The following is a 56,800-nucleotide window of genomic DNA, read 5'->3' as shown; positions in this document are numbered from 1 at the left end:
GCTCTCGCAGTGTTCCGGCGACCAGGACAGCACCAGCGCCAGGTAGTCGGTGGGCAGGTCCTTGTTGACGTAGTCCACCGGGCGCACCGGCGCGGGCTCGACGGCGTCGGGCAACGCGCAGATTTCCTCGGCGAAGATCGGTGAGGCGGCGGCCAGCCAGCCCCAGAGCAGCGTTCTGACCCAAGCGCAATGCCGTGGTGATCCTTGCATGATGACCTCCTTGTCGGGTTCGACAGGCTCCGTGCCTGTCGCTCGTACAAACCCGTCAGGTGATGGTGTAGCGCGAATATGACGATTCGTCAGTGGCGCTTTGTTGTATCGTTCGTCCCTGCCGTACCACCAGGCGCCAATGAAGCGAAAAAACATGAACCGTCGTAAAAAGATCAACCAGCTGTTGAAAGCCCACGCCAAGAAGGCCAGCGCCAAACTGGCGCCGAAAAACCGCAACACCTACATCTCCAAGGCCGACCGGCTGAAACTGGCGGCCGAAGCCAGCCTGGGCGCCGAGCAGGCCACGGCAGACAGCACCTCCCCCGCACAGCCCTGAGCCTGATAATGACAACACCTGCCGATAGAGCGAGCGATGCGATGGACCTGAAATTCAGCCACGTGGATGTGCTGGTCGCCGATCTGCAGGCCGCTTGTACCTACTACGCCCAGGTGCTGGGCGCCGAGATCTCGCGCACGCTCGTCTGGGAGCGCGGCGGCCTGCATGTGCACTACGCCATCGCCCGGATCGGCCAGGAGCGTTTCATGCTGGTGCAGCCGCTGGCGGGCAACCTCAAGGACCTGCTCGACAGCCATGGCGAAGGGATGATCTACCGCCATTGCTACTCCACGCCGGACATCAAACAGGCCTATGACCAATTGACGGCCAACGGCATCCAGCCCGAGGACGAGAACGGCAAGCCGCTGGCGCGCGAGCACCTGCAGTCGCCTGCCGGTGCCCGCATCATCTGGCTGCCGAAGCGTTTTGGGCATTTCTCGATCGAGATCATCGAGGCACAGGCGCTCGAAGCCTTCATCGAGGAGGCGTTCCTCCCGCAAGCCTGAATCAGAATGCGTACTGCACCCCGACGGTCGAGGTGACCGGCGTATCCCGGCGAATGATCGGGCTGTGGCGGACCTGGTCGGTGTAGTGCATCACGTTCACGCTGGCGATGGTCGACCAGTGCGGGTCGAACCGGTGCATCCACGACAGCTCGCCCGAGTAGGCATAGATGCCCTTGTCCGCCTTGAATCGATCGAAATCGGTGTTGTCGCTTTGCTGGGCAGTGACGCCGAAGTAGGTCTGGTTGTACTTGGCCTGCCCCGCATGCGCATTGAGGCCCAGGGTGACCATGTCGGCGTCGCTCTGGTGCAGCGTGTTCAGCAGGCCGAACTGGTAGCTGTTGCCGCGCTTGTAGCCACCGGTGCGCAACTCGGCGCCGGCGGTGACCGCCAGCCAGGGCAGGACCTGCTGGGCCAGGTCGATGTTGACCACCGTCGCTCCCCCTACCGCCCCCATGCCTTTCAAATCGTCCGAGCCAGCGCGGTACTTGCTGTCACCGTCGGCACGGCCGAAATCGTAGCCGAGCGAGAGACTGGCGCTGAAGCCGCTGTCGAACTGATGCTGGACGCCCACGCCCTTGAGGCTGTCGGCGAAGAAGATGCCGCGCTGGAGGGTCACCGATGGCAACAGGTGGCCCTGGCTGCCCTTCGCGCCCATGTAGCGCGGCGCGGCATGCAGGGCGAAGCCTGCGGTGACCTGGGTCTCGTCGCCCCAGATGATGTCCGGCGCAGTCTTTTCCTGGGCATTGGCCTGGCTGCAGGCAAGTGCCGCGTTGAGGGCAAGCGAAGTGCCCAGTATCTTCCTGATGGACGTTGATTCGAACATGATCATGACTCGCTGGATAAAGTTTTCGACGCTGCGGGAAACGCACCGGGATTGCCCGGCGCATTTCAACTGGCGCGCACTCTAGCGAGGGTCTGTCAATGTTCCTTCCAGCGATTGTCAAGGTCGTGTGAAGATGGCTGAATTTTCCGGGTAGGCCTCAGCTGTCCTGGCCCAGCACATAGCGGTCGAAGTGCTGGATATGCTCGTCGAGGTTGTCCTCGAGCATCATCCGGTACTGCTCGCAGAAGTACTTCAACAACTCCTCCCGCGCCGCGGCCATCTCCTGCGCTGACTTGAAGCTGCGCGCCGTCATCCAGGCGTTGAAGCGACTGGCGGCGAAGGTCATCGAAGCGCTGACCTTGCCGAGGTCTTCGAGCTTCTCGATCTGCTGGTTGGCCAGCTCGATATGCGCATCAGCGCGGTCGTAGAAGGCCTGGTCGGTGGCTTGTGCCATGGCGGTATACCTATTGGAAATGTTTGTCTCAGGCCGTCTTGGCCTGAACAGTGAACAGCCGGCTCATCAGGCGCGCACAGTTGGGTGCGGCCTGCATCCCCAGACCGATAGATTGAGGCGGCGACTGTAACAGAATGCTGTCCTGCCCCGGATACAAGGCTCGAAATCCCTACCTGTGGGAGCGGGTTTATCGGACCGCCGCACCGCCGCGAACACCGGCAGAGCCGGTGCCATCCACCGCGCCGCCTGCTTCGCGGGTGAACCCGCTCCCACAGAGGTCCCTTCGCCTTAAACCGAGCGCAGGTTCAAAGGGCTCGGATCAACAGACTGCCGCGCATCGTGGCCACAGGCGACGAAATCCTCCTTGCGCAGCACCACCAGCGCCACCAGCGACGCCACACCGGTGCCCACGTAGAAGTACCACGGCGCGGTGATATCCCCGGTCACCTTGATCAGCCAGGTAGAGATCAACGGCGCACTGCCGCCGAACACCGCCACCGGGATGTTGTAGGCCATGGCGATGCCGGTGGAGCGGATCCGCGTCGGCAGCAGTTCGCTCATCAACGCGTAGGTCGACGAAGCGTACAGCCCGAACAGGATCGCCACCGCCATCAGCGGCCAGAACAGGGTGGCCGGGGTGGCGCCGGGCGCGGTCTTGAAGAACCAGTACATGGCCAGGGTCGCCAGGGTGCCGATCACCATCAGGAACGGCTTGCGCCCATAGCGGTCGGTGAAGGCGCCGCCCAATGGCATCACCAGCGCCGCCGACAGGCTGGCGACGAACACGTAGAGCAAGGTGGTGCCGCTGTCGAACTTCAGCGTGTTGGACATGTAGGTCGAGGCGAAAGTCAGCACCAGGTAGAAGATCGAGCTGTGCAGGGTGATGATGAAGAACACCAGGGCGATCGAGCGCTTCCACTGCCATACCTCGCGCAGCGGCGCCTTGGAGGTCTGCCCGGCTTCCACCAGGGCGAGGAACTCGGGACTGTCCTCGAGCTTGAGGCGAATGTACAGCGAGATGAAGCCCAGGGGACCTGCGATCAGGAACGGGATGCGCCAGCCCCAGTCCTGCATCAGTTCGGCGCCCAGCGCCCAGGTCATGCCATTGGCCACGGCGCCGCCCAGCAGCAGGCCGAGCACTGCGGTGACCATCAGCCAGCAGGTGGCGAAGCCGCGTCGACCGGGGCCGGCGTATTCGGAAATGAAGCTGGTGATGGTGCCGATCTCACCGCCGGCAGAGAAGCCCTGCACGCAGCGGATCAGTACCAGGATCACCGGCGCGGCGATGCCGATGCTGGCGTAGGTCGGCAGCAGACCGAGCAGGAAGGTGGAGCCGGCCATCATCACCAGCACCGTGATCAGCGTGCGGCGACGGCCGATCTTGTCCGCCAGCGGGCCAAAGAACAAGCCGCCCAGCGGGCGGATGAAGAAGCTCAGGGCGAAGGCCGCGAAGCTCGCCAGCAGGCTGCTGGTGGGGTCGTCGGAAACGAAGAAGGCCTTGCCGATGTACAAGGCCAGGAAGCCGTAGACGCCGTAGTCGTACCACTCGATCAAGTGGCCGGTGGTGGCGCCGATAAAGGCGCGGCGCCGCTGGCGCTGGGTGTTGCCGGGTGACATGCCCATGTCGGGAACTCCTGTCGTGGTGCTTTCCATGAAAGATGCGGGTCAGTGGCTAATGCCAGTCAGTTAAGCCAATTGGGGTCGCTGCGCGACCCTTCGCGGGTAAACCCGCTCCCACAGGTACAGCGCTCGATTCAGCGTTTGCGCGATCCTGTGGGAGCGGGTTTACCCGCGAAGGGCTGCAAAGCAGCCCCAATAAGTGCGATGAAGCGCTAACTGACTGGCATTAGGGTCAGTGGCTGGCGAACGCCCCGTCGGCGTCCTGCAGCCACTGGCGCAGCTGGGTCTTGAGAATCTTGCCGTAGCTGTTTTTCGGCAGCTCGGCGCAGAACAGGTACTTCTTCGGTTTCTTGAACGAGGCCATGCGCGCCAGGAACCATTGGTTGAGCACCTGGGCATCGAGGCTGCCGGGCGTGCGCGGCACGACGAAGGCCACCACCGACTCGCCCCACTCGGCGTCGGCCTCCCCCACCACGCAGGCCTCGAACACCTCGGGATGCTGGATCAGCACCTCCTCGACTTCGCGCGGGTAGATGTTGCTGCCGCCGGAGATGATTACATCCTTGCTGCGGTCGGTCAGGGTCAGGTAACCGCGCTCGTCGAGAAAACCGATGTCGCCGGTGCGCAGCCAGCCGTCCACCAGGGCCTCCCGGGTGGCCTGCGGATCATTCCAGTAACCCTGCATCACCACCGGCCCGCGCACGCTGATCTCGCCGGGTTCGCCGGCCGCCAGCGGCTGGCCCGCGCCGTCCACCACGCGCACCTCGACACAGGCCTGGGCCCGCCCCACCGAGGCGGCGATGGCTGACCAGTCGGCATGTTCACGGTCAGCGATGACCTCACGCGACAGCGCGCTGATGGTCATCGGGCATTCGCCCTGGCCGTAGATCTGCACCAGGCGCGGGCCGAAGGTGTCCAGGGCTTCGCCGAGGTCCGCCAGGTACATCGGGCCACCGCCGTAGACGATGGTCTTGATGCCCGCGCCGTCATAACCCTGTTGGCGGGCCTGCTCGACCATGCGCTTGACCATGGTCGGCGCGGCGAACAGGCAGATCTGTCCCAGAGTCTGCGCCAGGCTGAACAGCTCCGCGGCCTGGAAGCCCCGGGACAGCGGCACCACGTGCCGGGCGCCGCAGCGCACGTGGACGAAGTTGTACAGCCCGGCGCCATGGGACATCGGCGCGGCGTAGACCACGGCATCGACGGCGGTTACCGGGTCGACGTCCAGCGGGTAGCACAGCGACATGGCGACCAGGTTGCCATGGGACAGCATCACGCCCTTGGAACGCCCCGTGGTGCCGGAGGTGTAGAACAGCCAGGCCAGGTCGCTGTCCTGACGCGGGTGCGGCTGCGCCAGTTGATCGCTGTCGAGCGCGCCGGGCGCGGCCAGGACAGGCGCAGCCAGCTCACGGCAGCCGACTGGCAGGGTCGCGCTGTCGAAGAGCTCGCCCTCGTCGGTATAGATCAGGCGCGCCCCGGCATTGCCGGCAATCCAGGCCGCTTCCAGGGCGTGCAGCTTGCTGTTGATCGGCACCGCCACCGCCCCGCTCCACCAGATGGCGTAGAGCAGTTCCAGGTAGACGCAGCTGTTCTTCATCAGCAACGCCACCCGGTCGCCCGGTTCGATGCCATGCACGTCACGCAGTTCCAGTGCCCGTGCCCGCACCTGGGCGGCGAACATCCGGTAATCGGCCACCTGACGCTCCCCGTCGAACAGCGCCGGACGCTCGGGCCAGCGCTGGGCTGCATCCTGCAGCCAATGGGCGATGTTCATCCTCAGACCCTGACCGCTTGCAACACGCTGGCATAGTTGGCCACCGCCATGCCGCCCATGTTGAACAGCAGGCCGAACTCGGCGTTGGGCACGCCCAGGCCGATGGGCTTGCCGGTCAACTGGGCGAAGCCCAGGGCATGCATCGACACCCCGGTGGCGCCCACCGGATGGCCCTTGGCCTTGAGCCCGCCGGACAGGTTCACCGGCAGCCGTCCGCCCTGGCGCACGATGCCATCGTCCAGCGCCCGGTGCCCCTCGCCCCTTGGCGCCAGGCCCATGGCCTCGTAGATCAGCAGTTCGGCGATGGTGAAGCAGTCGTGCACCTCGGCGAAGCTCAGGTCGTTCAGGGTCACCCCCGCCTCGCGCAACGCCCCGTGGATCGCCCGTTGCGGCCCCTCGAAGGCCAGCATGTCGCGACGCGACAGCGGCAGGAAGTCGTTGACCTGGACCATCGAGCGGATCGCCACCTGGCGGCGCATCGAGCGGGCGCGCTCGGGCGAGGCCAGGACGATCGCCGCCGCGCCATCGCTGATCAGCGAGCAGTCGGTCAGGCGCAGGGGCGCGGCGATCAGCGGGTTGCTTGGCGACACCTGGTTGCAGTGCTCGAAGTCCATCACCCGGTGCATCTGCGCCAGCGGGTTGGCCATGGCGTTGGCGTGGTTCTTCACGGCGATGGCTGCCATCGACGCCAACGGGCTGTGGTAGCGCTCGGTGTACTGCTGCGCTACCTGGCCGAACAGCTGGGCGAAGCTAAGCCCGGCTTCCGCCAGGTCGTTCTGGTAGCCAGCGCCGGCCAGCGCCCGGGTGACCTCGACCGTGCTGTTGCCGGTCATCTTCTCCGCGCCGACCACCAGCACCAGCTCGGCGGCGCCGCTGCGGATCGCGTTGATCCCGGCCTGGATCGCCGCCGAGCCCGAGGCGCAGGCGTTTTCGCAGCGGGTGGCGGGCTTGAAGCGCAGTTGCGGGTCGGCCTGCAGCATCAGCGAGGCCGGGAAGCCGTCGGCCACCAGGCCTGAGTTGAAGTGGCCGAGGAACAGCGCGTCGATCTCGGCGGCGTCGATGGCCGCGTCCTGCAGGGCATCGCGGGTGACCTGGACGATCAGGTCCTCGAGGTTCAGGCCATCCAGGCGGCCGAAGGGACTGTGCGCGGCGGCGACGATGGAGATGGAATCGTGGAGCATGGTGGTTTTCTTCTGTCCTTGAAGCGGGTATTGCATACAATGTGGCAGTACCCGAATCCCACGCTAGTTGGGGCAACTACGTACGCGAGTAAGTAGTGAGCCGTACGGGACACCACCACAAGCACCAAGGCAGGAAGCCTGATGACCGTACCCACCCACGCCTCCCCGGACCTCGAACGCCTGGCGTTCCAGGTTTCACCGGCGCCGCAACTGATCACCGGCCACCGGCGCATGCTTGACTGCAACGAGGCCTTCTCCCGGCTGTTCGGCTATACCCGTGAAGAACTGCGCGGGCATCTGACCTTGCTGCTCTACCCTTCCCACGCTGATTACCAGAGCATCGGCGAGCGCAGCGAGCACTGGCTGCGCAACGGGCTGGGCGCCTTCTACTCCGACGAACGCTTCATGCAGCACCGCAATGGCGAGGTGTTCTGGGCTCGGGCCCAGGGCTTCACGCTGACGGTGGAGGATCCGTTCAAGCTGATGATCTGGCATTTCGAACGGCTCGACCGGCAGCCGGCGCCGACGGTGCAACTGACGCCACGCGAGCGGGAGATTTCGTTGCATATCGTCAATGGGCTGACCTGCAAGGAGGTGGCGCGGCGGTTGGGGATCTCGCATCGGACAGTGGAAGTGCATCGGGCACGGCTGATGAAAAAATTGCAGGCGAAGAACAGCGCGGAGTTGGTGTCGAAGATCATTTTCATCAGTTGATTGCGGGTCATCAGCAACCCGCAAACAGGTCGCTTGCCTGAACGGACCCTACCTTTGCAGCAGGGCCACCATCTCCTGGTATCCGCGCTGGCGGGCATGCTCCAGCGCGGTCACGCCATCCTTGTCGGCGATCCGTGGATCCGCCCCGGCCGCCAGCAGCCGGCGCACGATCTCCACATGCCGCGGGCCGCCATCGCCGAGGATCACCGCCTCGAGCAGCGCGGTCCAGTGCAGGCGGTTGAGGTGGTTCACGTCGACGCCGGCATCGATCAGCAGTTGCACGGTCTCGACATGGCCGCGCTCGGCCGCCGGGATCAGCGCGGTGCCGCCGTAGCGGTTGGTACTCCTCAGGTCGGCGCCATGGGCCAGGGTCAGGCGCAGGATGTCGTTCAGCCCGCGGGCGCCGGCATACAGGTAGGGGCTGTCGTTGATATTGTCCTTGGCGTTGACGTCGGCCCCGGCCTCGATCAGCACCTTGGCCACATCCACCTGGTTGGCGTGGGTCGCCACCAAGAGCGCGGTCTGGCCCTGCTCGTCGCGGGTGTCCGGCGGTGCGCCCTGCTCCAGCAACTGGCGCACGACTGGCGCATCACCCCGTTGGGCGGCATCGAGCAAGGCGGTGTTCATGGTCGTGGTCTCGGCATGGGTGGCAAGGCTCAGGCTCAACAGCAAGGCGGCGAACGGCAGGCGCATGGGCATCGGTTCCTTGTGCGACGAAGCTCCAATGTAGGGCCCTGATCGTTGTAGCAGAAGTGAATTATCTGGATGCAACCCAGTGTATTTGCGCATGTTGCCGGGTAGCGGTTCCCATGGTAGAAGTCAGGTTTGTCATTCAGAAGCTGAATACCAAGATGTCTTCCAGCGTAAAACCGAATAGGGCCCTGTTCGACCTCGACCTGCTGCGCGCCATCGTCGTGGTGGCCGACTGCGGCAGTTTCACCACCGCCGCCGCACGGCTGCACTCCACCCAGTCGACCATCAGCCAGAAGGTTCGCCGCCTCGAAGACATGGTCGGTCATCGCCTGCTGGTGCGCGGCAACCGCGACGTGCTGCCCACCGATGCCGGGCAGACCTTGCTCGGCTATGCCCGGCACATGCTGGCCTTGAACGACCAGATGCTCGAAGCCCTGGCCGGGGCCATGGTCGGCGTCACCGTGCGCCTGGGGGTGCCGGAGGATTTCGTCGGCGGACGCACCACCAACGCGCTGTCCGCGTTCAGCCGGCGCCATCCGCAGGTCAAGCTGGAGGTTACCAGCGGCCTGTGCCGCGACCTCAGCCAGGCCTACGACAACGGCGAGCTCGACCTGGTGCTGCTCAAGCAGCGGCGCAACAGTCGCGAGGGCGTGGCCTGCTGGCCGGAGCGGTTGCAGTGGATCGACAGCGTACGCACACCGTCCTTCGAACTCGATCCGATTCCGCTGGTGACCTTCCCGCCACGCGGGCTGTACCGCGACGACATGATCAATGCGATCGAAGGCATGGGCCGGCGCTGGCGCATCAGCTTCACCAGCTCCAGCCTCAGCGGGATCCAGGCAGCGGTGGCCGACGGCATGGGCATCAGCCTGCTTCCTCCACGCGCGGCGCTGGCCGAGCACCGGGTATTGGGTGCCGAGCAAGGGCTGCCTGAAGTGGACAGCTACGAGATCGTGATCGTGCATCGGCCGACGGCGGACGTGATGGTCAAGGCGCTGGCCGAGGTGCTGACGGAGTTGCTGGCGCTGCGGGCGATCTGATACGGCCATCGCGACTTGCCCCGCGATGGCACTCTCTCAGTCCCCACAACAGTGGGGTTTGTCCTGCGCGTCCTCATAGCGATCATGATGCCGCACCCAGTCCATCGTCCCTTCCTCGTTGCGCCCCAGGGGCGCCAGGTCGAGGAAGTTGTAGGCGTTGACCAGGATGTCCAGCCCCCGGGCATAGGTGGAATAGGTGTGGTACAGGTTGCCGTCGGCCTCCCGGTAGAACGCGCTCAGCCCGGGCAGCTCCGCCTCGTTGCCGGTATAGGGTTCGTAGTTGTACTGGGCGCTGCCGTCGGTGGCGACACTGACCCCGAAGTCCTGGTTGAAGGGGCTGCCATGCGAGGAGTACCACGGGAAGCGCCAGCCCATGCGCTGGCGGAACGCCTGGAACTCGGCATAGGGCGCCCGCGACACCGCCACCAGGGACACGTCATGGTGGGCCAGGTGCAGGTTGGCGCCGTCAAAGTGGTCGGCGAGGAACGAACAGCCCGGACAGCCTTCGTTCCAGCCTTCGGCGAACATGAAGTGATAGACCAGCAACTGGCTGCGTCCGGCGAACAGCTCGGTCAGGCCCAGCTCGCCGTGCGGGCCGTGGAATCGATAGTCCTGTTCCACCCGCACCCAGGGCAGGGCGCGGCGGGCGGCGGCGAGTTCATCGCGTTGATGGGTGAAGGCTTTCTCGTGCAGCCAGAGCTGCTGGCGGGCGGCAAGCCACTGGCTGCGCGTGACCACGGCATGCTTGGGGATGGGATGGCTCATGGACGTGACTCCACGCTGGGGGTTCACCAGGTGGTCGAACAGGTACCGAATGTTTCGACAGGCCTTGTGCCGTTACCGACGGATGGTCACGCAAAGCGGGGAAAAAGGAACCGCGGCGCCAGGGAGAGCAAACACCGCGGTCCAAGGGGGGAGCCCGTCACTGCTGGGTCACAGTCGCCGAGTTGGCATTGCCATACTGGGTAATGGTGGCGGTCTGGCTTGCGCCACTCTGGTCGACGAACGCCTGGTTGCCGTTGCCACCCTGGGTCACGTAGGCAAGGTTGGCCACGTCGGTCTGCTTGATGGTGGCCTCGTTGCCATTGCCGTACAGCTGGTAGGTGTAGCTCTGGTTGCCACTGCCCGACTGGTCGAGGGTGATGCTGCCGCCATTGCCGGCGGCCAGGCCTTCGGCGTAGTTGGCGGTGCCGCGCTGGTCGGCGATGAGCAGGTTGTCGCTGCCGTTCTGCTCGAAGTACAGCTCATTGTTGCTGTCGGCCTGGCGGGTTTCCATCTGGTTGCGGTTGCCGTTCTGGTCCAGCCGCGCGACCTGGGCGTTGCCTTCCTGGGTGATGTTGACGCCGTTGCCATTCCCGGTCTGGTTGATCTGCGCCTGTTGGCCGACGCCGAACTGCCCACCGGATTTTTCGCCCTTCCAGTTGCTGGCCATGATCTTGTTGGCATTGCCCGCCGTGCTGATGGTCAGGCTGTGGTTGTCGCCGGTCTGGTAGGTGAAATGCAGGTTGTTGTTGCCTACTTGGGAAATACTGGTCACCGCCTGGCTGGTCTCGTACTGGTCCGACCAGCTGGCATTGCCGCGACCGGTCTGGCTGAGGCCTGCGCTGTTGCCCTGGCCGAAGCTCTGGTCGATGTAGCCTTCGTTGGCCTGGCCATTCTGGTACACGCTGGCCTGGCTGGCGGCCTGGTTGTCCTGCCACACCTCCACCGAGTTGCCGGTGCCGTACTGGTCGATGCCGATGGTGCCGCCCAGGCCGTCGCGCTGGTCGCCATAGGCCCAGTTCTGCTTGCCCTCCTGGTAGATCGCGATATCGCCGTCCTGGTGAGTCATGTGCTCGGCGGCCGCCTGGTTGCCGGTGCCGCCCTGCATGATCACGCTCTTGTTGTTGCTGCCGCCGAACAGCTGCTCGACCGTGGCGTCGTTGCCATGGCCTGACTGCAAGGTGGTGGCCTGGCTGCCCAGCTGGGTGTCCTGCCAGATGACCGAACGGTTGCCGCTGCCCAGCTGGATCTGCAGGGACTCGTTGTTCTCGCCCACCGACTGGCTGGCGAAGGCGTCGTTGAGGCTGCCGCCGGACTGCTGGGTGATCTGGCTGCCGTTCTCGTACAGCTGCTCGGCGTAGCCGGCGTTGAACGAGCCGGTGGCGCTCTGCTGGATATGGCTGGTGCTGTTGTCCTGCAGCGCCATGTGGTTGTGGTCGTGGCCGGTCTGGTTCTGCGTGGCCGAGGCGAACGGCGCCTGGCTCTGCTTGACCTCGGCGATGTTCTGGTTGCCCTGCTGGGACTGGGTCGAGATGCTGTCGTCGGCCATGGCCTGGCCGGCAAGGGCCAGGACGATGGCAGCGCTCAGGGGGGCGAGCTTGTGCATGGTGTTGCCTCCAGATCTGTCGTGTTGGGCCTAGCGGTATTGGCTGACATGGACCTGCTGGCCGTTGCCGGCCTGGGTCACGGTGCTGTTCAGCCCCGTGCCGCGCTGGTCGATGGTGGCGCTGTTGTGGTTGCCGATCTGCTCGATGGCGGCGCTGTTGTCGCTGCCGTTCTGGCGGATCGTGGCGTTGTTGCCCTGGCCCTGCTGGCTGATCGCGGCCGTCAGGTCGCTGCCTTCCTGCAGGATGTACGCCTCCTGCGCGCTCCCGGCCTGGACGATCCGGCCCAGCAGGGCCTGGCCGTTCTGGTCGAGGGCGGCGCGGTTGCCCGTGCCCAGCTGCTCGATCACCGCAACCTGGCCGGCAGCGGTCGGCAGCAGGCGCAGCACCAGCGGCTCGCCGAGGTCGCTGCCGACGGCGAGGTCGGCGTTGTCCATCAGGTCGTCGGCCAGGGCCTGGCCGGTCAGGGCCAGGCTCAGCAGCAGTGGGTACAGGGCGTTCATGGCATCCCTCCGTTTACTGCACCACCACGTTGACCGTGCGCGTGGTGCCCTGGCTGCTGGTCACCGTGGCGGTCGGCGCGGCGGTGGGCACCAAGGTCGTGCTGTTGCTCACCGTCAGGCGCCAGCGGCCGGTGACCGGCACGGTGGTGGTACCGAGGGTCTGCACGCCGGTGGTGGTGGTCACGCGCACGGTGATGGTGTTACCGGTGGTCACCGAGGATGTGCCGCTGATATCCCAGTTGAAGCGGTTGTTCGAGCGCGCCGTGACCGTCGCCGCGGTGACCGCGAAGGTTTCCTGGGCCGGCCGTGGCGACACCTGCACGGTGACCGTGCCGGGCGTCGAGGTGGCGCCGATCGAGTCACGGGCGATGTAGCTGAAGCTGGTGCTGAAGGCCGCGCTCACCGTGGCCGGCGGCGTGTAGGTGATCACGTTGCCGTCGGTGCTGACCGTGCCGCGCCCGGCCGGGGTCGGCTGGGTAACGCTGGCGATGGTCAGAGGCAGGTTGCCTTCCGGGTCGGTGTCGTTGGCCAGGGCGTTGATGGTCAGCGGCACGCCGAGGGTGGCGACGCTGTCGGCCACCGCGCTCGGTGGACGGTTCGGCGCGACGTTGACGGTCACCGTGGCCGGGGTCGACTTCAGGCCCTTGGCGTCCTGGGCGCGGTAGCTGAAGGTCGCCACCACTGGCGCGGTGGCGCCGGCCGGCGGGGTGTAGGTCACCGCGGTGGTGCCGTTGAGTACCACGCCGCCCAGGCCGGTGCCCGGCTGGGTGAGGTCGGTGATGCTCAGTGGCACGTTGCCGTCCGGGTCGCTGTCGTTGGCCAGCAGGTTGAGGGTGATCGGCACCCCGACACTGGTGCTGGCGCTGTCGGCCTGGGCCACGGGGGCCTGGTTCTCGGTGGGCACCGGGGCATTGCCGACCACCACCACCGGCTCCACGTCGATACCGCCGTGGGCCGACTTGACGGTGATGCTGGCGGGCGGCTGGGCCAGGTCGTTGACCGTCAGGCTCTGCTGCACGCCGGACTTGGACATGCGCCCGAAGCCCTGTACCAGCAGGTCGGGCACCACCACTTCATCGCTGGAACGGGCCTCGACCAGCAGGCGCTTGGCGCTCCAGTCGTAGCGTGCGGTGGCGACCTTGACCACATCGCTGAGCTTGCTCGACAGCGCCGTCGGCCGCGTGGTGCCGGCCGGGCTGCTGGCGGTGACCACCACCACCGACGGTGGCACGGCCTGGCTCAGCTGTTGGCTGAAGAACAGCCCGTTGTTGTCGGCGAGCATGCTGAACTGGCACGGCGAGGGCGGCGAGCCGATCAGCGCCAGGCCGTTGCGCAGGCACAGGCTGGCGCTGTTCGGCGCCTTGGCGAAGACCTCGACGCGGGTGCCGGCGGCGTTGCGCTGGTAGGTGGCGCGCTGCAGCGTCACCGGGGTCTGCTGGCGCTGGTCGAGGACCTTGCCGGAGACGGTGAAGACGTTGGTCTGGATGGTGCCCGCCGGGCCCTGGATGCGCACGAAGTTGGTGTTGTTCGGGCTGCCGGTCACCGCCTCGGTGATGTTCGGGTCGCCGACGAAGGTCTCGGTGGCACCGGTGTCCGGGTTGACCTCGGTGTACGGGCCGCCGACGCCGCGCAGGAACGGGCCGAGGTTGCCGTTCAGGGCGCCGCTGAAGTTGCCCGGCGCGCCGATGCCGATGTCGCGGGTGATGTTGATCGCTCGTCGCCCGGCGGTGGTCACGTTGACCGTCTCGACCCCGAACGGGTGGGTGATGGTGTAGGTGCCAGTGCGCGGCACCGAGGCGCGGATGCGGATGCGGGCAAAGCTCTGCTGGTCGCCGTTGACCGGGTTCTCGGCGGCGAAGGCCGCCTCGAGGCCGGCGACATAGACTTCCAGCTCGTAGCCGCTGTTGCCCACCTGCGGGATCTCGGTCTCGGCCAGGAACCAGAACATCTCCGGCGGCCAGTTGTCCGGGAACACCAGCGGCAGGGCGTCGTCGTAGACCCCGGGCTCGGGCAGCAGCGTGCACATGTAGGCCGGGGCGCCCGGCGCACCCGGTGCCCGCGAGCTGGTGGCGCGTGACTGGCACAGCTCCAGGGCAAGGTTGTTGGCGTCCTTGTACCACATCGGGTAGCCCCCGGTGGCGAAGGTGTAGGGGCCGGGATCGACCTCGCTCAGCGCGGCCAAGGCCGCGCTGCTGACGGTAAGGGTGAAACCGGCGGCGCACAGCGCCCGACGCGACCAAGTATTCATGCGGCCTCCTTGAAGGCGGTGTCTGTTCATGGCACCAGCACCACGTCTTCGTTGTCGCTGCCGCCGTGGCTGCTGGTGACTTGCACCTGCGCTGGCGGGATGGGTGACAGCCCGGTGGTCAGGGACTTGACCGCGCCGTTGCCGCTCAGGTTGCCGATCAGCGCACCGTTGCCGGTGCGGGCGGTGAGTGCGGGCGGACTGGTCTCGTCGCTGCTGCTGGCGACCAGGGTCAGCTGGCCGCTGGCCAGGCTGTATTCGGCGCGGCTGATGGTCACCAGGTCGGTCAGCGGCATGGCGGCGCTGGTCGGCGTGCTGGTGGTGATGGCCAGGCTGTTGTCGGCGGTTACCTGCAGGGTCAGCGGCAGGGTCGGGTTGAGCGCCGACTGGCCGTACCAGGCGCCAGTGCCGTTGGCCTCGCCCAGGGAGAGGGTCGGCGTCTGGCTGGTCAGGGTGACCGTGGCCGGCGCCGGCGGCGCCATGACGAACACATCCTGCTGGGCCCGCAGGTCACCGTTGACGGTATGCCGCGAGTAGGTGCTGCGCTGCGGGATCAGCGGCGTCGGCCGGTTGACCGTGGACAGCTTGCCGGAGATGGCGAACAGCTCGGTGCGCAGGTCGATGCCGTTGGGGCCCTCGATGCGCACGAAGTTGGTGTTGAACGGGCTGCCGGTGACCGGCTCTTCCAGGTTCGGGTCACCAATGTAGCTTTCGCTGGCGCCGGTGCCGGGGTTGGTTTCGGTATAGGGGCCGTTGACGCTGCGCAGGAACGGCCCGACGTCGCCTTTGAGCGCGCCGCTGTAGTCGCCGGGAGAGCCGATGCCGATGTCGCGGGTCATGTTGATCGCCCGGCGCCCGCCCGCCGGCACGTCGAACACGTCGACGCCGTAGGGATGGGTGATGGTGTAGGTGCCGGCCACCGGCACATCGACGCGGATGCGCACCCGGGCGAAGCTGACCTGGTCGCCTTCCACCGGCTCCTCGGCGGCGAAAGCAGCCTCGATGGCCGAGCCGAAGCTCAGGTCGATGCCGCGGGCGGCATCGACGATGGCGGCGTCGGCGGTAAACCAGAAGGCCTCGTCGGGGAAGTTGCTGGGGAAGACGATCGGTTGGGTATCGTCGAACACGCCGGGTGTGGGCAGCAGCGTGCACATGTACGACGGCGCGCCGGGGGCACCGGCGACCCGTGAGCTCACCGCCTTGGACAGGCACAGGTCGAGCACTCGGCCATGGCTGTCCTGGTACCAGGCGGGGAACTTGCCGGTGGGCAGGGTATAGGGGCCGCTGTCGACCGCATACAGCGCAGCCTGGGCCGGTAGCTGGAGCAGGCCGGCAAAGATCGCCACGGCCAGCGGGTGGGGAGTCGGTCGGTGCATGAGTTGCTTCCTCCTGCAAACGGGCCCATGGGTTGGGGCGTCTGCAGAGGCATCGGCAACTGTTGTGCCAGGTTTCCCATGGCCTTGAGAAATGGCTCTGGAGCAAGGGTTCCAGCGTGCCTGACCGGTATCCGGCGAAGTGTTGCAGATGGGCGGGTGGACCCAGCATTGGGGAATGGGGCCAGGGTGGCGTGGTATTCACCGCAAGGGATTGTGCGCCTGTCAGATCGAGCGCTGTGCGCGTGGTGCTCGATCTGGCCGGCGTTACAAGGCGTGCAGCGAACGCCTTGAATACGCTACCTCTCGGTACGACGTTCCATCAGCGTGTGCGGCAGGACCCTGGAATACGCACCCTGGTGATAGAGCAGCGGCGAGCCGCCCAGGTCGTCGAAGGCCAGCACCCGGCCGAGGAGGATCCAGTGATCGCCGCCATCGATCTGCTGGAACTTCTCGCAGCGAAAACGCGCCGCGCAGCCTGGCAGCAAGGGCGCCCCACCCTCTCCGGTCTCGTGTTCGATTCCGGCGAAGCGGTCTTCGCTGGGGCGGGCAAAGGTGTTGGACAGGTCGATCTGGTCGGCGGCCAGCACGTTCACGGCGAAGTGCCCGGCGGCCTCGAACACCGCATGGCTGCCTGAGCGTTTGTCGATGCTCCAGAGCACCAGCGGTGGATCGAGGGATACCGAGTTGAAGCTGTTGGCGGTGACGCCGACCTTGCGCCCCGAGGCGTCGGCGGCGGTGATCACGGTGACGCCGGTGGCGAAGTTGCCCAGGGCGCGGCGGAAGGCGCGGCTATCGAAGGGAGTGGACATGCAAGGCTCCGTCATTGTTATCGGGCTGGGTCGGTTTGCGGGCGCGGGCTTGTCTGATCGAGCGCTATCGCGGGGCAAGCCCGCTCCCACGTTGTTCCGTCCATGTTTATCGGTTGCAGATCAGGTCATCGCCGGGTCCGGCTCCAGCCCCATCAGCTCGCGCCCGAGGATCTGCGCGCAGACGTCGTAGTCGGTGTAGGCATGCGCGCCGGTCATGTGCGCATCGCGGAACAGTCGCTGCAGCTCGTTGCCGTCGAACCAGGCGCCGCCGCCGGCCGCCTCCATCAGCCGATCCACGGCCTGGATGCACAGCTTGACCGCGTAGCCCTGGTTGGTGCGCCAGTAGGTAAGCTCGGTGCGGGTCGGGTATTGGTGCCGGGCACTGTACTCGGCGATCTGCTCCCAGCTCTTTTCCAGCAGCGCACGCGCCGCGGCGACCTGGTGGGTGGACTCGGCCAGGCGCATCAGCGCCGGGGTGGCCGCGCCGACGGCGGCGCCGGTGTAGGCGCGCACGCGGTTGCGGGTCTTGTCCCTGAAGACCTCGAGCATGCGCTCGGCGATGCCCAGGCTGACCGTGGAGAATCCGCTGGCGAAGTACGGCCGGTACGGGTTGAAGTAGATCGCACTGTCCGGGTACAGCCCGAAGCCCGCCGACTGGCCCTCCATCATGTCCCTGGCCTTCTGGATACGGTGTTCGGGCACGAAGGCACGCTCGACGATCAGCGTGCGGCTGCCACTGGCGCGCATGCCGGCGGCGAACCAGTCGTCGCGGATCTGGTAGTCGCTGCGCGGCAGCACGGCGAAGCAGTAGTCCTGGCCACCCTCGGGGTTGCCCCGGCGAAAGCCCATGATCGCCCACTCGGCGTGGTCGCAGCCGCTGCTCCAGCCCATCTCGCCGCTGAACAGCACACCGCCCTCGACCTCCTCGGTGCGGCCGAACGGCGCGATGCTGCTGCTGGCGGTGGCGTCCGGGTCGCGGCCCCAGATCTCGTCCTGCAAGCGTGCCGGGAACATCGCCAGCTGATGGCTGTGGGTGCACAGCAGGCTCATCGCCCAAGCGGTGCTGGCGCAGGCGCCGGCCAATGCGGCGATGCACTCGGCGAACTGCGGCAGGCTGATTTCCAGGCCGCCGTAATGCCTGGGCAGGAAGGCCTTGTGCAGGCCGATGGCCTTGAGCGCGGCGATGTTCTCGGCGGGCACGCTGCGCTCGCGCTCGGCCTGGTCGGCGCGGGCGGCGATGGCCGGCAACAGGGGCTTGAGGTCTTCGAGCAGGGAGTTTGGCTTTTTCATGGTCTGGCTCATTGTTATTGGACCCTGGCGAACGCTGCCTGGAAGGGGCCGCTCGCTGATGAATGCCGGGTCAGTATGGGAGCCGTGGGCGAGGTGGAAAATGCAACTTCCGCACCTCGGATTGCACTTTTCGTGGCGCCTGGCAGGCAGGGTCATGGGGGCGGCACGGGCAGACAAGAAGCACAGGGCTGCGCGTCGTAACCTGCAACAAACCAGCGCCGCAGATCCCTGTAGGAGCGGGCTTGCCCCGCGATCACCGGCACAGCCGGTGCCAAGCAGCGCAGCGCCTGGATCAACGCATCTCGCCATTACCCGGAGCCCTGCCATGAGCGACATCCCCCTCCTCCCCAGCGTCAGCGCCTTCCTGGCCCGCGACCACGGTCTGTACATCCATGGCGCATCGGTCGCCAGCCAATCCAGCGCCCGCATCACCGTGCACAACCCGGCCAACGGCGAAGCCATCGCCCAGGTCGCCGATGCCAACCTGGCCGATGTCGAGCGCGCCGTCGAATCGTCCCGCCAGGGCTTTGCCAGCTGGTCGCGCACCAGCCCCGCCGCCCGCGCCGCGGTGTTGTTCCGCCTGGCCGACCTGCTGGAGGCCAACCGTGAGGAACTGGCCCAGCTGGAAACCCTGCAGTCGGGCAAGCTGATCGGCATCGCCCGCGCCTTCGAGGTGGAGCAGGCCGCGCACTTCCTGCGCTATTACGCCGGCTGGGCCACCAAGATCACCGGCCAGACCATCACCCCGTCCCTGCCCTCCTTCGCCGGCGAGCGCTACAGCGCCTTCACCCTGCGCGAGCCGGTGGGCGTGGTGGTGGGCATCGTGCCGTGGAACTTCGCCACCATGATTGCTCTGTGGAAACTGGCCTCGGCCCTGACCACCGGCTGCAGCATCGTGCTCAAGCCCAGCGAATTCACCCCGCTGACCCTGCTGCGCATCGCCGAGCTGGCCAGCCAGGCCGGCCTGCCGCCGGGCGCGCTCAATGTGCTGACTGGCGGCGGCCTGGTGGGCAAGGCGCTGGTCGAGCACCCCGGCACCGACAAGGTGTCGTTCACCGGCTCCGTGCCCACCGGCATCGCCGTCGGCCAGGCGGCCATGGGCGCCAAGCTGACCCGGGCGACCCTGGAGCTTGGCGGCAAGAACGCGGTGGCGTTCCTGCCCGATGTCACCGTCGACAAGGCGGTGGACGGCATCATCGAGGCCGGCTTCCTGCACTCCGGGCAGATCTGCGCCGCCGGCGAGCGCTTCTACGTCCATCGCTCGCGCCTCGACCCGCTGCTCGAAGCCCTGTCCCAGCGCCTGGGCCAGTTGAAGATCGGCTCACCCCTGGACGAAGCCACCCAGTTCGGCCCGGTGGCCAACAAACCGCACCAGCAGAAGCTCGGCGAGCTGTTCGCCACTGCCCGTGCCGAGGGCAACCGCATCGTCCATGGCGGACGCCTCGGCGACGGCCCAGGCTGCTTCGTCGAACCCACGGTCATCCTCGCCAACAACGCGGGCGACACCCTGCTCAACCAGGAAACCTTCGGCCCGGTGGCGACCTTCCTGCCCTACGACCATGAGGACGAACTGATCCACCTGATGAACGCCTCGCCCTACGGTCTGAGCGCGAGCCTGTGGACCAACGACCTGGGCAAGGCCATGCGCCTGATCCCGGAGATCCAGGCCGGGACCCTGTGGGTCAACATGCACACCCTGCTCGACCCGGCGGTGCCGTTCGGCGGCATCAAGGCCTCGGGTATTGGCCGCGAGTTCGGCTCGGCCTTCATCGACGACTTCACCGAGCTGAAGTCGGTGATGATCCGCTACTGACCATGACCCACGCCAACCACGACCTGGGCCGCTACTGCCTGCAGGCCTTCAGCCAGCAGGTGCCGGCCTCGCTGGCGGCGTTCTACCGCATCGATGCCGGGCAGCAGGCCTGCGACTTCCTGTTGCAGGACCTGCAGGCACCGATGCATGCCCGCTACCTCGAGCACTACCGGGCCTTCGACCCGCTGCAGCCCGAGCGCTGCCTGGCCATCGGCCAACCGGTGGTGTCGCTGCGCCAGGGCCTGGCCTGCCTGCCCGAAGCCCAGGGCCAGACCTACCGGCGTTTCCTCGCGCAGCATCAGGTGCTGGACGTGGTGGAGATCATCGCCCAGGCCGATGGCCGTCCCGTGGCCGGCGTCTCGCTGTTGCGCTGTGCCAGCCTCGGTGAGTTCCGCAGCGACGAACTCGAACGCCTGCTGCCCCTGCACGGGCTGATGCAACTCGCCGTGGCCAGCCAGCCGCTGGCGAGCGCGCCCGCGCCCGTCGAACTGACCCCACGGGAACGGCAGATCGCCGAGCTGCTGCGCCAGGGCAGCAGCAACAAACTGATCGCCCGCGCCCTGGGCGTCGGCCTGCCGACGGTGAAGACCCACCTGATCAACCTGTTCCGCAAGCTCGGCGTGCGCAACCGCACCGAGCTGGTGACCAGCCTCTACCTGTGACTCAACCTTCCGGTTGATACCGCCGCCCGTCACACCGTTGCACCCTGTGGCCACCCCAACCACAGGAGTCACCGCCATGCCCAACACCGCCGACTGGATCACCGTGGGCGCCCTCGCCGACGGCTTCGCGCCCGAGGCCTTCATCCTGCCGCAACTGGCCGACCTGTCCGGGCGCACGCTCACCCTGCACTTCGCCAATGGCTGGGTCATCGAACACCGCTTCGACAGCGAACGCCTGCACTGGCGCGCGGCGGACGGCCACAGCAGCGGCAGCGCCGGCTACCGGGCCACCTCGGTGCGCCCCGGCATCTACCTGGTCGACTTCATCAAGCACGAGGCCGGCCAGGCCTGGTCGGTGTCGCTGGTGCTCGACACCCTCGAGCACGCCTTCACCGCCGTGCTCGGCCGCTTGCCCGACCAGGCCCGCACCCAGCGCGGCCTGTACGCCCTGGCCCTGGCCGGCGAAGCGCTGACCGGCGTCGAGGCCAGCTTCCTGCACGGCAGCCTCGACCGCCCCTGGCAGGCCGGCGCCTGCCCCCACGCGCCGACCACCGAGCTGGTCGGCCTGCGCAACCACTACCGCTACAGCCCCACCGAGGAGTACGAGCACATCTACCTCAACGCCAACTACTACAGCTGGCAGTGCCTCAAGGGCGTCGAACAGGGCCTGTGCGACACCGACCGGGCGTACTACTACAAGATCGCCGAGCAGCTGTACCTGTTCGTCTGGTGCGAGAAGATCGTGCCCACCCTGGGCCTGGTGATGATCGACCTGGCGCACCACCGCAGCGACGGCAAGATCTTCGGCTACCAGGGCGGCGGCTTCGATGCGCTGGCCAATTTCCCGGTGTCGTCCCACTGCCGGGTGCTCAACCGCACGGAGCCTGCGCAATGAGCCGCAGCGTACTGATCACCGGGGCCGGCAGCGGCATCGGTGAAGCCTGCGCCCTGCGCCTGGCCGGCCAGGGCTGGCAGGTGGCGCTGGTAGGCCGTCGCCGCGAGGCGCTGGAGCGCGTCGCGCGGCTGTGCAATGGCCTGGTGCTGGCCGGTGACGCCGCCGACAGCGCTGCCTGGGCCGGTTTCATCGAGCAGGTGCGCACCCGTTTCGGCGGCCTCGACGCGGTAATCGCCTGCGCCGGCGGCCATGGCCTGGGACCGGCCGAGCAGACCAGCGACGCCGCCTGGCGCGAGGCCCTGCGCGGCAACCTCGACAGCGCCTTCCACACTGCCCGGGCCTGCCTGCCGTTGCTGCGCGAGCGGCGCGGCAGCCTGGTGCTGCTGGGCTCCATCGCCTCGCTGGCGGCCGGCCCCGAGGTCTGCGGCTACACCACCGCCAAGCATGCCCTGGTCGGCCTGACCCGCTCACTGGCCCGCGACTACGGGCCATTCGGCGTGCGGGTCAACTGCGTCTGCCCGGGCTGGGTGCGCACGCCCATGGCCGACCAGGAGATGCAGCCATTGATGGATCACTACCAGGAAGACCTCGACGCCGCCTACCGCCGGGTCACCGCCGACGTGCCGCTGCGTCGCCCGGCCAGCAGCGACGAGATTGCCGCCGTATGCCAGTTCCTGGTCGGCGCCGAGGCCAGCATCGTCACCGGCGCGGTGATCACCGCCGATGGCGGTTCGACCGTGGTCGACGTGCCGACTTTGGCCTACACCCGCCTGGAGCCATCGGCATGAACGCGCGCTACGACTTCAAAGGCCGCACGGTGCTGGTCACCGGCGCGGCGGGCGGCATCGGCCAGGCCATCGTCGAGGGTTTCGCCCGTGGCGGCGCCCGGGTGCTGGCGCTGGACCTCGACCCGCAGGCGTTGCAGCGCCTGGTCGAGGACCAGGTGGCGTTGGGGCACGAGGTTCGTGGGGAGGTCCTCGACCTGGCCGACCCCGGCGCGATCCGCGCCTCGCTGGCCGGACTGCAACGCCTGGACGTACTGGTGCACAACGCCGCCTACTTTCCACTCACCCCACTCACCGAGATCGACCCGGCCCTGTTGCAGCGCACCCTGGCGGTGAACCTGGGCGCATTGTTCTGGCTTGTCCAGGGCGCCCTGCCTCTGTTCCGCCGCCAGGGTGGCGGATGCGTGCTGGCCACCTCGTCGGTGACCGGGCCCCGGGTGGCCTACCCGGGCCTGAGCCATTACGCGGCGTCCAAGGCCGGGGTCAATGGCTTCATTCGCAATGCCGCGCTGGAACTGGCGGCGTTCAACGTGCGGGTCAACGGCGTGGAACCGGGGATGGTGCGCACACCGGCCATGGACAACCTCGGCGATACCGCCCTGAACGCCCGGATCGCCGCCGGCGTGCCCCTGGGGCGACTGGGCGAGCCGGCCGATATCGCCGCGGCGATGCTGTTCCTGGCCTCTGACGCCGCCTGCTACATCACCGGCCAGACCCTGGTGGTCGACGGAGGCGCGACCTTGCCGGAGAGCGCCGCGAGCCTGTGATGGCGGTGATATGCAAGACCGCTGGCAGCCACGGGCAAGACCGCCGCCAGCGTTCCACGCGCTAATAGCCCGTCGCCTTTCGACACTGCCTCCACAACAACGCGGCACCCAAGACCGCACACAACAAACGAGGATCGATCCATGCGTCTCACCCCACGTCGCACCGCAATGGCCGCGGCCCTGGCCCTGCTGGTCCATGGCCCGGCCAGCCCGGCCTACGAGCTGTACGCCGACGACGACAGCCACCTGAATGCCGACCTGCTCGCGGTCTGGGGCATGTTCAACAGCCGCCACAACTATGACGGCACTCCCGGCGGCTCGACCTGGCGCGAGGGTTTCATCAAGTACGGCCTCAGCGGCGACCAGGGCCTGGGCGGCAACGGCAGCCTGTACGGCGCCCTCAACTGGGTCAGCTCCGGCGCCTGGGGCGACGGCGACGCCGGCGGCAACCAGGACGGCTCCGAACGCACCACCAAGATCGAGGACGCCTACCTGGGCTGGCGCTCGGGTGATCTGTTCCCGTTGCTGGGCAAGGATGGCGTTGACCTGTCCGGCGGGCGCCAGGTGATCCGCCTGGGCAGCGGCTTCCTGATCAACGACGACGGCCCCAACCTGGGCAAGGGCCCGGCCGACGGCCAGCTCAATCGCGGCGGCGGCTTCTACCTGGGCGCGCGCCACGCCTTCGACCGCACCGCGGTGCTGCGCCTGGGCGGCAAGCAGGGGCTGCATGGCAGCGTGCTGTGGCTCAAGTCCGACAACCGTGCCCAGGCCGAAACCGAGCTGGCGGCCGGCACCCTGGACTACACCCATGACCTGGGCACCCTGGGCCTGACCTACATCCACGGCATCGACGTGACCGACCAGTGGGCCAGCGAGTTCCAGAAGGCCCGTGAGGGCATGGATGTGTACAGCCTGCGCGGCGAAGGTGGCGTCGGGCTGGAAAACACCCGCTTCGCTTTCGAGTACGCCTGGCAGGACAAGCGCGGCGGTCGCGAGACCGCCTGGTACGCCGAGGCCGCCTACACCTTCGCCGAAGCCCCCTGGGCACCGCAGCTGACCTACCGCTACACCCGCTACTCGGCGGGCTGGGACCTGCTGTTCACCGGCCTGTCCAGCGGCTACGGCACCTGGATCCAGGGCGAGGTCGCCGGCAACTATGCCGGGCCGTTCAACACCAACAGCGGCATCCACCATGTGGGCCTGAAGGCCACGCCACGGGACGATCTCACGGTCGGCGCGCTGTTCTTCCACTTCGATACCGTGCGCACCCGCGACACCCTGAACCTGGATGCCCAGGAGCTGGACCTGTATGTGGAGTGGGCGGTCAACGAGCACCTGATCGTCACCCCGCTGCTGGGGCTGTTCAAGCCGCGCAAGGATCAAAGCAGTGGCGGCAACCAGGTGGGGAGCGGAACCAATATTTATAGTCAGTTGACGGTGGCTGTGCCGTTCTGAAGGGGTACCGGGGGCGCCCTGCGCCCCGTTCGCGGCACATAGGCCGCTCCTACAGGGACGCGCATTCTGCTGTAGGAGCGGCCTTGCGCCGCGAAAGGGCTGCGCAGCAGCCCCTGGATCCATCAGCCCAGCAGAAGGCGCAGGTCGGCACCGACTTCAGCCAACGGCGGGCACCAGTAGTACCCCCCCGACAACGGCCGGCTGAAGCGGTACAGGCCATCGATCACGCCATCCTCGAGCCCGCTCATGCGCCGCAGCTGCACCTCGAAGGCATCCAGCGAAAAGCCCAAGGCGACGAACGCCAGGCCGGCGCCACGTTCATCGGTCCAGGCCACCGAACGACGCACCACGAACGCCTCCGGCGCGAAGCTTTCCTGGGCGGTACGCTTGACGTGGGCCGATTCGGGTGCATCGTCGAGCTCTTCGTTGTCGCTCAGGCGGCGGCCAATGATGTTGTCCTGTTCAGCCTGGGGCAGCGACTTGAAGTACTCCAGGTCGTGCTTCCACAGCTGGAACGCGGCAAAGCTGGAGCCCGCCAGGCCAGGCGCCTCGCCCGGCACGATGGCCGCGGCGACGGCGTCTTCGTCCACCGGGTTCTCGGTGCCGTCTTCGTAGCCGGTCAGGTCGTGGCCGCCGCGGTGCAGGAAACCGTCGACGCTGTCGACCAGGCGCAGGGCCGGCGCCAGCGCCTGCTGCAGGGCCTGGGCGCGCAGGAACAGCTCGCCGCGTTCGGCGCCGCGCAGCCACAGCCACAGGGCGTGCTGGGTCGCCGGGTTCTCCACCACCGCATCCAGTTGCGGGAAGCTGCGCAGGCCCGGCACTTCGCGGCCCAGAGCCTTGGCCAGCGGCGCGCCGACGCCCAGGATCAGGCTCTGTCCATCGACCTGCGGCAACAGCTGGTCGAGGGCGGCGGGCAAGGCCTCGAGCGAGTCGAGGGCGAAGAACAGGTGGCGGGCATGGGCCGGCACCGGAGTGGCAAGCAGACCTGGCTGGAACGGCATGACAGGCGAATCCTCGGCAAAAGGTCGAATGCTACTGCGCCAGGCGGCGCATCGCAACGCGGCACAAGGCCGCTCGCCCCAGTAACAATCGGTTACCAAGGCAGGCCAGTTGCGATTAGCTATCGTTGCGCCACCACCTACACTCCTCGGAATCCTTCGCCCGAGAGACCGCCCATGACCGCCTCCCCGCTGCTCACCGCCCTTCTGCCGCTGGCCCTGGGCATCATCATGCTCGGCCTGGGCCTGTCGCTGACCCTGGCCGACTTCGCCCGGGTGGTGAAGTACCCCAAGCCGGTGGTGATCGGCTTGGTCTGCCAGATCCTGCTGCTGCCGCTGGTGTGCTTCCTGATCGCCAACGGCTTCGGCCTCGAATCGGCGCTGGCGGTGGGCCTGATGCTGCTGGCCGCCTCCCCGGGCGGCACCACCGCCAACCTGTTCAGCCACCTGGCCCATGGCGATGTGGCGCTGAACATCACCCTGACCGCGGTCAACTCGCTGATCGCCATCCTCACCATGCCGCTGCTGGTGAACCTGTCGCTGGTCTGGTTCATGGAATCGGACCAGGCCATCCCGCTGCAGTTCGCCAAGGTCATGCAGGTGTTCGCCATCGTCCTGCTGCCGGTGGCGCTGGGCATGCTGATTCGCCACTGGACGCCGCGCTTCGCCGCGCGCATGGAAAAACCAATGAAGATCGTCGCGGCGCTGTTCCTGGCCTTCACCATCGTCCTGGCCCTGGCCAAGGACTGGCAGACCGTGGTCGAGTACGCGCCGATCGTCGGGGGCGCCGCGCTGCTGTTCAACCTGCTCAGCCTCGCGGTGGGCTACTGGGTGCCGCGCCTGCTGAGCATTCCGAAGCGCCAGGCGATCGCCATCGGCATGGAGATCGGCATCCACAACGGCACCCTGGCCATCGCCCTGGCCCTGAGCCCGACGCTGCTCAACAACGCGACCATGGCGGTGCCGGCGGCGATCTACAGCCTGATCATGTTCTTCACGGCGGCGGGGTTTGGCTGGTGGGTGAGCCGAGGGCACAAGGCCGCCGGCACCGTCAGCGACTGCGCCTGAGTACCAGGTCTTTCAAGGTGTTTGGGCTCGAGGGCTATTGACCGCATCAGGGCTACCAAGTGTTCGCCTTAACCCTTACAGCGAACACCTTGAAAGGGCTGCGCCTAAGTACGAAATGTGTCTGCGCGAGGCCAAACTAGGCGAAAAGGGGAAGCAAGCGCAATGCACTGGCGTACATGAGCATTCCGAGCCCCGTTTCGGGTCGGACTCGGGATACTCACCACGCCTCGATGTTGGCGCCCCGGTCGGCGGATACTTCGCAACCATTGGATCCAGGCAAAGAAATGTAACAGCCTGCCATTCGCAAGCCCGGCGATCGCGACTAGGCTCAGAAGCATGTGATGCCGGGCCCCTCTGACGGTTTGCGCCGCCATGTCGGAATCACTGTTGCCTTGCAACGTCGACAATCAAGGAGGGGCTCATGACGGCTCTGCAGCATTTCCTCTTCACGCCTTTTCTCGGCACCAGCGCCTGGTTGTGGCTGGTCTTCATCACCATCGTCATCGCCTTGCTGGTTCTCGACCTGGGTGTGCTGCACCGCCAGGACCGCGAGATCGAGATGCGCGAAAGCCTGTTGCTGTACTCGGGCTACTTCAGCGTCGGCGTGCTGTTCGGCCTGTGGGTCTGGCATGAGCTGGGCGCGCAGCCGGCGCTGGAGTTCTACACCGGTTTCCTGGTCGAGCAGTCGCTGTCGATGGACAACGTGTTCGTCATGGCGATGATCTTCAGTTTCTTCGCCATCCCCCGCCGCTACCAGCATCGCGTGCTGTTCTGGGGCATCCTCGGGGTGGTGGTGCTGCGGGCGATCATGATCGGCGTGGGCGCCGCGCTGGTGCAGCACTTCGCCTGGGTGCTGTACCTGTTCGGCGCCTTCCTGCTGTTCACCGGGGTGAAGATGGCCCTGTCAAAGGACGACGCCCACCCGGACCTGGCCAACAACCCGGTGCTGCGCTTCGTGCGCCGGCACATGCGCGTCACCGACCAGCTGCATGGCCGGCACTTCTTCGTCCAGCTCACGCCGCCCGGGGCGACGCAGGCGATTCGCTATGCCACGCCGCTATTCCTCGCCCTGGTCTTGATCGAGCTGGCCGACCTGGTGTTCGCCGTCGACAGCGTGCCGGCGATCTTCGCCATCACCCAGGACCCGTTCATCGTCTACACCTCGAACATCTTCGCCATCCTTGGCCTGCGTTCGCTGTACTTCGCCCTGGCGGCGCTGATGCACCGCTTCGTCTACCTCAAGTACGCGCTGGCGCTGGTGCTGATCTTCATCGGCTGCAAGATCTTCTGGCACGGGCTGGTGGGCAAGGTGCCGGCCGGGATATCGCTGGGGGTGACGTTCGGATTGCTGCTGGGCGGAGTGCTGTTGTCACTGCTGCGCACCCGTGACCAGCCGCCACCCGCCGATACCGACGCCGTGCAGGACACGCCGCTGCCCGCCACGGACAAGCCAGTGATTCCACGCCCTGCCGGCGAGAACCCGGAGAAGAAAGACCCGCACCTGCGGGTCTGATCAAGGGGTGAGCCCCTCGACGATGATCACCTGCGCCAGCGCCACACCCTGGCGATGGCGGCAGGCATCCTGGTAGAAGGTCGCCGGGGAAGGCGCCGGGGTGGTGGTGACCCTGGCCAACCACGAAGAGCGACCTGAGCAAGGGCGCCGGCGCGCATTGAATGCAACGGCGCCCACAGGACCTGTGGGCGCCGCGATGGGGATTCAGCGCGGATTTACTTCTTCGACGGGACACGCGGCGTGAAACGCCCCTTCTTGGCCCGCTGCAGGTGCGCCGGTTGCAGTTGCTCCGACTCGTCCAGGGTCATGTTGGCAAAGCCCAGGCGCACGGCCGCCTGGCCGCAGCGCACCTGGCTGTTGATCGGAAACGCATCGTTCAGGTCTTCGAAATAGGATTCGCTCATGCCCTGTCTCCCTCCAATGGCGACCGTGCCGGCAGGCAATGAGCCTGCCTAGTGAAGCGCGGTCCGTTGAAATGAGACTAGCCGGTCATTTGCAGACCAGTCGGACAAAACTTCCTGGCCCGACCAGTGGCAACTGGCCTTACTTCAGACGCACCGCCGTGCCGGTGGCGAACACCACGACCATGCCGCCCTGCACCGACGGCATGCTGATCTCGAAGTCCACGCCCACCAGCGCATCGGCTTGCAACTGCCGTGCCCGCGCCATGAGTTCCTCGGTAGCTTGCTCGCGGGCCAGCTTCAGCGCGCCCTCCAGGGTTTGTGAGCGGCCACCGAAGAAGTCGCGAAAGCGTGCGAAGAAATCGCGCACGAAGTTGATCCCCTGCACCGATTCGGCACTGACCACGCCGAGGTACTCGGCGATCGGGCGGCCTTCGAGCTGGCTGGTGGTGCTGATGATCATGGCTGTTGCTCCTGGTACAAGACAAAAGAGCACGATCCTACCAAATCCACCGCGACCAAATTACACAAGCAATACCTTGAATAATGATTTTCCGGCTCCTAGACTCCCAGCGCAGGACCACGCAAGGAGCGTACATGACCGCCATCCCCGAACAGCCGCCAGCGCGTTGGAGCGAACTGCTCAGCGGCGGTAACGCGCTGCGCTCGATCGCCCTGGCCGGCGGCGTCGCCCTGCATGCCATCAATGTCTACATCGTCACCACCCTGCTGCCGACCGTGATCGAAGAGATCGGCGGGTTGGCCTTCTATGCCTGGAACACCACTTTGTTCGTGGTCGCCTCGATCATCGGTTCCACCCTCTCCACCCGCCTGCTGGCCCGCAGTGGGCCGCGAGTCGCCTACCTGCTGGCGCTGGTGGTGTTCACCATTGGCTCGCTGCTCTGCGCCCAGGCCGCGAGCATGCCGATGCTGCTGCTCGGGCGCAGCGTGCAGGGCCTGGGTGGCGGTATCCTGTTCGCCCTGAGCTATGCGCTGATCCACCTGGTGTTCGACTGCCGTTTGTGGCCCCGCGCCATGGCCCTGGTCTCGGCGATGTGGGGTGTGGCCACGTTGTGCGGCCCGGCCGTGGGCGGGGTGTTCGCCGAAGGTGGACACTGGCGCTGGGCGTTCTGGTCGCTGCTGCCGGTGGCTGGCGCCCTGGCGCTGATCGTCTGCCTGCGCCTGCCGGCGCGCCAGGCCGTGGACGACAATGGCGCGCGCCCGGCCTACGGGCTGATCGCCTGCCTGGTGGCCTCGGTGCTGGCGATCTGTGCAGCCAGCCTGGCCGATACCTTGTGGATCAACCTGGCCGGCATCGTCGTGGGCCTGGCCCTCGCCGCGCTGATCGCCCGCCGCGATCCGCGGGCGCGCCATCACCTGTTGCCCACCGGGGCCTACAGCCTCAGGCAACCGATGGGCGCGCTGTTCGCCATGATGTGCCTGCTGGTGGCGGCCATCACCACCGAAATCTATGTACCTTACTTCCTGCAGCGCATCCATGGCTTCGGCCCTCTGGCCGCCGGCTACCTGACCGCCGTGATGGCCGCTGGCTGGACGGTTGGCGCCCTGGCCAGCGCCGGACGCGACCGCGATGGCGGCGCCTGGCAGATCCGCAGCGGGCCGCTGGTGGTGGCCGTGGCGCTGCTGGCCCTGGCCGTGCTGACCCCCGCCCCGGCCTGGATCGCCAGCGCGCCGGGCCTGGTCCTGTTCGCCCTGGCCCTGGCCGGCGTCGGCCTGGGCATCGGCCTGGGCTGGCCGCACCTGCTCACCCGGGTGCTGCAGGCAGCGCGCCCCGGCGAGGAAAACCTCGCCTCGGCCTCGATCACCACCGTGCAACTCTACGCCACCGCCCTGGCCGCGGCCCTGGCCGGCCTGGTCGCCAACGGCGCCGGGCTGGTCGAGCCCGGCGGCGAGCAAGGCGCGCGCCAGGCGGCGCTATGGCTGTTCGCCGTGTTCGCCTGCGCGCCGCTGCTGGCGCTGCCGTTGGCGCTGCGACTCACCTCTGAAAACAAGGAGCGCCCATGAAGGAATCCAAGGAAGTCTACGAGCGGATCAGCGAGCAGTTCGAAGACTTCACCAGCCACGCCAGCCAGCGCGGGGTCGAGGTCGACACGTTTCGCTACATGGCCGGCGAAGTGACCGGCGAGGAAGTTCTCGACCTGGCCTGCGGCCATGGCTTCTTCAGCCGCCGCCTGAAGGACTGGGGCGCGGCGCGGGTACACGGCGTGGATATCTCGCCGAGCATGATCTACCAGGCGCGCCAGGCCAACGACGGCATCGCCTACGAAGTGCGCGACGTGGCGCAGATGGGCCGCATTGGCCAGTTCGACAAGGTCACCGCCGCCTGGCTGTTCAACTACGCCGGCAGCGTCGAGGAGTTGCGGCGCATGTTCGAGAGTGTCGCCCTTAACCTCAAGCCGAACGGACAGCTGATCGCCTACACGGCGAACCCCGCCTTCGACCTGGCCCTGGGCAATTTCACCGAGTACGGCATTCGTGTGCTGGACGAACAGCCGGTGGAAGGCGGCCTGCGCTGCCGGGGCCAGTTCATGAGTACACCGCCTGCGGACTTCACCTATTACCGCTGGCAAAAGTCGGTCTACGAACAGGCCGCCCACGATGTCGGCCTGCGCAACGTGCGCTGGATTGCCCCACTGATCAGCGGGATCCGCAAGAAAGCGCATCCGCCTGGGTATTGGGACCTGTTCGAGCAGAACAGCCTGCAGGTCGGGCTGATCTGCAGTCGCTAGGACCATCGAAGCTTACGCGCAGAAAAACTACGATTAAGTGGCATGCGCGTATTCTGTGGGAGCGGCTTTAGCCGCGAAGCAAGCAACGCGGTGGATGGCACCGGCTTCGCCGGTGTTCGCGGCTAAAGCCGCTCCCACAGGTCCCTGCTAAGTCAATGAGTAAGGGCTGCAAAGCAGCCCCGTTGATCGTGATTACAGCGCAAGTCCTGAGGGCGCTAGACCTGGACCAGCCACTCATCCACCAGCCCCTGGCGCGCCAGGGCCTCGCACCAGGCCGGCTCGGCCTCCACCTGGACTTCGTTGCAGTCGAGTTCATGCAGCGCCTGTAGTACCTGCAAGCCACCCAGATCCTCCAGCTCCTGGCAACGCGCACGGGCATACCGACCGTCCCGCCTCGCCTGCGCCCCATGCAGCACCAACGTCGGCGCCCGCCCATCGAGCACCTTGGCCGAAGCCGGGCAGTCCAGCCCCTGGTCAAGCAGCACCCGCAAGGGCACCACCGGCTCGGCCCTTTGCCCGGCAACCTGCGCCACCAGCGAGGTGTCGCAGGCCTTCACCCAGTCACAAGTGGTCAGCAACGCCGAAGCCCTGCCCCGCCAGTGCGCCAGGGGCGTCTGCTCGTCGCAATGGCTGAGCATCGTGCCTTCGCCCAGCGCACCGATCTCCAGCGCCGCCGGACGCAACACCCGCACCCAAGGGCGCTGGCGCTCGATGCGCGAGAAGAACCCGCGATTGAGCGCCCGTGCCCGTGGGCAAGGCAAGGCCTCGACCGCGATGCCCGCACCACGCAGGCGATCCGCGCCGATGCTCTGCGAGACATCGCCGCTGGCCGTGACTACCCGACTCACCCCCGCCGCCACCAGGGCATCGGCGCACGGCGGCGTGCGCCCATGGTGACCACAGGGTTCCAGGGTCACATAGGCGGTCGCCCCCCGCGCCGCCGTGCCCGCCTCGCGCAGGGCGTGCACTTCGGCATGGGCCTGGCCGGCGCGCTGATGCCAGCCGCGCCCCACCACCTGCCCGGCGTTGACGATCACGCAGCCGACCCGCGGGTTGGGCATGGTGCTGTACAGGCCCTGGCTGGCGAGCGCCAGGGCCATGTCCAGGTAGTGGCGATCAATTGCACTCACGTGCGAACCAGCGCCAGCAGGTAGCGAGCCTCGCCATGCTGGCGCTCGATCACCTCCAGCCCCTGCCAGGTGAAGCCATGGCCCTCGAGGGTCTGGCGGATGCCGTCGTCGGTGAAGAAGTAGCCCTGGCGCTGGTTGTCCATCTCGCGCCAGCCCGGCTGCGGATGGGCCGCGTCGACCCCGAACACGTTCAGCCCCACCAGCGCGCCGGGGCGCAGCAGGCGGCGCACATGGCCCAGGTATGCAGCCCACTCATCCGGGTGCTGGTGGTGGAAGCAGCCATTGTCCAGGGCCGCGTCGAACACCGTGCCCGGCGCCGGCTGCCAGTCCTGCATGGCCTTGTTCACCAGGTCCAGTCGATCGCCCCAGCGCTTGCGCAGCAACGGCCAGCTGGAGTTCTCGACGATATCCAGCCCGGTGACCCGGTGCCCGGCGAGGATGAAGGTGGAGGCGTCACGGCCACGGCCCACGCCGATGTCCAGCACATGCTGGTCGGCACGCGGGTCGAGCCGTTCAAGGAAGGCCTGGGCCGCCTGGATCATGCCGATATCCCACGACCACTCGTCCTCGCCATGGCTGTAGCGGTGCACGAACGAAGTGTCGAGGGCCTTGCGGTAATCGCCCTGGGCCATGAAGTCGCTTGCTTGCTTGCTCATCGTGCTGCTCCTTCAGGACGCCAGGCGGGCGTCGATACCGTAGATGCGCCCGTCATAGGAGCTGGCCAGGAAGGCGTCGCTGACGGCGTCGTGGGTCAGGCAGGAAATGCCGCTGGCGGTCGGCCGCTGCATAGGCAGCCAGCGCCGCGAGGCCAGGTCGAACAGCGCCACGGTACCGTTGTAGGCCGCGGTGGCGATCACCCGGCCATCGCCGGAGGCGGCGATGCACTTGATCGAGTGCTGGTGCGGCGAGTCGAACACCTCGTCGCCGGTCTCCAGCCACAGGCGCAACTTGAGGTCGCGACCGATGCTGGCGAAGCCGCCGGTGATCGGGCAGCAGCCATTGGAAATACGCGTGTGCGCCCCCTCGATATGCCGCACGCTGCTGAAATCCTCGATGCTGTGCAGCGCGGCATCGGCCGAGGCGCAGACGCTGAACAGGTGGCGCTCGTCGGCGGCCACGCCCTTGATCGCGTTGTCGTGCATGGGGATCGACGCCACCAGGCGCAGTCCGCCCTGGCCGTCATGGCCGAACACCAGGCCTTCGCCGGTGTAGGTGCCGATCAGCGCCAGGTCCTCGCCGTTCCTGACGAAAGTGGCGCCGCAGTTGAGCGGCGAACGGTGCTGGTACAGCATGCGCCCGGACAGGCCGTCGAACACCTGGCCCATCTGGCCGCCGGTCAGCAGCAGCGGGCCGAACGGCAGGAGGAAGTTGCACAGGCTGCCGACACTGGTCACCGGCTGGTCGTCACGGTGCAGGATGCCGGCGTCGCCGATGCTGTACTGGCGCTCGTCGCTGCGCACCACGGCGTTGATGCTCACCGCCGGCTCGATGCCCGACACCTGCCACTGGTCCTGCTCGTAGTTCCAGGTGGCGTAGCGCGAGCCGAAGGTGGCGAACACCAGCTGTTCGTCACCGACGAAGGCGCAGCTGCGCGGCCAGACGATGCTCGGCAGCGCGGTGCTGCGGCGCTTGACCAGGTTACGCCCGGCGTCGAAGGTCCAGAGGATCGCCGAGCGGTCGTAGCTCAGGCTCACCAGCAGGCGCTTGTCGTCGTTCCAGACGATGCGCTTGATCCCGGCGGCGTGGGCCGGCACGGTCTGCACCTGGCCCTGGGCGATGATCGAGATACGCCCCTCGTCGTCCCCGGCGAACACCACGCCTTCGCGGGTGATAGCAATGGTGTCGGTTTCCACGCCGCCGATGTCCACCTCGTCGCATTGCTGGCCGGTGCGGGTATCCCACTGGCGCACGGTACCGTCGTCGCTGCTGGAGATCAGGCGCTGGCCGTCCGGCGACCAGACCACCGAGATGACGTCGGCCTGGTGGCCATGGAACGCCTGCAGCTGCACGCCGTCGAGGTCGAAGATGCGCAGCACGTGGTCACGCGAGCAGGTGGCCACGCGCTGGCTGTCGGGCGAGAACACCGCCATCTCGACGTCGTCGTTGTGCCCCTGCAGCACGGCTTTCAGGCGCATGCTCGGCACTTCCCAGATGCGCGCGGTGTAGTCGCTGCTGGCGCTGACCAGATGCTTGCCGTCACTGCTGAACGCGCACTGGTTGGCCAGGTGGTCGTGGTGCACGCGGTGGATCGGCTCGCCGGTGGCGGCGTTCCACAGGATTACCTGGTTGTCGTAGCCGGCGGTGGCGACGAAGCGCGCGGCATGGGCGGCGATACCGCTGATAGGGCCAATGTGTTTCATCGAAAGATCCTTTTTCGCTGGAGTCAGAGCTTGATCGAATGGCTGGACTTGACCGCCTTCGCCTGCAGGTAGTTGCGGTTGTGATTGGTCAGGAACACCCCGGTGGGCACCTGCTCGATCACATCGATGCCGCCGGCGCGCAACTGGGCGACCTTCTCCGGGTTGTTGGTCAGCAACCGGCACTGGTCAACGCCCAGGGCGCGGAGGATCTGCACGGCCGGGTCGAACGAGCGCGAGTCGGCCAGGTGGTTCAGACGCAGGTTGGCCTCGTAGGTATCCAGGCCCTTGTCCTGCAGCAGGTAGGCCTCGAACTTGGAGTACAGGCCAATGCCGCGCCCTTCCTGGCGCAGGTAGATCAGGTAGCCGCCCACCTCCTTGAGGGTGCGCAGCGCCTCCTGCAGCTGCGGGCCGCAATCGCAGCGCTGCGAGCCGAACACATCGCCGGTGATGCATTCGGAGTGCACCCGCACCAGCGGCACGTCGCACTGCTCGCGGCCGATGCCGACGGCGAAGTGCTCCTGGTCACGCTCGAAGCCGTGGAAGCCGAAGAAATGGGCGTCGACGTCGCCGCCGAGGATGGAAATCGGCACGATGGTGTGAAGCGAAACATCCTTGTTCATGGAATCAGACCTCTTGCACGGAAGACGGAACAGCTCAGTTGTGGTTTTCAACCAGGCGAAAACCCATGACGTAGATCGGTCGCGGGTAACGCCCGTGGCGGCGCGCGGTGCGCGCCAGGTCGCGGAAACGGGTGAAGCTACCACCGCGGGCTACGCGGTGGGTGCCGACATCGAGCACCAGGTCGTCCTCGATCTGCGGGCCGCCGGGGTATGGCCGGTAGTCCTCGGCCACGTACTCCTCGACATTGCCGGCCATGTCCAACACGCCGAAGGGCGAGGCGGCGTCGATGAACACGCCGACCGGCGTGCTGTCCAGGTAGCCCAGCTCGGCGGTGTTGGCCTGCTCGACCTGGTAGGCGTCGCCCCAGGGGAACTGGCGGCCTTCAGGGCCGGCGGCGGCGTACTCCCATTGCGCCTCGCTGGGCAGGGCGAAACGCCGGCCGGTGCGTTCGCTGAGCCACCGGGCGTAGGCGTCGGCGTCACTGGCCGAGACGCTGTACACCGGATGGTTGGCGTGGTGCCGCGGGTAGCGGCCGAACGCCCAGCCGTCAGGGATGCCGGCATGCCCGCTGTCGAGCAGGAACTGGCGGTACTCCTGGTGCGTCACCGGGAAGCGGGCGATACGGAACGCCGCCAGCTCCACGGCGTGGCGCGGGGTCTCCTTGTCGATCCAGCTGCGGTCCAGGCCGAGCCCGTCGAACTGGTCCATCACCTGCTCGACCGCGCGCGGATCGAGGCCGATGTGCACCCGCGCGGCGGGAATGTCGATCATCTGCGGGGCGAAGGTGTCGATGCGCGGGTCGCCACGCAATGCCAGCACCTCGCCGGCGGCAATGCGCCGGGCCAACGGCTGGCGCGGCTGCTCGAGCAGCGTCAGCAGGCCGTCCAGCGGCGCCTGGAGCAGATCGTCGAGCGCCGTGGCGACCTGCGTCTGCAATGGGTGCTCCTGGTAATGCTGCGGGTAACCCATCAATGCCCGGTCGCTGACATCCTTGGGCAACGGGCTGGGCAGCCGTGGCCAATGCCACTGTTTGTAGCTGTTCATGCAAATACCTGCCTGGGCACAGGCCTGCCCGATGGCAGGCCTGTGACGACGTGGGATCAGAGGCGGTCGAGGAGCAACCGTGGGTTGCTTTCGATCATCTCCACTTCAGCGCTGTAGACTTCGATCACCAGGCCATCCGGGTCCTCGAAGTAGACGGCGCTGCGCACGTTGTCCGGCCCATGGTGGTAGCCCGGCGCCGGGCCGTTGCCCTTGACCAGCTTGATGGTGCCGGCGGCGCTGACCTGCTCGGCGATCCGCCGAACGTCCTCGGGCAGCGCCCGCACACCGATGTGGTAGCCGGCCGGGTAACTGAACGACTCGCTCTGCTCGATGAAGAAGTCGAAGCCGTTGAGCTCCATCACGGCCTTGCGCGGCCCCAGGTTGTAGCAGTAGTTGGCGCCGAGGATGTCGCTGTAGAACGCCTTGGAGGCTTCCAGGTCGCGGGTGAGGATATTGACGTGGTTCATCTCGGGGCGCTGCGCGGCCCGCGCCGCTTCGTCCAGCCCCAGGCCGTCGAGCGAGCGCCACAGCTTGGTCGCGGCTGCGAACTTGGCGAAGCCCGCCAGCCAGTCCTTGATCGCCAGCTCCGGCGCCTGCCCGGCACCGATATCCAGCGAGTAGGGATAGAGGAAGCCCTGGCTCGCCTGCTGCCACTGGGCGATCACGCCGCTGGCGGAAGGCAACTGCGCCAGTGCGCCCTGCACGCGGACCAGCACCAGCGCGGTGTTGCGGCACAGTCCGCTGGCCTCGTTGAGCAGCGTGTTCAACGCCGCCGGCGGCGTGGCGCTGTCGAGCAGCAGGCAGACCGCGTCCACCGGTCCCTGGCCGGCCGGCTTCTGGCTGACCTGCAGGCTGAAACCCGCCGCCGCAGCAGCGCTGCCCAGGCTGTCCAGGGCCTGGGCCGCCGCGTCGCCGAGCGGCGCGGCATGCAATGCCAACAAGCGCAGCATCAGACAGCCCTCCGTCCGATCAGCAGGGTGTAGCGGCCGATCGGCTCCTGCTCCACGGTGAGCCCCGCCTTCGCCATGCTGTCGATCAGGTAGCGGGTCGAGTGCAGCTCGCCGTTGACCGTGTTGAGCATCATGTGCAGGGAGAAGTCGGCCGACAGCGCCGGATGGATCTCGTCATCCTCCAGGGCCATGCTCAGCACCAGCAGCGCGCCGTCACCCTCGACCATGCCGGCGGCGCCGGCGATCAGGGTGCGCACCTGCTCGCGGGTGAAATAGTGCAGGCAGTCGTTGAGCATCACCACGTCTGCCCGCTCGCCCTGGTACTGCGCCAGGTCCAGCAGGTTGCGGGCATGGAAGCCCAGGCGGTCGTCGAGACGGTACTTGGCGAAGGTGGCCGCAGCCGCCTCGCGGGTCGGCTCCAGGTCCCAGACCTCACCCTTGACCTGCGGATTTCGGCTGGCGATCTCGGCCAGGTAGGTACCGTGGCCACCGGCCAGGTCGATCACCCGCCGGGCCTTGTCGAACAGCGGCAGGTCACGCAGCACGTCGACCATGGGCTGGCTGAAGCGGACCATGGCATCGTTGAAGGCATCGCGAGCCGCCAGGTCGTGCTTGAAACGGTTCTCCTGCTGGAAATCCAGCGAGGTGCGGCTGCGCAGCACTTCGTCCAGGCGCGGCCAGTTGTGCCACTGCAGACGCTGATGATCGATGATCGGGCCGATGAACTCGGCGCTGTCGCTGACCAGGAAACGCTGGCTCAGCGGCAGGTTCTCGAAACCTTGGGCAGTGCGTTTCAGCAGGCCCATGGCTACCAGCGCGTTGAGGAAGATGCGGCCCTTGTTCGGCACCCAACCCAGCGCATCGCTCAGGGCCTGGGCGCTGACCGGCTGGCGGGTGTGGTCGAACACACGCTGGGCCAGCGCCGAATGCAGGATGGCGGACTGGCGGTACTGGTCGGAGAGCTTCACCAGGTCGACCACGCCTTGCAGACTGTTCAGTTCGTCGGCGTGTTCGTAGATGGTCACGGGTTTCTGGGCATTCATGCACTCACATCCCTGTCGAGTTATTGTGGGTGAGCCCATGCCCGGCATCTACCAGCAAGGTGTCGATTGACTTGCACGCACCCCTCCCTGGGACCGGCAAGCACAGGCTCCGCAATTGAGCCTAGACGCAGACCCAATAAATACAACTAATACCTTTTATATTTTTATCGCATATAAATTTTCTTATCGATAATCGTTCATCTTGCACAATTCACCGCGAATCCGGGCTATCCTTCGCCCACTTGCCTGCGCAAAGGATGGCCCAGGAGAGTGCCCGATCCGTTCATTCACGCCCGGTTTCCAGCGCTCCATGACCTCGACCACCGTTGATACCAACTGCACCGCCGACCGCATCCTGTTCCTGCTCAAGACCCGCGGGCCGCTCAAGACCGCCGACCTGGCCCAGCTGCTCGCCATCACCTTCGAAGCCACCCGCCAGCAGGTGCAGAAACTGCAGGCGTCCGACCTGATCAGCGGCATCAGCGTGCCGGCCAAGGGCGCCGGGCGCCCTTCGCAAAAATGGGCGCTGACCGCCACGGCCCAGCGCCGCTTCCCCGATTCCCACAGCGTGCTGACCCTGCAACTGATCGAGAGCGTCGAGCAGGTGTTCGGCAGCGACGGGGTCGACCGCCTGATCAGCCGCATGGAAGACAGCAACAGCCGTGAGTACCAGCAGGCCTGCGCCGATGGCCAGAGCCTGGAAGACAAGGTGCGCATCCTCGTGCAGTTGCGCGAGCGCGCCGGCTACATGGCCGAGATGCAGGCCGACGGCAATGACTGGCTGATCGTCGAAAACCACTGCCCGATCTGCATCGCCGCCACCCGCTGCCAGGGGTTCTGCCGCAGCGAGCTGCAGGTGTTCCAGGCGGCGATCGGCGAGCAGGGGCTGGTGGAGCGTTGCGAGCACCTGATCTCGGGGGATCGGCGCTGCGTCTATCGCATTTCGCCGAAATAATCCGCCGACCTACCAGCGTGGGAGCGGGCTAGCCCCGCGATCACCGGCCAAGCCGGTGCCATGCAGCGCCTCGCGGGGCAAGCCCGCTCCCACGCCCCCTCGCCAGGTCAACGTGACTCATCAGATCCGCCGCCTGCCCTTCAGCGCCGGAATGGTGGTCTGCGCAATCGCCACCTGTTCCTGCTCACGCCGGGTGTTGGCCGCCAGGCCCGCCAGGGTCGGCTGGCTGAACAACAGGCGCGCATCGGCATGCAACCCCGCCTGGCGCATGCGCGCCACCAGGCTTACCGCCAGCAGTGAGTGTCCGCCGAGCTCGAAGAAGTTGTCGTCACGGCCGACCTGCTCGATCTTCAGCACCTCCGTCCAGATCTGCGCCAGCGCATGCTCCAGCTCGTCGCGGGGCGCCTCATAGGCCCGGCTGATCACCGCCTCCGCGCCCGGCGCCGGCAAGGCGCGGCGATCGACCTTGCCGTTGGGGCTCAGCGGCAGCTCGGCCAGGAGCACATAGGCCGAAGGCACCATATAGGCCGGCAGGCGCGCCGACAGGTACGCACGCAGCGCTTCCAGCGTCGGCGCGGCATGGCCGTCGCGACAGCTGGCATAGGCCACCAGCCGCTCCTCGCGCACCAGCACCACGGCCTGGCTTAAGGCCGGGTGGGCGGCCAGCAGCGCCTCGATTTCGCCCGGCTCGATACGCAGGCCGTTGAGCTTGACCTGGAAGTCATTGCGCCCGATGAACTCCAGCTCGCCATCGGCGCGATAACGCACCAGGTCGCCGGTACGGTACAGGCGGTCGCCGGCCACGAACGGGCTGGCGATGAAGCGCTCGGCCTGCAACGTCGGCAAGCCCAGATAGCCGCGGGCCACGCCGATGCCGCCGATATGCAGTTCGCCAGCACAACCCACGGGCACCGGACGGTCATGGGCGTCGAGCACGTACAGGCGGGTATTGCCGATCGCCCGCCCGATCGGCGGGGCGACGGCGGGCAACGGCTGGCGCGGCTCCAGGGTCCAGGCGGTGCTGTCCACGGTGGCCTCGGTGGGGCCATAGACATTGTGCAGGCGCACCTGGGGCAAGGCCTGGCGCACCTGTTGCGCCAGCGCCAGGGTCAGCTCGCCGCCGCCACAGAAGACATCGCGCAGGCTGCTGCAACGCTCGACGCCCGGGGTGTCGAGAAACGCCTGCAGCAGGGCCGGGACAAACTTGACGGTAGTCACCCGGCGCGTCTGGATCAGCTGCACCAGATAGGCCGGATCGCGGTGCCCGTCGGGGCGCGCCAGCACCAGGCGCAAGCCGGCGCACAGCGGCCAGAACAACTCCCACACCGAGCCGTCGAAGCTGAACGGCGCCCGTTGCAGCAGCGCGTCGTCGGCCTGTGGCGGGCACAGCTCGCTGCCCCAGCGCATCAGGTTGCACAACCCGCGATGCTCGACCATCACCCCTTTCGGCGTACCGGTGGAGCCCGAGGTGTACATGACATAGGCCAGGTGCCCGCCGCCCAGTTCCGGCAGTTCGGGCGCAGGGTCGCCATGCCCCTGCCAGTCACCGTGATCCAGGTCCACCAGCGGTGTCGACAGGCCCTCGAACAGGCCGCGGGTGGCTCCGTGCACCAGCAGTGCCAGGGGCGCGCTGTCGGCAAGCATGTAGTGCAGGCGTTCGTCGGGGTAGCCGGGGTCCAGCGGCACATAGGCGCCACCGGCCTTGAGCACGCCGAGCAAGCCAACAATCAGCGAGGCGCCGCGCTCCAGGCACACGGCGACCCGGCTGTCGGGCCGCACGCCCAGGCCGATCAGGTGATGGGCCAGCCGGTTGGCCAGGGCATCGAGCTCGCGGTAGGTGAGCTGTGTCTCTTCGCTCTGCAGCGCCACGGCATCCGGCGTGCGTCGCACCTGGGCGGCGAACAACGCCGGCAGGTGCGGATAGGCGGGATCCAGCGCCACCTCGGTGGCATTGAGGGTCTCCAGCAGATAGACGCGCTCCGTCTCCGGCAAGGTCGAAAGCGATTGGAGCGCCACTGGCGGCTCGCTGACCAGGGCATTGGCCAGCGCCTGCAGGGCGCAGCAAACATGCCCGAGCACCCGTTCGGCGCCCAGCTCGCGAGGCGCCCGCACACTCAGCCGCAGGCTGTCGCCCTGCTCGTCCACGGTCAGCACCAGGGCGTGGCTGTGCACCTCGCTGGCATCGAGCAACGTCACGCCAGGCAGCGCCACGCTGTCGTGCGCGGCGCCATGCCGATAATTGAGCAGGCTGTCGAACAACGCCACCCCGGCAGGCAAGCCGCTGCAGCGCTGGGCCAGCACCAACGGCGCATCCTCGTGCCCGAGCAGTGCCGCCAGCTGGCCGTGGATTCCGGCCAGCGCCTGGCCCACATCACGACCGGCCAGCGACACCCGCAGCGGCAGGCTGTTGATGAACATGCCCAGCGCCCGCTCGGCGCCCTCGCCCGCCATCACCCGACCCAGCAGCACGGTGCCAAATAGCACCTCGTCGCGACCGCCCAAGGCTCCCAGCACCTGGGCCCAGGCCAGGTGCATCAGGCTGCCCAGGCCGACGTCGTGCTGACGCACGCGCTGGCGCAAGGTCGTGGCCAAGCCCTCAGGAACGGTCAGGGCGCAGGTTTCGACGGTGGCCTGGCCCTCCTCGCCCATGCCGGCCAGCCTAGGGGGCGCTTCCACCCCGGCCAGGGCTTCGCGCAGGAAGGCTTCATGCCCCGCCTGCCTGGCCTCGTCGCGGCTCAGGGCGACGTAGTTGCGATACGGCACGGGCGCTGGCAGCGTGTGTCCATCGCCCGCCATCAGCGTCGCCAGCTCGGCCAGCAGCACCTGCACCGAGACCGCGTCGTTGACCAGGTGGTGGAAGTGCAGCAGCCCCAGCCAGCGCTGCCGCGCGCTGTCCTCGACGCAGGCCAGGGCCATCATCGGCGCCTGGCGCAGGTCCAGCCGCAGGGCCTCTTCGCGCAGCCGGGTGGCCGCGTCGCCCGGACCGGGCGCAAGCACCCTCAGCGGCAACCAGGCCTGGCGCCACACCACTTGCTGCGGCTGCGCCAGGCCTTCCCAGGCCAGGCTGGTACGCAGGATGTCGTGACGCTCGATGACCCCGGCCAAGGCGCGGTTGAACGCCTCCAGCGCGGCCTGGCTGGCGAAGGCGAACAGCGCCTGTTGCTGGTACGGGTCACGGTCTTCGGTGAGGTGGTGATACAGCAGGCCTTCCTGCAGCGGTGCCAGCGGGTAGATCTCCTGCACATTGGCCGCGCCACCCGGAACCATGCCGACGATGCGGTCGATGCTGGCCTGATCGAGGCGGGTCAGGGTCAGCATCTCGGGGGTGATCCGCTGGCTACCCGGCGCCACGTGGTTGGCCGGTACCGACTGCGCGGGGGTACTGCCGAGCGATGCGGCCAGGCTCGCCAAGGTCGGCTGACCGAACAGGACCTGTGCATCTACTTGCAGCCCCGCCTGACGCATGCGCTCGATCAGGCGCACCGCCAGCAGCGAATGGCCGCCCAGCTCGAAGAAGTGATCGTGCCGTCCGACCTGCTCCACCTCCAGCAGCTCGGCCCACAGCGCGGCCAGGCGCAACTCCAGTTCGCCCTGGGGCGGCTCATGGGCGCGCCGCACCGCGGCCTCGCTGCCCGGCGCGGGCAAGGCGCGACGGTCGAGCTTGCCATTGGCGGTCAACGGCCAGGCCGTCATCGCCACAAAGGCGCTCGGCAGCAACGCGGCCGGCAGGCGCCTGCGCAGGTGCTCGTGCAACTGCAATGGGGTCGATGCCTGTTCGCCGAGGTACCAGGCCACCAGCTGGCCGTCGCGCAGCAGTACCAGCGCCTCGCGCACGGCCGGGTGGCTGGCCAGCGCGCTCTCGATCTCGCCCAGCTCGACCCGCACGCCGCGGATCTTCACCTGGTCGTCGCCGCGCCCCAGGTACTCCAGGGTGCCGTCGGGCAACCAGCGCACCAGGTCCCCTGTGCGGTACATCCGGGCGCCGTGCTGCGGGGTGAACGGGTCGTCGAGGAAGCGCTCGGCTGTCAGGTCGGGGCGATTCAGGTAGCCGCGGGCGACACCCGCACCGCCGATGTACAACTCACCGACGGCGCCTATCGGCAGTTGCCGGCCCTGGGCATCGAGCACATGCAGGCGGGTATTGGCCACCGGCGCGCCGATGTGCAGCACCTGGCCCGGGCGCACCTCGCCCGCGCTGGCCACCACCGTGGCCTCGGTCGGCCCGTAGTTGTTGATGATCCGCCAGCCTTGCTCCCGGGCCAGGCGACGCAGGCGATCACCGCCGACCAGCAAGGTGCGCAGGGTAGGATGCGCCTCGCCCTGGGCGAAGGCGTGCTCTGCCACCGGCGTGGGCAGGAAGCTGACCTGCAGCGGCTGGGCGCGCCACCAGCGCAGCAGCGCGTCGATGTCCTCGCCGCCCTCGCCCACCGGCGCCAGGTGCAGGGTGGCGCCGGCGCACAGGGTCGGCCAGATCTCCCAGGCCATGGCATCGAAGCCAAAGCCGGCCAGGCTGGAGGTGGCGCTGCCAGGGTGCAGGTCGAAGGCGGCGCAGTGCCAGTCGACCAGGTTGGCGAGCATGCGCTGCTCGATCATCACGCCCTTGGGCTGTCCGGTGGAGCCGGAGGTGTAGATCACATAGACCAGGCTTTCGCCCGATAGCCCAGGCACCTCGAGGTCATCAAGCACTGCCGTGGGCAATGGCAAGCGGTCCAGCTCGATCACCGGCACATCGATGGCCGGCAAGCGCTCGCGCAGGACGGACTGGGTCAGCACCACCTTTGGTGCGCAATCGTCGAGCAGGTAGCGCAGACGCTCGCCCGGGTGCGCCGGATCGATCGGCACATAGGCCGCGCCAGCCTTGAGCACCGCCAACAGGCCAACCAGAGTGTCCAGGCCTCGGCGGGCGACCACCGCCACCCGCTGCTCCGGCGCCACGCCCAAGGCCTGCAGTTGCGTGGCCAGCTGATTGGCGCGGTTGTTCAGCTCGGCATAACTCAGGTGGCGCCCCTCGTGCACGGCGGCCGTCGCCTCGGCGCGCAGCGCGGCCTGGGCCTCGATGCGCCGATGGATCAGGGCCGGGCCTTGGGCGGCGCTGGTCGTGGCATTCCACAGCCGCAGGCGCTGGTGCTCGTCGGGCAACAGCAGGTCGTAGTCGTCGATGGCCGCCTGCGGCCGCTCCAGCCCCTGGGCCAGCACATGCAGCAGGCGCGCAGTGAACACCTCGACCTCTTCGGGGGCCAGCCAGGCCTGGTTGTACACCAGGTGCAGCCAGGCCTTGCCATTGTGCGGGTTGCTGCGCAGGTAGATCGACAGCGGCGTCGGCTCGTGATCGTTGCATACCTTCACGCTGTGGGCGCCGAGGCTGCCAAAGCGCAGGTCGTGGCCCTCTTCCTCGTAGGACACGGTGATCTCGAACAATTGCCCCCGGGCCTCCCGGGACAGCCCCAGCGCCCGGTTAAGGTCGCTGAGCGGCAGGCGCTGGTGGCGCAGGTCACGCCGCAGGGCATCGCCGATACCGCGCACCAGCTCGGCGAAGCTCAAACTCCGGCCGAAGTCCATGCGCAAGGCATTGACCTGGACGAACATACCCAGTGTCGCCTTGGCCCGCGCATTGCCACGGTTGCGCACCGGCAGGCCGACCACCCAGTCATCCCGCTGCCAGGCCCGGGCACAGCACACGTGCAAGGCCGCCAGCAGCACATGGGCGACCGATCCCTGCAGCTCGTCGGCCAGTTGCCGCATGCGCGCCAGCAGGTCGCCATCGAAACTGCGCTCCAGCGCATGGCTGGGCGTGGCACCTGGCGGCAGGCCCTGTTCCCTGGGGCGCAGCAGCGCATCGGGCAGTTGCGGGTAACGGCATTGCCAATAGGCAAGATCGCGCTGCTGGCGGGCCGATCCCTGGTAGGCCAGGTCATCCTCGATGAACGTCCGGTAGGACGGGGCGGTGTCCGGCAGTGCCAGGCCCTGCTCGAGCAGACCGTAGTACTGGCCCAGCTGGTGGAGCAACTGCTCCAGGCCCCAGCCGTCGAGGATCAGGTGATGGGCCTGCAACATCAGCAGGCTGCGCCCGCCGCCCACATGCAGCAATGCCATGCGCAGCAACGGTCCGGTTTCAAGGGCGAAGGGCTGTTGCAGCAAGGTCTTGGCCAGACGCTGTGCAGCGGCGAACGGCTCAGCCTGCCCGCGCAGGTCGTGCTCGTCCAGCGGCACCTGCAAACCGGCCACAAAGCGCTGGCGGGCCACGCCATCGTCCCCCGCCTCGCGCACCAGCACCGTGCGCAACCCGTCGTGAAGCGCGACCAGATGCGCCAGCGCGCGCCGCAGCAGGCCACTGTCCACGGTACCGTCGAATTCGAGATAGCCGCCGACGTTGTAGAGCGGCGAGTCGCCATGGCTGATCTGGTCCAGCCAGATGTCGCGCTGGGCGCAGGTCAGGGGGAAGCTATCGGCGACGGACATGGGCGGGTCTTCCTTGAAACGGGATCGTCCGCGGATTCAAGCACCCACCCCGCGCCCTGTATGGCCCCCCAAACCCGGACATTGGCCATTACCTTTTCGCTCCGCCTGAGCCTGCTGAATCTTTTGTAGGAAATTGACGATAGTCGGCAGCCGGTACCTGCCTACCCCTGTCAGCCGGCGGGGCAATCGCCGGCGATCTGGTCGGTTTCTGGCGCCAATTGTCCGACAATCCATCGATTCAAGCTGCATGAGCCCGGGGAAATACCGACTTTTCTTGTCGGATAATTTGGCATTTCCTGTCCCCGCTTTCCGCTACAGACGCAGGCTCGGAGCCTGCTATTCAATAGCGCCAAGCCCCAGCACAGAGAGGACTCGACCGCGAGACCCACCGCGTTACCGGATCAAGGAAGACAACGACATGAAGCTGATCGACAGCCTCGAACACCGCCACGACCCGCACCTGTACCTGCAGTTGGGCGCACTGGTTGCCAGCACCGGCGATGCCTCCTTCGCCGAACAGATGTTCCAGCTGATCGACGACCAGGTACCGATCCATCGACTCGACCTCAGCGAATGGACCCTCGACAGCGACCAGGCCAGCATCCGCCAGGTCAAGGTGCTGGGCAGCGCCGGCCTGCCCGAGGCGACGCCCGCGCAGGCGCAGCTGCGCCATCCCCTGCTGCAAAGCATCATGCGCATGGAAGACCCCTTGCTGATCCAGATAAACGCCCCCGTGCACCAGTGCAACCTGGTGTCGCGCAGCGGCGACCGGCGCTGGGTCATCTGCTGTCATCGCCAGCGCAGCGAGCGGATGTTCTCCCTGGCCGAACTGTCGCTGCTCAAGCGCCTGTCCGACACCCTGTTGCCTCTGGTCGAGCACCATGCCCAGCTGTTCCTGCAGGCCGCCCAGCGCCGCCCGGGAAGCCTGCAGGCGGATGAGGCCGGCTCGCTGCGCCAGGTCTTCACCGAGCGCCTGGAGCAGGAGGCAATCCGCCTGTCCACCCGCGAACAGGAAGTGTGCATCGGCCTGCTCACCGGAGCCACCGTGCCACAGATGGCCCAGCGCCTGAATGTGAAGAACAGCTCGATCGAGACCTACCTGAAACGCGCCACCGCCAAACTCGGCGTCAGCGGACGCCATGGCCTGGCCCGCTGGATGGCCGGCACCTGATCCCAGAGACCCTGTCATGCCGCGAATCACCCTGCCCTTGCTTGTCCTCGTATTGACCGGTTGCAGCCTCGCCCCCGACTACCAGCGCCCACTCTCGCCCAGCGCCGAGCAGTACCCCACGGGTGTCGCCTACCGGGGCGGGCCACCCGCCACGGACGTGACCGGCGACTGGCGCGGGGTGTTCCGCGACCCGGTGCTGCGCCAGTTGCTCGACAGTGCGCTGGTCAACAACCGCGACCTGCGCGTGGCCGTGCTCAACGCCGAGGCCTACCGTGCCCAGTACCGCATCCAGCGCGCCGAACTGCTGCCGAAGATCGCCGCCAACGCCCAGGGCACGCGCCAGTACCTGCCACGGCGGCGCACCGGTGGCGAAGGCATGATCAGTTCCCAGCAATCGGCCACCGTCGGCATCAGCGCCTATGAACTGGACCTGTTCGGTCGATTGCGCAGCCTCAGCGACCAGGCCCTGCTCAACTACCTGGCCACCGACGAGGCCCGGCGTGGCGCCGAGCTCAGCCTGCTCAGCAGTGTCGCCGGCGCCTACCTGACCTGGCGCGCCGACCAGGAGCTGCTGGCCCTGTCGCGCCAGACCCTGCAGGCCGATGAGAAGAGCCTGCGCCTGACCCAGCGCCAGCGCCGCACCGGCACCCTGTCGGCGCTCGACCAGATCCAGGCCACCACCCGCGTCGACAGCACCCGTGCTGCCGTGGCGCGTTACACCCGCCTGGCCGCCCAGGACCTCAACCAGTTGCAGCGCCTGGTCGGCGCGCAGGTCGACGAACGCCTACCGGCGCTGCCGCTGGCCGACGAGCAGATCGCCCGGGTGCCCGCCGGCCTGCCCGCCGACCTGCTGCAACGGCGCCCGGACATCCGCCAGGCCGAGTACCAGCTGCAGGCCGCCAACGCCAATATCGGCGCGGCGCGGGCGGCGTTCTTCCCGAGCATCAGCCTGACCGCCAACGCCGGCAGCAGCAGCCGCGAATTGGCCGACCTGTTCGATGCCGGCAGCGGCACCTGGCTGTTCCAGCCGCAGGTCAACCTGCCGCTGTTCAACGCCGGCAGCCTGCGTGCCAGCCTCGACTACGCCAAGTTGCAGAAGGACATGCAGGTGGCACGCTACGAGAAGTCGATCCAGACCGCCTTCCAGGAAGTGGCCGACGGCCTGGCGGCGCGCAGCACCTACCAGCAGCAGTTGCAGGCCCAACGCGACTTGGTGGAGGCCAGCCAGCGCTACCACGACCTGGCCGAGAACCGCTACCGCACCGGCATCGACAGCAGCCTGACCTTCCTCGACGCCCAGCGTTCGCTGTTCAGTGCCCAGCAGGGCCTGATCAGCGACCGCCTGGCACAGCTGTTGGCCGAGGTGAACCTGTTCACCGCGCTGGGCGGCGGCTGGGACGAGGCGCCGGGGCTGGCCTACCAGCGCTCCGCGGCCCTGCCGAAGTAGACTGACGGCGACACCCCGAGGGTGCGACGGAACATGGCGCTGAAGGCGCTGGGGCTGTCGTAGCCCAGGTCCAGCGCCACCTCCAGCACCGACTGCCCGGCCGCCAAGGCATCAAGGCTGGCCAGCAGGCGCATGCGCCGCAACCACTGCACCAGGCTCAGGCCGGTCTCGCGCTGGAAGGCGCGGGTCAGGGTGCGCGGGTTGAGGCCGCTGTGGGCGGCGGCGCGGGCCAGGCTCCAGTCCTCGGACGGTGCCTGGCGCAGGGCCTCGCACAGGCCTTGCAGCTGCGTCGAGTGCGGGCTGGGCACATGCAGGGCGAACACCGGCAGCACGCGCAGCTCGTCGAGGATCAGTTGCATGATCCGCGCCTCGCGCCCCTGGGCCGGGTGGTCGGGGGCGATGTCCATGGCGCGGATGATCAGCTCGCGCAGCAGCGGCGATATCTCGATCACCTGGCACTGGCGCGGCAGGTCCGGGCGCGCGCCAGGGTCGACGAACAAGGTACGCATGCGCACCACGCCGGCCATGCGCAGCTCGTGATCGACCGCCGCCGGCACCCAGACCCCGCGCCCCGGGGGGACCACCCAGCTGCCTTCACGCGCGCTGACCGTGACCACGCCGCTGATGGCGTGGATCAGCTGGGCGCGGTCATGGCAGTGCGGGGCGATGTGCTCGCCATGGCGGTAGTTCTCGGCGAGCGGCAGGATGATCGGGCGCGGCATTGGTGCGGGTCTGAGTAGGGTGGAGGGGGGATTATGGCGATGTGGGGGGTGAAGGGGAAATCGGGGGAATTGGGGATGGTGGGGTGTTTCGGGGTGTTCGGCGGGAGAGTTGCAGCGCTCTCGAGATCGAGCGCCGCGCGGGCGGCGCTCGATCTCAAGGGCGCTGCAGGACTCTCGCCAGGCACCTGTCTGCCACTACACAATCCCCGCCATCAACACCCCTTGACCCCTTCCTGCGCCGACACCGGCACATCGAAGACCTTGTCGAACCCCCACTGGAACACGAACGCATAGACAAAGAAGAACACGAACAGCGCCAGGTTGGTCACCAGCGCCGCCCACAGCCCGATATCCAGCCAGTAGGCCACCAGCGGCAGCAGGATCAGCACCAGCCCACCCTCGAAGCCCAGGGCATGCAGCAGGCGCCGCAGGAAGGTGCGGCTACGCTGACTTTGGCGTGCCTCCCAACGCTCGAACGCCCAGTTGTAGGCCATGTTCCAGCTCATGGCGATGCCCGACATGAGGATCGACAGCACGGTCGACTGGGCCATGCCGGCGCCGAATGCCAGCTCCAGCGCAGGCGCGACGCAGGCCACGGCGATAGCCTCGTAAAGGATGGCCTGGACGACCTTGCGCGCCTTGCCTTGCATGTTCAGCTCCCCGAAGAAAAGACCTACAAAGCTACAAGAAGAAGGCTGTAAGAAAAAGTCGGAAATACTTTATTGACTGACCGTTCAATCAAGAAAAGCTAGCATAAACGTTTCCGCACCACCCCTCCCTGGCGTCCGGCCCGTCAAGTGCCGACACGACCCCCGCCTCCGTGGCACTTCCGCAAGCGCCTGCACCGCACCGTCCGGCGCAGGCCGCGCATTGGACAACCCCGTGATCGACTGCTTGTATCTATGACTGGCAAGCGGCGACACGTCGTACAACTTCGTCCAGGGAATCGAACGAGGAACTACACGATGGCTTACACCGTGATGATGGTATTCGGTACCCGCCCTGAAGCGATCAAGATGGCCCCGCTGGCCCGCGTCCTGCGCGACTGGCCTGAGGTCGACTTGCATATCTGCTCCACCGGCCAGCACCGCGAAATGCTCGAGCAGGTCCTGACCGCCTTCGGCCTCACGGTCGACCAGGACCTGCAGGTGATGACCCAGAACCAGACCCTCAACGGCCTGTCCCGCGACCTGCTGGACAAGCTCGACCGCGCCTACGAGCAGGTCAAGCCCGATATCGTCCTGGTCCACGGCGACACCACCACCAGCTTCATCGCCTCGCTGGCGGCCTTCCACCGGCATATCCCCATCGGCCATGTCGAGGCCGGCCTGCGCACCGGCAACCTGCAGCAGCCCTGGCCCGAGGAAGCCAACCGGCGCTTGACCGGCGTGCTCGCCGACCTGCACTTCACCCCCACCCGCGACTCCGACGCCAACCTGATCCGCGAGGGCGTGCCGCCCGAGCATATCGAGGTCACCGGCAACACGGTGATCGACGCCCTGCTGTGGATGCGCGACAAGCTGCACCGTGACAACTGGCGCCCCGCCCCCGAATCCCCGCTCAAGGTGCTGCGCGACGACCAGCGCATGGTGCTGATCACCGGCCACCGCCGGGAGAACTTCGGCAGCGGCTTCGAACGCATCTGCCTGGCCCTGGCGGAGCTCGCCCTGCGCTACCCGGATGTGCAATTCCTCTACCCCGTGCACCTCAACCCGCAAGTGCAGCACGCGGTGTACAGCGTGCTGTCCGGCCGCGACAACATCCACCTGGTCGCGCCCCAGGACTACCCGCATTTCGTCTGGCTGATGAACCGCGCCCATATCATCCTCACCGACTCCGGTGGCGTGCAGGAAGAGGCGCCCGCCCTGGGCAAGCCGGTGCTGGTGCTGCGCAAGGTCACCGAGCGTCCCGCCGTGCTCAAGGGCGGCACGGTCAAGCTGGTCGGCACCTTGACCGAGCGCATCGTCCACGAGACCAGCCAGTTGCTCGACAACCCGGACGCCTACGCGCGCATGGCGCAGGTGTTCACCCCCTTCGGCGACGGCCACGCCAGCGAGCGCATCGCCGAACGCCTGAGCCGCTGGTTCGCCGAGCAATCCGCCGCACGGGACAACGCATGAGCCTGGTCTTCATCGATTTCCTTACCTATGTCCTGTTCGGCCTGAAGATCCTTGCCATCATCCTGGCGACACTGATGTTCGTGCTCGGCCTGGACGACCTGTTCATCGACCTGTGCTACTGGGGGCGCAAGCTGATCCGGCGCTTCCGGATCTACGACAAGTTCGAGAAGGCCGACGAGAAGCGCCTGTTCGAGGTGCCGGAAAAGCCCCTGGCGATCATGGTGCCGGCCTGGAACGAGGTCGGCGTGGTCGGCGAGATGGCGCGCCTGGCCGCCTCGACCATTGACTACGAGAACTACCAGATCTTCGTCGGTACCTACCCCAACGACCCGCAGACCCAGGCCGACGTCGACGCCGTGTGCCTGCACTACCCCAATGTGCACAAGGTGGTCTGCGCCCGCCCCGGCCCGACCAGCAAGGCCGACTGCCTGAACAACATCATCGACGCCATCCTGCGCTTCCAGCAGGACGCGCGCATCGAGTTCGCCGGGTTCATCCTGCATGACGCCGAGGACGTCATCTCGCCCATGGAACTGCGCCTGTTCAACTACCTGCTGCCGAACAAGGACATGATCCAGATCCCGGTGTACCCCTACGCCCCGGAATGGAAAGGCTTCACCGCCGGCCACTATGTCGACGAGTTCGCCGAGAACCACGGCAAGGACGTCATCGTGCGCGAGGCGCTCACCGGCCAGGTGCCCAGCGCCGGAGTCGGCACTTGTTTCAGCCGCCGGGCGATCAGTGCCCTGCTCGAGGACGGCGACGGCATCGCCTTCGACGTGCAATCGCTGACCGAGGACTACGACATCGGTTTTCGCCTCAAGCAAAAAGGCATGAAGTGCATCTTCGCCCGCTACTCCATCACCGACCCGGCGCTGGCCCTCAAGCAGGACTGGCGCCCCGGCATGAGCCGCGAATTCGCCCAGGTGATCTGCGTGCGCGAGCACTTCCCGCGGGACTGGCAGCACGCCATCCGGCAAAAATCGCGGTGGATCGTCGGCATCGTGTTCCAGGGCACCAGCAACCTCGGCTGGAGCCGCAAGGGCGCGCTCAATTACTTCCTCTGGCGCGACCGTCGCGGGCTGTTCGCCTACCTGCTGAGCTTTTTGGTCAACCTGTTGCTGCTGGTGCTGCTGGCGATGTGGCTGGTCACGGTGATCGCGCCGGAGTCGTGGCGCTTCATGTCGATCCTCAGCGACAGCAAGCTGCTGACCACGCTGCTGTGGCTCAACGGCCTGCTGCTGTTCAACCGCCTGTTCCAGCGGTTCTGGTTCGTTACCCGCTACTACGGCATCTTCGAGGGCCTGCTGTCGGCGCCGCGGATGATGTGGAGCAACTTCGTCAACTTCTTCGCCAACCTGCGCGCCTTGCGCCAGGTGATGGAGATGGGCGATTCGCGGCGGGTGGCCTGGGACAAGACCACCCACGAGTTCCCCGCCCTCGCCGCGCCTGCGCGCACACCGCTGGGCCAGCGCCTGGTGGAGAAAGGTTTGATAACCGAGACCCAACTGGAGCAGGCCATCACCAGCCCGGTCCGCCGGCGCCTGGGCCGCGAGCTGCTGCTGCGCGGCTGGCTGAGCAGCGAGCAACTGGTCGAGACCCTGGCTGAACAGCTGGACCTGCCCTGGGCGCCGCTGAACCCGTTCAAGATTGAGCCTGCGCTGATCGCCAAGCTGCCGCGCAAACTCGCCACCCACTACGGCGTGCTGCCGGTGGACGAAGACGGCGACACCCTGGTGCTGGCCAGCGAGAGCCCGGTCAGCCAGGTCTCGCTGGGGGTGATCAGCCGCCAGCTCAAGCGCCCGGTGCACGCCCGCCTGGCGCCGCAAGGTCGGGTCACCCTGGGCCTGCGCTACCACTACCCGAGCCCCTGGCAGAAGCCCGAGACCCGCGAAATGCTCGCGGTACTCGAACGTCATCAGGACGACGCTACCCTGCTGGAGCAGGTGGGCATCCACCAGGTGATGCTCGGCACGCTGCTGCAGGTACGCGGCATGGTGCCAGTGACCCTGTTCAACCAGGCGCTGATCGACTTCAGCCCCGAGCAGCAGAGCCTGGGCGAGCACCTGATCGCCCGCGGCATCATCACCGAAGAGGTGCTGCAGCAAGCCCTCGCCGAGCAGGCCAGCGAACAGCAGGCCGCCTATGAACTGACCCGGGAGGTGGCATGACGCCCCGTCTTTCCCTGACCCTCGCCAGCCTGCTGCTGTGCTCATCCACCCTGGCCGCGCCGACCAAGCCGATGACCGACTTCCAGCGTTTCACCAGCTACCCGTTCATGGAGCGTGGTTACCGGGAAGCGCAGAAGGACAACTGGGCGGAGGTCGAGCGCCTGACCCGTCATGTACTCAAGCGCGTGCCCAACAACAACGAGGCCCGCGCCCTGCTGGCCGAATCCCTGGCCCACCAGCGCCGCTACAAGGAGGCCGAGGCCATCGCCGAGGACCTCGACGACAACCCCGAGCACGCCGACGCCCTGCTCGAACTGCGCCTGACCTGGATCGAGCAGGACCCGCCCGCGGCGAGCCAGGTGGAGGCCTGGCTGGCCGACAGCCAGGGCCAGCAGCGCGTGCGCCTGTGGCAGGCGTACAGCGTCAGTCTGGCCAAGTTCGGTGGCGCGGCCAAGGCCCTGGAGTGGCTCAACCAGTTGCCGGTGCGCGACGACGGCATGGTGCTGCGCATGACCCGGGCCAACTTCGCCGAGCAACTGCGCAACTGGGGCGAGACCATCGACCAGCTGCAACCCCTGGCCGACAAGGGCGAATTGCCGCCGCAGGACTGGCAGCGCCTGGCCAACGCCTATATCCAGCAGGTCGATGAAAAGGGCCTGAACAAGCTGCTGGCCAGCGCGCCATCCCAGGAGGCGGCGACCCACGCCCGCCTGGCCATGGCCAACCGCGCCATCGCCATGGGCCACAACCAGCAGGCCGAGCGTTGGCTGCAGAGCCTGCCCGCCGATCAACTGCAACATCCCGAACAGCGCCGGCAACTCTGGGAACTGGCCCGCGAGGGCGACGACGCGGCGCTGGTGCGCCAGCTGAGCAACGAATTGCAGCGCCCGTGCCTGGAGACCGTCGACTGGCTGTCGCACAAGGACCTGAAGCTGGCCCGCGAGCAGCTCGCCCAGTGCCAGGCAAGCGACAATCCACGCAGCTACGCCATCCTCAAGCAGCGTCTGTACGGTGAAGCCGCGCAGCCGCCGCAGCCACGCACGGCGGCACAATGGGAGCAACGCTACCGCCAGACCGGCGACCTCGCGGCGCTGGAACAAGCCACGTTCATGCTGCTCGAACGCGGCCAGGCCGAACACGCCCGGCAGCTGCTGGAGAACGCCTACGACCGCCGCCAGGGTCGGTTGACGCCCTCTCTGCTGCAACGCCTGGGTAACCTCTATGCGCGCAACGACGGCCCACTGGACACCCCGCGCATGCTTGCCCTGGTGCCGCAGGTCGATGCCGCCACCCGCGGCCTGTTGCTCGCCCGCCTGGCCGAGGCCGGCCAGTGCGACGCGGTGCGCAAGGCCATCCCGGCCAACCCGAGCGAAGCTGGCCAGTATCGCGCCCTGGGCCGCTGCGCCATGCCCGACCAGCCCGGCGAAGCCGTCATCTACTACCAGGCCGCCGAACGTCTGGGCGACCCAGGCAGCCGCCTGCCCCTGGCCTACGCGCTGGAGGCCTCGGGCGACTCCGAGGCGGCGCTGCCGATCTGGAACAGCCTGCCGGCCGACGCCTGGACCGACAATGCTCGCCTGACCGCGGCGCGTGGTGCCTTGAACGCCGGCGACGCCAATGTCGCCCGCCGTCACTGGGACGCGGCCGCGCACCTCAGTGCCGACGATTGGGCCCTGGGCGCCGCCATTGCCCAGCACCAGGGCGACACCCAGCAGGCCCTCGCCTTCCAGCGCGAAGCCCTGCGCCACACCCCGCGTGCCGATCATTACTACGCCGCCGCCGGCACCGCCCAGCAGGCCGGCAACAGCGCCCAGAGCACCGCCTGGCTGGCCGAGGCCGTGCGCCTGGCGCCGGACCAGCCGCGCTACCGGGCCGACTACGGCATGCGCCTGGCCGGCTCGGCAGACAAGCAGCAACGACGCCAGTCCATACCCTACCTGGAACGCGCCACCCGCGACTTCCCCGAGGACTACCGCCTGGGCGAGACCCTGGCGCTGCGCTACGACGAGGCCGAGGACAGCGCCTCGGCCCGCCGCGAACTGCGCCGGGTGCTGGACGTGGAACGCAACCTGGTCGACGGCGACGACGAGTACGGCAGCCTGGAAGCGCGCAAATACCGTCAGCGCCGCGCCCATGAAGCGCTGTCGCGCCGCGATACCATCACCCTGGCCAGCACCTGGTCGCCAGCCGGCACCTCGACCAACGACAAGTTCCTCGACGACGGCGCGCGCGCCGGCAGCTCACGCCGGGCGCAATCGCAGAACGTGCAGCTGGCGATGTGGGACCACGCCCTGGGCGAGGAGCCCAGCCGCAACGGCAGCACCCTGTCGGTGTATGGACGCGTGCTGTTCGGTGGCCAGAGCCGCACCGACTACGCCCAGAGCATGGGCACCGGCGTCGGCCTGCGTTACAAGCCGCTCGGCCAGGCCAACCTCAACCTGTACGCCGAGCTGTACCACCAGCGCCAGATCGACAGCACGCACTACAGCGGCCTCAGCCTGGGCGAGCTGCTCAGCCCGGCCAAGGTCGGCGGCAACTGGGGCGACCTGCGCCACAACGCCGAATCGAGCAACGACCTGCTGCTGCGTGCCACTGCCTCGTTCCTCGACCAGGGCCGGTACCGCAATGACTGGCGCATCGACGAGGACGACTGGGACGAGCGTTTCCTCTACCTCGACGCCGCCTGGTGGACCCGGGCCGGCGATCATGCCTGGTTGTCGCGCTTCCAGCAGGGCCATGCCTGGAAACTGCCGAGCCAGTCGCCGCAGACCATCATGCCCTACGGCTTCCTCGAGTTCTCAAGCCAGGACCCGAGCAACGACTGGCGCCAGGACGCCCGCGCCGGGGTCGGCGTGCGTTGGCAGTGGTGGTTCGACGATGACCGTTACAACGCCTACCGTGGCTCGCTGAAAGTGCGCGCCGAGTACCAGCAGGCACTGGGCGGCAACCTCTACGAGCGCGCCAATGGTGTGCTGCTGGGTGTGGAGATGAACTTCTGATGCGTACCTTCCTGGCGCTCTGCCTGCTCGCCCTGTGCCTGCCCGCCCAGGCCGACCAGCGCCTGTTCTACCAGCCGCTCAACCGCGATGCCAGCGTCACGCCGGCCCAGTGGCAACAACTGTGGCGCGCCACCAAGGCCCAAGGTGGCAAGACCCTGATCGTGCAATGGAGCGCCTACGGCGACAGCGACTTCGGCGGCGCCCACGGCTGGCTCGCCGGCAGCCTGCGTGAGGCGCGGGCCCAGGGACTGGAGCTGGTGCTGGGGCTGTACATGGACCCGGCCTACTACCAACGGCTCGAACAGCTCGACGGCGAAGGCCTGAACAGCTACTTCAAGGCGCAGCTGGGCCGCTCCCTCACCCAGTACCAGCAGCTCAAGGCCGACTGGGCGCTGCCGGTGGCCGGCTGGTACCTGCCGCTGGAGCTGGACGACCTGCACTTTCGCGATGCGGCCAGGCGCGATGCGCTGTACACGCAGTTGCAGGCGTTCAACCGGCAACTGGACAAACCTCTGCATATCAGTGCCTTCAGCGCCGGCCAGCTGTCGCCTCGGGTCAAT

The 56,800-nt window shown here is 67.4% G+C and carries 47 protein-coding genes and 2 pseudogenes (2 of these 49 only partly in view); 21 read left to right on the top strand and 28 right to left on the bottom strand.

Annotated elements, in window-relative coordinates; all coding sequences use genetic code 11:
* On the bottom strand, positions 1-210 hold the beginning of the coding sequence (locus PRtIB026_RS13990) for a ribonuclease T2 family protein (protein ID WP_203647039.1). It extends 558 nt beyond the left edge of the window; the window shows 210 of its 768 coding nt (coding positions 1-210); it begins with the start codon at positions 208-210; the stop codon falls past the left edge of the window.
* 154 nt (positions 211-364) lie between these two features.
* Here PRtIB026_RS13990 and PRtIB026_RS13985 point away from each other — a divergent pair, with 154 nt between their 5' ends.
* Complete coding sequence (locus PRtIB026_RS13985) at positions 365-547, top strand: DUF2986 domain-containing protein (protein WP_203647040.1); 183 nt, start codon at positions 365-367, stop codon at positions 545-547.
* Positions 548-588: 41 nt separating this feature from the next.
* Positions 589-1,053, top strand: coding sequence for a VOC family protein (locus PRtIB026_RS13980; RefSeq protein ID WP_203647048.1), 465 nt, complete (start codon positions 589-591; stop codon positions 1,051-1,053).
* A 1-nt stretch (position 1,054) separates the two neighbouring features.
* On the opposite strand, the gene PRtIB026_RS13975 is transcribed toward PRtIB026_RS13980, so the two are convergent.
* From PRtIB026_RS13975 to PRtIB026_RS13955, 5 genes are all read right to left on the bottom strand, one after another.
* Positions 1,055-1,876 (bottom strand): MipA/OmpV family protein, encoded by an 822-nt coding sequence (locus PRtIB026_RS13975; protein WP_203647049.1) that lies wholly within the window; start codon positions 1,874-1,876, stop codon positions 1,055-1,057.
* 157 nt (positions 1,877-2,033) lie between these two features.
* A complete protein-coding gene (locus tag PRtIB026_RS13970; RefSeq protein ID WP_110737748.1) occupies positions 2,034-2,330 on the bottom strand; it encodes a DUF3144 domain-containing protein in 297 nt (98 codons plus the stop codon).
* A gap of 288 nt (positions 2,331-2,618) precedes the next feature.
* A complete protein-coding gene (locus PRtIB026_RS13965; protein ID WP_203647050.1) occupies positions 2,619-3,953 on the bottom strand; it encodes an MFS transporter in 1,335 nt (444 codons plus the stop codon).
* A 229-nt stretch (positions 3,954-4,182) separates the two neighbouring features.
* The gene (locus PRtIB026_RS13960; protein WP_203647051.1) at positions 4,183-5,724 is read right to left on the bottom strand and encodes a class I adenylate-forming enzyme family protein; all 1,542 of its coding nucleotides are present in this window, start codon (positions 5,722-5,724) and stop codon (positions 4,183-4,185) included.
* A 2-nt stretch (positions 5,725-5,726) separates the two neighbouring features.
* A complete protein-coding gene (locus PRtIB026_RS13955; RefSeq protein WP_203647052.1) occupies positions 5,727-6,905 on the bottom strand; it encodes an acetyl-CoA acetyltransferase in 1,179 nt (392 codons plus the stop codon).
* Between the two features lie 141 nt (positions 6,906-7,046).
* Here PRtIB026_RS13955 and PRtIB026_RS13950 point away from each other — a divergent pair, with 141 nt between their 5' ends.
* A complete protein-coding gene (locus PRtIB026_RS13950; RefSeq protein ID WP_203647054.1) occupies positions 7,047-7,619 on the top strand; it encodes a LuxR C-terminal-related transcriptional regulator in 573 nt (190 codons plus the stop codon).
* A 48-nt stretch (positions 7,620-7,667) separates the two neighbouring features.
* Here the strand turns inward: PRtIB026_RS13950 and PRtIB026_RS13945 are convergent, their stop codons facing one another.
* Positions 7,668-8,312: an ankyrin repeat domain-containing protein gene (locus tag PRtIB026_RS13945; RefSeq protein WP_203647056.1), complete on the bottom strand. Its 645-nt coding sequence runs from the start codon at positions 8,310-8,312 to the stop codon at positions 7,668-7,670.
* 158 nt (positions 8,313-8,470) lie between these two features.
* Between PRtIB026_RS13945 and PRtIB026_RS13940 the strand changes: the two genes are divergently transcribed.
* Positions 8,471-9,352 (top strand): LysR substrate-binding domain-containing protein, encoded by an 882-nt coding sequence (locus PRtIB026_RS13940; RefSeq protein ID WP_203647059.1) that lies wholly within the window; start codon positions 8,471-8,473, stop codon positions 9,350-9,352.
* 36 nt (positions 9,353-9,388) lie between these two features.
* Here the strand turns inward: PRtIB026_RS13940 and PRtIB026_RS13935 are convergent, their stop codons facing one another.
* The 7 genes and pseudogenes from PRtIB026_RS13935 to PRtIB026_RS13905 all read right to left on the bottom strand — a co-directional run bounded on the left by PRtIB026_RS13935 (position 9,389) and on the right by PRtIB026_RS13905 (position 17,941).
* Positions 9,389-10,117, bottom strand: a complete 729-nt coding sequence (locus tag PRtIB026_RS13935; RefSeq protein ID WP_203647061.1) for a DUF899 domain-containing protein — start codon at positions 10,115-10,117, stop codon at positions 9,389-9,391.
* Between the two features lie 157 nt (positions 10,118-10,274).
* Positions 10,275-11,720: a curlin gene (locus PRtIB026_RS13930; protein ID WP_203647063.1), complete on the bottom strand. Its 1,446-nt coding sequence runs from the start codon at positions 11,718-11,720 to the stop codon at positions 10,275-10,277.
* Positions 11,721-11,750: 30 nt separating this feature from the next.
* Positions 11,751-12,221, bottom strand: coding sequence for a curlin (locus tag PRtIB026_RS13925; RefSeq protein ID WP_203647065.1), 471 nt, complete (start codon positions 12,219-12,221; stop codon positions 11,751-11,753).
* Between the two features lie 13 nt (positions 12,222-12,234).
* Positions 12,235-14,469, bottom strand: a complete 2,235-nt coding sequence (locus PRtIB026_RS13920) for an Ig-like domain-containing protein (RefSeq protein ID WP_203647066.1) — start codon at positions 14,467-14,469, stop codon at positions 12,235-12,237.
* Between the two features lie 26 nt (positions 14,470-14,495).
* Positions 14,496-15,842: a hypothetical protein gene (locus PRtIB026_RS13915; protein ID WP_203647067.1), complete on the bottom strand. Its 1,347-nt coding sequence runs from the start codon at positions 15,840-15,842 to the stop codon at positions 14,496-14,498.
* A 302-nt stretch (positions 15,843-16,144) separates the two neighbouring features.
* Positions 16,145-16,651 (bottom strand): annotated as a pseudogene (locus PRtIB026_RS13910) (flavin reductase family protein); the annotation flags it as partial.
* 120 nt (positions 16,652-16,771) lie between these two features.
* On the bottom strand, positions 16,772-17,941 hold the full coding sequence (locus PRtIB026_RS13905; RefSeq protein ID WP_203647068.1) for a p-hydroxyphenylacetate 3-hydroxylase oxygenase component: 1,170 nt from the start codon (positions 17,939-17,941) through the stop codon (positions 16,772-16,774).
* Positions 17,942-18,266: 325 nt separating this feature from the next.
* Between PRtIB026_RS13905 and PRtIB026_RS13900 the strand changes: the two genes are divergently transcribed.
* The 6 genes from PRtIB026_RS13900 to PRtIB026_RS13875 all read left to right on the top strand — a co-directional run bounded on the left by PRtIB026_RS13900 (position 18,267) and on the right by PRtIB026_RS13875 (position 24,318).
* Positions 18,267-19,754 (top strand): aldehyde dehydrogenase family protein, encoded by a 1,488-nt coding sequence (locus PRtIB026_RS13900; RefSeq protein ID WP_203647069.1) that lies wholly within the window; start codon positions 18,267-18,269, stop codon positions 19,752-19,754.
* A 2-nt stretch (positions 19,755-19,756) separates the two neighbouring features.
* Entirely contained in the window at positions 19,757-20,416 is a 660-nt protein-coding gene (locus PRtIB026_RS13895) for a helix-turn-helix transcriptional regulator (protein WP_203647071.1), read from the top strand.
* 76 nt (positions 20,417-20,492) lie between these two features.
* On the top strand, positions 20,493-21,311 hold the full coding sequence (locus PRtIB026_RS13890) for a molybdenum cofactor biosynthesis F family protein (protein ID WP_203647073.1): 819 nt from the start codon (positions 20,493-20,495) through the stop codon (positions 21,309-21,311).
* The gene (locus PRtIB026_RS13885) at positions 21,308-22,099 is read left to right on the top strand and encodes an SDR family NAD(P)-dependent oxidoreductase (protein WP_203647075.1); all 792 of its coding nucleotides are present in this window, start codon (positions 21,308-21,310) and stop codon (positions 22,097-22,099) included. The genes PRtIB026_RS13890 and PRtIB026_RS13885 overlap by 4 nt, the downstream gene beginning before the upstream one ends.
* A complete protein-coding gene (locus PRtIB026_RS13880; RefSeq protein ID WP_203647076.1) occupies positions 22,096-22,863 on the top strand; it encodes an SDR family oxidoreductase in 768 nt (255 codons plus the stop codon). The genes PRtIB026_RS13885 and PRtIB026_RS13880 overlap by 4 nt, the downstream gene beginning before the upstream one ends.
* A gap of 168 nt (positions 22,864-23,031) precedes the next feature.
* Positions 23,032-24,318 carry a hypothetical protein gene (locus PRtIB026_RS13875; protein ID WP_203652666.1) on the top strand — a complete coding sequence of 429 codons (1,287 nt, stop codon included), beginning with the start codon at positions 23,032-23,034 and terminating at the stop codon, positions 24,316-24,318.
* 122 nt (positions 24,319-24,440) lie between these two features.
* On the opposite strand, the gene PRtIB026_RS13870 is transcribed toward PRtIB026_RS13875, so the two are convergent.
* Positions 24,441-25,319 carry a Dyp-type peroxidase gene (locus tag PRtIB026_RS13870; protein WP_203647077.1) on the bottom strand — a complete coding sequence of 293 codons (879 nt, stop codon included), beginning with the start codon at positions 25,317-25,319 and terminating at the stop codon, positions 24,441-24,443.
* A 174-nt stretch (positions 25,320-25,493) separates the two neighbouring features.
* Between PRtIB026_RS13870 and PRtIB026_RS13865 the strand changes: the two are divergent.
* Together PRtIB026_RS13865 and PRtIB026_RS13860 are read left to right on the top strand one after the other, a co-directional pair.
* Positions 25,494-26,385, top strand: a pseudogene (locus PRtIB026_RS13865) (bile acid:sodium symporter family protein); the annotation flags it as partial.
* A gap of 420 nt (positions 26,386-26,805) precedes the next feature.
* On the top strand, positions 26,806-27,897 hold the full coding sequence (locus PRtIB026_RS13860) for a TerC family protein (RefSeq protein ID WP_244670907.1): 1,092 nt from the start codon (positions 26,806-26,808) through the stop codon (positions 27,895-27,897).
* Here the strand turns inward: PRtIB026_RS13860 and PRtIB026_RS13855 are convergent, their stop codons facing one another.
* From PRtIB026_RS13855 to PRtIB026_RS13845, 3 genes are all read right to left on the bottom strand, one after another.
* Entirely contained in the window at positions 27,898-28,017 is a 120-nt protein-coding gene (locus PRtIB026_RS13855) for a DUF1330 domain-containing protein (RefSeq protein ID WP_244670908.1), read from the bottom strand. It lies immediately after the preceding gene.
* A gap of 95 nt (positions 28,018-28,112) precedes the next feature.
* On the bottom strand, positions 28,113-28,301 hold the full coding sequence (locus PRtIB026_RS13850) for a hypothetical protein (RefSeq protein ID WP_028691681.1): 189 nt from the start codon (positions 28,299-28,301) through the stop codon (positions 28,113-28,115).
* Between the two features lie 139 nt (positions 28,302-28,440).
* The gene (locus tag PRtIB026_RS13845) at positions 28,441-28,761 is read right to left on the bottom strand and encodes a YbjQ family protein (protein WP_203647079.1); all 321 of its coding nucleotides are present in this window, start codon (positions 28,759-28,761) and stop codon (positions 28,441-28,443) included.
* A gap of 134 nt (positions 28,762-28,895) precedes the next feature.
* Between PRtIB026_RS13845 and PRtIB026_RS13840 the strand changes: the two genes are divergently transcribed.
* Complete coding sequence (locus PRtIB026_RS13840; RefSeq protein ID WP_203647081.1) at positions 28,896-30,323, top strand: MFS transporter; 1,428 nt, start codon at positions 28,896-28,898, stop codon at positions 30,321-30,323.
* A complete protein-coding gene (locus PRtIB026_RS13835; RefSeq protein WP_203647083.1) occupies positions 30,320-31,048 on the top strand; it encodes a class I SAM-dependent methyltransferase in 729 nt (242 codons plus the stop codon). Before PRtIB026_RS13840 ends, PRtIB026_RS13835 begins: the two co-directional genes overlap by 4 nt.
* Positions 31,049-31,263: 215 nt before the next feature.
* Here the strand turns inward: PRtIB026_RS13835 and ribD are convergent, their stop codons facing one another.
* Genes ribD through PRtIB026_RS13800 form a run of 7 tightly spaced genes read right to left on the bottom strand, consistent with a single transcriptional unit; the run spans position 31,264 to position 38,196 of the window.
* Positions 31,264-32,178 carry a bifunctional diaminohydroxyphosphoribosylaminopyrimidine deaminase/5-amino-6-(5-phosphoribosylamino)uracil reductase RibD gene (gene ribD / locus PRtIB026_RS13830; RefSeq protein WP_267812193.1) on the bottom strand — a complete coding sequence of 305 codons (915 nt, stop codon included), beginning with the start codon at positions 32,176-32,178 and terminating at the stop codon, positions 31,264-31,266.
* Positions 32,175-32,834 (bottom strand): SAM-dependent methyltransferase, encoded by a 660-nt coding sequence (locus PRtIB026_RS13825; protein WP_203647086.1) that lies wholly within the window; start codon positions 32,832-32,834, stop codon positions 32,175-32,177. The genes ribD and PRtIB026_RS13825 overlap by 4 nt, the downstream gene beginning before the upstream one ends.
* A gap of 12 nt (positions 32,835-32,846) precedes the next feature.
* Positions 32,847-34,538 carry a WD40 repeat domain-containing protein gene (locus PRtIB026_RS13820; RefSeq protein ID WP_203647087.1) on the bottom strand — a complete coding sequence of 564 codons (1,692 nt, stop codon included), beginning with the start codon at positions 34,536-34,538 and terminating at the stop codon, positions 32,847-32,849.
* Positions 34,539-34,561: 23 nt separating this feature from the next.
* Complete coding sequence (gene ribA, locus PRtIB026_RS13815; RefSeq protein WP_028691687.1) at positions 34,562-35,158, bottom strand: GTP cyclohydrolase II RibA; 597 nt, start codon at positions 35,156-35,158, stop codon at positions 34,562-34,564.
* A 34-nt stretch (positions 35,159-35,192) separates the two neighbouring features.
* Positions 35,193-36,203, bottom strand: a complete 1,011-nt coding sequence (locus PRtIB026_RS13810) for a formylglycine-generating enzyme family protein (RefSeq protein ID WP_203647092.1) — start codon at positions 36,201-36,203, stop codon at positions 35,193-35,195.
* Between the two features lie 56 nt (positions 36,204-36,259).
* On the bottom strand, positions 36,260-37,153 hold the full coding sequence (locus PRtIB026_RS13805) for a VOC family protein (protein WP_267812190.1): 894 nt from the start codon (positions 37,151-37,153) through the stop codon (positions 36,260-36,262).
* A complete protein-coding gene (locus PRtIB026_RS13800) occupies positions 37,153-38,196 on the bottom strand; it encodes a methyltransferase (RefSeq protein ID WP_203647098.1) in 1,044 nt (347 codons plus the stop codon). The genes PRtIB026_RS13805 and PRtIB026_RS13800 overlap by 1 nt, the downstream gene beginning before the upstream one ends.
* Before the next feature lie 310 nt (positions 38,197-38,506).
* Here PRtIB026_RS13800 and PRtIB026_RS13795 point away from each other — a divergent pair, with 310 nt between their 5' ends.
* On the top strand, positions 38,507-39,151 hold the full coding sequence (locus PRtIB026_RS13795) for a helix-turn-helix transcriptional regulator (RefSeq protein WP_203647100.1): 645 nt from the start codon (positions 38,507-38,509) through the stop codon (positions 39,149-39,151).
* A 120-nt stretch (positions 39,152-39,271) separates the two neighbouring features.
* On the opposite strand, the gene PRtIB026_RS13790 is transcribed toward PRtIB026_RS13795, so the two are convergent.
* Positions 39,272-45,610, bottom strand: a complete 6,339-nt coding sequence (locus PRtIB026_RS13790) for a non-ribosomal peptide synthetase (protein WP_267812189.1) — start codon at positions 45,608-45,610, stop codon at positions 39,272-39,274.
* 418 nt (positions 45,611-46,028) lie between these two features.
* Between PRtIB026_RS13790 and PRtIB026_RS13785 the strand changes: the two genes are divergently transcribed.
* Positions 46,029-46,781 (top strand): helix-turn-helix transcriptional regulator, encoded by a 753-nt coding sequence (locus PRtIB026_RS13785; RefSeq protein WP_203647102.1) that lies wholly within the window; start codon positions 46,029-46,031, stop codon positions 46,779-46,781.
* A gap of 16 nt (positions 46,782-46,797) precedes the next feature.
* Positions 46,798-48,228, top strand: a complete 1,431-nt coding sequence (locus tag PRtIB026_RS13780) for an efflux transporter outer membrane subunit (protein WP_267812186.1) — start codon at positions 46,798-46,800, stop codon at positions 48,226-48,228.
* On the opposite strand, the gene PRtIB026_RS13775 is transcribed toward PRtIB026_RS13780, so the two are convergent.
* Positions 48,198-48,950 (bottom strand): AraC family transcriptional regulator, encoded by a 753-nt coding sequence (locus PRtIB026_RS13775; protein WP_203647104.1) that lies wholly within the window; start codon positions 48,948-48,950, stop codon positions 48,198-48,200. The two genes, PRtIB026_RS13780 and PRtIB026_RS13775, sit on opposite strands and share 31 nt — an antisense overlap.
* Before the next feature lie 212 nt (positions 48,951-49,162).
* Positions 49,163-49,600: a PACE efflux transporter gene (locus PRtIB026_RS13770; protein ID WP_203647106.1), complete on the bottom strand. Its 438-nt coding sequence runs from the start codon at positions 49,598-49,600 to the stop codon at positions 49,163-49,165.
* A 315-nt stretch (positions 49,601-49,915) separates the two neighbouring features.
* On the opposite strand from PRtIB026_RS13770, the gene wecB reads away from it, so the two are divergent.
* The 4 genes in view from wecB to PRtIB026_RS13750 are tightly spaced (each overlapping or abutting the next) and all read left to right on the top strand, a layout consistent with a single transcriptional unit that may run on beyond the window.
* On the top strand, positions 49,916-51,070 hold the full coding sequence (wecB, locus tag PRtIB026_RS13765) for a non-hydrolyzing UDP-N-acetylglucosamine 2-epimerase (RefSeq protein WP_203647108.1): 1,155 nt from the start codon (positions 49,916-49,918) through the stop codon (positions 51,068-51,070).
* Entirely contained in the window at positions 51,067-53,241 is a 2,175-nt protein-coding gene (gene nrfB, locus PRtIB026_RS13760; RefSeq protein WP_203647111.1) for a cyclic di-3',5'-guanylate-activated glycosyltransferase NrfB, read from the top strand. The genes wecB and nrfB overlap by 4 nt, the downstream gene beginning before the upstream one ends.
* Positions 53,238-56,240 (top strand): phage receptor, encoded by a 3,003-nt coding sequence (locus PRtIB026_RS13755; RefSeq protein ID WP_203647113.1) that lies wholly within the window; start codon positions 53,238-53,240, stop codon positions 56,238-56,240. Before nrfB ends, PRtIB026_RS13755 begins: the two co-directional genes overlap by 4 nt.
* Positions 56,240-56,800, top strand: the 5' portion of a protein-coding gene (locus PRtIB026_RS13750; RefSeq protein WP_203647115.1) for a DUF4434 family protein. Its footprint extends 285 nt past the window's final position; only the first 561 of its 846 coding nucleotides appear in the window; its start codon is at positions 56,240-56,242; its stop codon lies beyond the right edge, outside the window. Before PRtIB026_RS13755 ends, PRtIB026_RS13750 begins: the two co-directional genes overlap by 1 nt.

The organism is Pseudomonas sp. RtIB026 (genome assembly GCF_016861355.2).
Classification (GTDB): domain Bacteria; phylum Pseudomonadota; class Gammaproteobacteria; order Pseudomonadales; family Pseudomonadaceae; genus Aquipseudomonas; species Aquipseudomonas peradeniyensis.
Note: the sequence above shows the minus strand (reverse complement) of the source record. Positions and strands in the feature narration are given on the sequence as shown.

Bases quoted from the DNA above. Each gene is read 5' to 3' on its own strand.
- PRtIB026_RS13885 (WP_203647075.1), top strand. From the start codon at position 21,308: ATGAGCCGCAGCGTACTGATCACCGGGGCCGGCAGCGGCATCGGTGAA.
- PRtIB026_RS13845 (WP_203647079.1), bottom strand. From the start codon at position 28,761: ATGATCATCAGCACCACCAGCCAGCTCGAAGGCCGCCCGATCGCCGAG.
- PRtIB026_RS13985 (WP_203647040.1), top strand. From the start codon at position 365: ATGAACCGTCGTAAAAAGATCAACCAGCTGTTGAAAGCCCACGCCAAG.
- PRtIB026_RS13945 (WP_203647056.1), bottom strand. From the start codon at position 8,312: ATGCGCCTGCCGTTCGCCGCCTTGCTGTTGAGCCTGAGCCTTGCCACC.
- ribA (WP_028691687.1), bottom strand. From the start codon at position 35,158: ATGAACAAGGATGTTTCGCTTCACACCATCGTGCCGATTTCCATCCTC.
- PRtIB026_RS13875 (WP_203652666.1), top strand. From the start codon at position 23,032: ATGGCCGCGGCCCTGGCCCTGCTGGTCCATGGCCCGGCCAGCCCGGCC.
- PRtIB026_RS13790 (WP_267812189.1), bottom strand. From the start codon at position 45,610: ATGTCCGTCGCCGATAGCTTCCCCCTGACCTGCGCCCAGCGCGACATC.
- PRtIB026_RS13890 (WP_203647073.1), top strand. From the start codon at position 20,493: ATGCCCAACACCGCCGACTGGATCACCGTGGGCGCCCTCGCCGACGGC.
- PRtIB026_RS13825 (WP_203647086.1), bottom strand. From the start codon at position 32,834: ATGAGCAAGCAAGCAAGCGACTTCATGGCCCAGGGCGATTACCGCAAG.
- PRtIB026_RS13920 (WP_203647066.1), bottom strand. From the start codon at position 14,469: ATGAATACTTGGTCGCGTCGGGCGCTGTGCGCCGCCGGTTTCACCCTT.
- PRtIB026_RS13880 (WP_203647076.1), top strand. From the start codon at position 22,096: ATGAACGCGCGCTACGACTTCAAAGGCCGCACGGTGCTGGTCACCGGC.
- PRtIB026_RS13795 (WP_203647100.1), top strand. From the start codon at position 38,507: ATGACCTCGACCACCGTTGATACCAACTGCACCGCCGACCGCATCCTG.
- PRtIB026_RS13850 (WP_028691681.1), bottom strand. From the start codon at position 28,301: ATGAGCGAATCCTATTTCGAAGACCTGAACGATGCGTTTCCGATCAAC.
- PRtIB026_RS13955 (WP_203647052.1), bottom strand. From the start codon at position 6,905: ATGCTCCACGATTCCATCTCCATCGTCGCCGCCGCGCACAGTCCCTTC.
- PRtIB026_RS13930 (WP_203647063.1), bottom strand. From the start codon at position 11,720: ATGCACAAGCTCGCCCCCCTGAGCGCTGCCATCGTCCTGGCCCTTGCC.
- PRtIB026_RS13965 (WP_203647050.1), bottom strand. From the start codon at position 3,953: ATGGGCATGTCACCCGGCAACACCCAGCGCCAGCGGCGCCGCGCCTTT.
- PRtIB026_RS13970 (WP_110737748.1), bottom strand. From the start codon at position 2,330: ATGGCACAAGCCACCGACCAGGCCTTCTACGACCGCGCTGATGCGCAT.
- PRtIB026_RS13770 (WP_203647106.1), bottom strand. From the start codon at position 49,600: ATGCAAGGCAAGGCGCGCAAGGTCGTCCAGGCCATCCTTTACGAGGCT.
- PRtIB026_RS13900 (WP_203647069.1), top strand. From the start codon at position 18,267: ATGAGCGACATCCCCCTCCTCCCCAGCGTCAGCGCCTTCCTGGCCCGC.
- PRtIB026_RS13905 (WP_203647068.1), bottom strand. From the start codon at position 17,941: ATGAAAAAGCCAAACTCCCTGCTCGAAGACCTCAAGCCCCTGTTGCCG.
- PRtIB026_RS13810 (WP_203647092.1), bottom strand. From the start codon at position 36,203: ATGAACAGCTACAAACAGTGGCATTGGCCACGGCTGCCCAGCCCGTTG.
- PRtIB026_RS13775 (WP_203647104.1), bottom strand. From the start codon at position 48,950: ATGCCGCGCCCGATCATCCTGCCGCTCGCCGAGAACTACCGCCATGGC.
- PRtIB026_RS13975 (WP_203647049.1), bottom strand. From the start codon at position 1,876: ATGTTCGAATCAACGTCCATCAGGAAGATACTGGGCACTTCGCTTGCC.
- PRtIB026_RS13800 (WP_203647098.1), bottom strand. From the start codon at position 38,196: ATGAATGCCCAGAAACCCGTGACCATCTACGAACACGCCGACGAACTG.
- PRtIB026_RS13805 (WP_267812190.1), bottom strand. From the start codon at position 37,153: ATGCTGCGCTTGTTGGCATTGCATGCCGCGCCGCTCGGCGACGCGGCG.
- PRtIB026_RS13820 (WP_203647087.1), bottom strand. From the start codon at position 34,538: ATGAAACACATTGGCCCTATCAGCGGTATCGCCGCCCATGCCGCGCGC.
- PRtIB026_RS13835 (WP_203647083.1), top strand. From the start codon at position 30,320: ATGAAGGAATCCAAGGAAGTCTACGAGCGGATCAGCGAGCAGTTCGAA.
- PRtIB026_RS13785 (WP_203647102.1), top strand. From the start codon at position 46,029: ATGAAGCTGATCGACAGCCTCGAACACCGCCACGACCCGCACCTGTAC.
- nrfB (WP_203647111.1), top strand. From the start codon at position 51,067: ATGAGCCTGGTCTTCATCGATTTCCTTACCTATGTCCTGTTCGGCCTG.
- PRtIB026_RS13950 (WP_203647054.1), top strand. From the start codon at position 7,047: ATGACCGTACCCACCCACGCCTCCCCGGACCTCGAACGCCTGGCGTTC.
- PRtIB026_RS13860 (WP_244670907.1), top strand. From the start codon at position 26,806: ATGACGGCTCTGCAGCATTTCCTCTTCACGCCTTTTCTCGGCACCAGC.
- PRtIB026_RS13870 (WP_203647077.1), bottom strand. From the start codon at position 25,319: ATGCCGTTCCAGCCAGGTCTGCTTGCCACTCCGGTGCCGGCCCATGCC.
- wecB (WP_203647108.1), top strand. From the start codon at position 49,916: ATGGCTTACACCGTGATGATGGTATTCGGTACCCGCCCTGAAGCGATC.
- PRtIB026_RS13935 (WP_203647061.1), bottom strand. From the start codon at position 10,117: ATGAGCCATCCCATCCCCAAGCATGCCGTGGTCACGCGCAGCCAGTGG.
- PRtIB026_RS13755 (WP_203647113.1), top strand. From the start codon at position 53,238: ATGACGCCCCGTCTTTCCCTGACCCTCGCCAGCCTGCTGCTGTGCTCA.
- PRtIB026_RS13940 (WP_203647059.1), top strand. From the start codon at position 8,471: ATGTCTTCCAGCGTAAAACCGAATAGGGCCCTGTTCGACCTCGACCTG.
- PRtIB026_RS13780 (WP_267812186.1), top strand. From the start codon at position 46,798: ATGCCGCGAATCACCCTGCCCTTGCTTGTCCTCGTATTGACCGGTTGC.
- PRtIB026_RS13895 (WP_203647071.1), top strand. From the start codon at position 19,757: ATGACCCACGCCAACCACGACCTGGGCCGCTACTGCCTGCAGGCCTTC.
- PRtIB026_RS13840 (WP_203647081.1), top strand. From the start codon at position 28,896: ATGACCGCCATCCCCGAACAGCCGCCAGCGCGTTGGAGCGAACTGCTC.
- PRtIB026_RS13980 (WP_203647048.1), top strand. From the start codon at position 589: ATGGACCTGAAATTCAGCCACGTGGATGTGCTGGTCGCCGATCTGCAG.
- PRtIB026_RS13960 (WP_203647051.1), bottom strand. From the start codon at position 5,724: ATGAACATCGCCCATTGGCTGCAGGATGCAGCCCAGCGCTGGCCCGAG.
- PRtIB026_RS13915 (WP_203647067.1), bottom strand. From the start codon at position 15,842: ATGCACCGACCGACTCCCCACCCGCTGGCCGTGGCGATCTTTGCCGGC.
- PRtIB026_RS13925 (WP_203647065.1), bottom strand. From the start codon at position 12,221: ATGAACGCCCTGTACCCACTGCTGCTGAGCCTGGCCCTGACCGGCCAG.